This window comes from Hydrogenophaga sp. T66, assembly GCF_057219855.1.
Genome location: NZ_JBXVVX010000002.1, coordinates 167352 through 222741 on the forward strand (window position 1 = coordinate 167352; position 55390 = coordinate 222741).

52 protein-coding genes (2 of these 52 only partly in view) are annotated in these 55390 nt (G+C 70.4%); 23 read left to right on the top strand and 29 right to left on the bottom strand.

Going from position 1 to position 55390, the window contains the following annotated elements; translation table 11 throughout:
• Nucleotides 1-1944 carry the 5' portion of a DNA translocase FtsK gene (locus AC2D80_RS09765; protein ID WP_484632825.1) on the bottom strand. It extends 402 nt beyond the left edge of the window, so the window shows 1944 of its 2346 coding nt (coding positions 1-1944); it begins with the start codon at nucleotides 1942-1944; the stop codon falls past the left edge of the window.
• Nucleotides 1945-1998: 54 nt separating this feature from the next.
• Nucleotides 1999-2673, bottom strand: a complete 675-nt coding sequence (locus AC2D80_RS09770; protein WP_484632826.1) for a Crp/Fnr family transcriptional regulator — start codon at nucleotides 2671-2673, stop codon at nucleotides 1999-2001.
• A 162-nt stretch (nucleotides 2674-2835) separates the two neighbouring features.
• Here AC2D80_RS09770 and trxB point away from each other — a divergent pair, with 162 nt between their 5' ends.
• The 3 genes from trxB to rpmG all read left to right on the top strand — a co-directional run bounded on the left by trxB (nucleotide 2836) and on the right by rpmG (nucleotide 4427).
• Nucleotides 2836-3783, top strand: a complete 948-nt coding sequence (gene trxB / locus AC2D80_RS09775) for a thioredoxin-disulfide reductase (protein ID WP_484632827.1) — start codon at nucleotides 2836-2838, stop codon at nucleotides 3781-3783.
• A gap of 228 nt (nucleotides 3784-4011) precedes the next feature.
• Nucleotides 4012-4245, top strand: a complete 234-nt coding sequence (gene rpmB, locus AC2D80_RS09780) for a 50S ribosomal protein L28 (protein WP_056269541.1) — start codon at nucleotides 4012-4014, stop codon at nucleotides 4243-4245.
• A gap of 11 nt (nucleotides 4246-4256) precedes the next feature.
• Entirely contained in the window at nucleotides 4257-4427 is a 171-nt protein-coding gene (rpmG, locus tag AC2D80_RS09785) for a 50S ribosomal protein L33 (RefSeq protein ID WP_484632828.1), read from the top strand.
• Nucleotides 4428-4589: 162 nt separating this feature from the next.
• Here rpmG and AC2D80_RS09790 read toward each other — a convergent pair whose 3' ends face one another.
• The gene (locus tag AC2D80_RS09790; protein ID WP_484632829.1) at nucleotides 4590-5816 is read right to left on the bottom strand and encodes a DesA family fatty acid desaturase; all 1227 of its coding nucleotides are present in this window, start codon (nucleotides 5814-5816) and stop codon (nucleotides 4590-4592) included.
• Between the two features lie 149 nt (nucleotides 5817-5965).
• Nucleotides 5966-7234, bottom strand: a complete 1269-nt coding sequence (locus tag AC2D80_RS09795) for an RsmB/NOP family class I SAM-dependent RNA methyltransferase (RefSeq protein ID WP_484632830.1) — start codon at nucleotides 7232-7234, stop codon at nucleotides 5966-5968.
• A gap of 65 nt (nucleotides 7235-7299) precedes the next feature.
• Here AC2D80_RS09795 and AC2D80_RS09800 point away from each other — a divergent pair, with 65 nt between their 5' ends.
• Complete coding sequence (locus AC2D80_RS09800) at nucleotides 7300-8919, top strand: peptide chain release factor 3 (protein ID WP_484632831.1); 1620 nt, start codon at nucleotides 7300-7302, stop codon at nucleotides 8917-8919.
• 25 nt (nucleotides 8920-8944) lie between these two features.
• On the opposite strand, the gene purN is transcribed toward AC2D80_RS09800, so the two are convergent.
• Nucleotides 8945-9535: a phosphoribosylglycinamide formyltransferase gene (gene purN / locus AC2D80_RS09805; protein WP_484632832.1), complete on the bottom strand. Its 591-nt coding sequence runs from the start codon at nucleotides 9533-9535 to the stop codon at nucleotides 8945-8947.
• A 170-nt stretch (nucleotides 9536-9705) separates the two neighbouring features.
• On the opposite strand from purN, the gene AC2D80_RS09810 reads away from it, so the two are divergent.
• Both AC2D80_RS09810 and AC2D80_RS09815 read left to right on the top strand, forming a co-directional pair.
• On the top strand, nucleotides 9706-10887 hold the full coding sequence (locus AC2D80_RS09810; RefSeq protein ID WP_484632833.1) for an acyl-CoA dehydrogenase family protein: 1182 nt from the start codon (nucleotides 9706-9708) through the stop codon (nucleotides 10885-10887).
• 12 nt (nucleotides 10888-10899) lie between these two features.
• Entirely contained in the window at nucleotides 10900-12015 is a 1116-nt protein-coding gene (locus tag AC2D80_RS09815; protein WP_484632834.1) for an acyl-CoA dehydrogenase family protein, read from the top strand.
• An 87-nt stretch (nucleotides 12016-12102) separates the two neighbouring features.
• On the opposite strand, the gene AC2D80_RS09820 is transcribed toward AC2D80_RS09815, so the two are convergent.
• Nucleotides 12103-12660: an HNH endonuclease gene (locus AC2D80_RS09820; protein ID WP_484632835.1), complete on the bottom strand. Its 558-nt coding sequence runs from the start codon at nucleotides 12658-12660 to the stop codon at nucleotides 12103-12105.
• Between the two features lie 195 nt (nucleotides 12661-12855).
• Between AC2D80_RS09820 and AC2D80_RS09825 the strand changes: the two genes are divergently transcribed.
• The 4 genes from AC2D80_RS09825 (at nucleotide 12856) to AC2D80_RS09840 (ending at nucleotide 18673) form a co-directional block, all read left to right on the top strand.
• Nucleotides 12856-13920, top strand: coding sequence for a bifunctional riboflavin kinase/FAD synthetase (locus tag AC2D80_RS09825; RefSeq protein WP_484632836.1), 1065 nt, complete (start codon nucleotides 12856-12858; stop codon nucleotides 13918-13920).
• A 119-nt stretch (nucleotides 13921-14039) separates the two neighbouring features.
• Complete coding sequence (gene ileS, locus AC2D80_RS09830; protein ID WP_484632837.1) at nucleotides 14040-16895, top strand: isoleucine--tRNA ligase; 2856 nt, start codon at nucleotides 14040-14042, stop codon at nucleotides 16893-16895.
• Nucleotides 16896-16897: 2 nt separating this feature from the next.
• Nucleotides 16898-17410, top strand: a complete 513-nt coding sequence (gene lspA, locus AC2D80_RS09835) for a signal peptidase II (RefSeq protein ID WP_484632838.1) — start codon at nucleotides 16898-16900, stop codon at nucleotides 17408-17410.
• Between the two features lie 108 nt (nucleotides 17411-17518).
• Nucleotides 17519-18673: an aminotransferase class V-fold PLP-dependent enzyme gene (locus AC2D80_RS09840; protein WP_484632839.1), complete on the top strand. Its 1155-nt coding sequence runs from the start codon at nucleotides 17519-17521 to the stop codon at nucleotides 18671-18673.
• A 31-nt stretch (nucleotides 18674-18704) separates the two neighbouring features.
• Here AC2D80_RS09840 and AC2D80_RS09845 read toward each other — a convergent pair whose 3' ends face one another.
• Nucleotides 18705-19700 carry a quinone oxidoreductase family protein gene (locus tag AC2D80_RS09845; RefSeq protein WP_484632840.1) on the bottom strand — a complete coding sequence of 332 codons (996 nt, stop codon included), beginning with the start codon at nucleotides 19698-19700 and terminating at the stop codon, nucleotides 18705-18707.
• Nucleotides 19701-19845: 145 nt separating this feature from the next.
• On the opposite strand from AC2D80_RS09845, the gene AC2D80_RS09850 reads away from it, so the two are divergent.
• Nucleotides 19846-20766, top strand: a complete 921-nt coding sequence (locus AC2D80_RS09850; RefSeq protein ID WP_484632841.1) for a DMT family transporter — start codon at nucleotides 19846-19848, stop codon at nucleotides 20764-20766.
• A gap of 9 nt (nucleotides 20767-20775) precedes the next feature.
• Here AC2D80_RS09850 and AC2D80_RS09855 read toward each other — a convergent pair whose 3' ends face one another.
• From AC2D80_RS09855 to AC2D80_RS09890, 8 genes are all read right to left on the bottom strand, one after another.
• Nucleotides 20776-21573 (bottom strand): SDR family oxidoreductase, encoded by a 798-nt coding sequence (locus AC2D80_RS09855; protein ID WP_484632842.1) that lies wholly within the window; start codon nucleotides 21571-21573, stop codon nucleotides 20776-20778.
• Between the two features lie 75 nt (nucleotides 21574-21648).
• Entirely contained in the window at nucleotides 21649-22578 is a 930-nt protein-coding gene (locus AC2D80_RS09860) for a DMT family transporter (protein ID WP_484632843.1), read from the bottom strand.
• Between the two features lie 43 nt (nucleotides 22579-22621).
• Nucleotides 22622-24481 carry a type IV pilus assembly ATPase TfpB gene (gene tfpB, locus AC2D80_RS09865; protein ID WP_484632844.1) on the bottom strand — a complete coding sequence of 620 codons (1860 nt, stop codon included), beginning with the start codon at nucleotides 24479-24481 and terminating at the stop codon, nucleotides 22622-22624.
• A gap of 18 nt (nucleotides 24482-24499) precedes the next feature.
• Nucleotides 24500-25249 carry a class I SAM-dependent methyltransferase gene (locus AC2D80_RS09870; RefSeq protein WP_484632845.1) on the bottom strand — a complete coding sequence of 250 codons (750 nt, stop codon included), beginning with the start codon at nucleotides 25247-25249 and terminating at the stop codon, nucleotides 24500-24502.
• A gap of 39 nt (nucleotides 25250-25288) precedes the next feature.
• Nucleotides 25289-25798, bottom strand: coding sequence for a DNA-deoxyinosine glycosylase (locus AC2D80_RS09875; protein WP_484632846.1), 510 nt, complete (start codon nucleotides 25796-25798; stop codon nucleotides 25289-25291).
• Nucleotides 25795-26640 carry a TatD family hydrolase gene (locus AC2D80_RS09880; protein ID WP_484632847.1) on the bottom strand — a complete coding sequence of 282 codons (846 nt, stop codon included), beginning with the start codon at nucleotides 26638-26640 and terminating at the stop codon, nucleotides 25795-25797. Before AC2D80_RS09880 ends, AC2D80_RS09875 begins: the two co-directional genes overlap by 4 nt.
• A gap of 22 nt (nucleotides 26641-26662) precedes the next feature.
• Nucleotides 26663-27343 carry a lipoprotein-releasing ABC transporter ATP-binding protein LolD gene (gene lolD / locus AC2D80_RS09885; protein ID WP_484632848.1) on the bottom strand — a complete coding sequence of 227 codons (681 nt, stop codon included), beginning with the start codon at nucleotides 27341-27343 and terminating at the stop codon, nucleotides 26663-26665.
• Between the two features lie 129 nt (nucleotides 27344-27472).
• Nucleotides 27473-28729 (bottom strand): lipoprotein-releasing ABC transporter permease subunit, encoded by a 1257-nt coding sequence (locus AC2D80_RS09890; protein WP_484632849.1) that lies wholly within the window; start codon nucleotides 28727-28729, stop codon nucleotides 27473-27475.
• Between the two features lie 46 nt (nucleotides 28730-28775).
• On the opposite strand from AC2D80_RS09890, the gene AC2D80_RS09895 reads away from it, so the two are divergent.
• On the top strand, nucleotides 28776-29723 hold the full coding sequence (locus AC2D80_RS09895; RefSeq protein WP_484632850.1) for a phosphoglycerate mutase: 948 nt from the start codon (nucleotides 28776-28778) through the stop codon (nucleotides 29721-29723).
• The gene (gene recJ, locus AC2D80_RS09900) at nucleotides 29720-31444 is read left to right on the top strand and encodes a single-stranded-DNA-specific exonuclease RecJ (protein ID WP_484632851.1); all 1725 of its coding nucleotides are present in this window, start codon (nucleotides 29720-29722) and stop codon (nucleotides 31442-31444) included. Before AC2D80_RS09895 ends, recJ begins: the two co-directional genes overlap by 4 nt.
• A 197-nt stretch (nucleotides 31445-31641) precedes the next feature.
• Here recJ and AC2D80_RS09905 read toward each other — a convergent pair whose 3' ends face one another.
• Together AC2D80_RS09905 and AC2D80_RS09910 are read right to left on the bottom strand one after the other, a co-directional pair.
• Complete coding sequence (locus AC2D80_RS09905) at nucleotides 31642-32382, bottom strand: LytR/AlgR family response regulator transcription factor (protein ID WP_484632852.1); 741 nt, start codon at nucleotides 32380-32382, stop codon at nucleotides 31642-31644.
• A gap of 37 nt (nucleotides 32383-32419) precedes the next feature.
• Entirely contained in the window at nucleotides 32420-33481 is a 1062-nt protein-coding gene (locus AC2D80_RS09910; RefSeq protein WP_484632853.1) for a sensor histidine kinase, read from the bottom strand.
• Between the two features lie 135 nt (nucleotides 33482-33616).
• On the opposite strand from AC2D80_RS09910, the gene argH reads away from it, so the two are divergent.
• Nucleotides 33617-35068 (top strand): argininosuccinate lyase, encoded by a 1452-nt coding sequence (gene argH / locus AC2D80_RS09915; protein ID WP_484632854.1) that lies wholly within the window; start codon nucleotides 33617-33619, stop codon nucleotides 35066-35068.
• Between the two features lie 6 nt (nucleotides 35069-35074).
• Here argH and AC2D80_RS09920 read toward each other — a convergent pair whose 3' ends face one another.
• Complete coding sequence (locus AC2D80_RS09920) at nucleotides 35075-35407, bottom strand: DUF805 domain-containing protein (RefSeq protein ID WP_484632855.1); 333 nt, start codon at nucleotides 35405-35407, stop codon at nucleotides 35075-35077.
• A gap of 158 nt (nucleotides 35408-35565) precedes the next feature.
• On the opposite strand from AC2D80_RS09920, the gene AC2D80_RS09925 reads away from it, so the two are divergent.
• On the top strand, nucleotides 35566-36066 hold the full coding sequence (locus AC2D80_RS09925) for a hemerythrin domain-containing protein (protein WP_484632856.1): 501 nt from the start codon (nucleotides 35566-35568) through the stop codon (nucleotides 36064-36066).
• A gap of 12 nt (nucleotides 36067-36078) precedes the next feature.
• Here AC2D80_RS09925 and AC2D80_RS09930 read toward each other — a convergent pair whose 3' ends face one another.
• Entirely contained in the window at nucleotides 36079-37602 is a 1524-nt protein-coding gene (locus tag AC2D80_RS09930; protein WP_484632857.1) for a class I adenylate-forming enzyme family protein, read from the bottom strand.
• Between the two features lie 155 nt (nucleotides 37603-37757).
• Between AC2D80_RS09930 and AC2D80_RS09935 the strand changes: the two genes are divergently transcribed.
• From AC2D80_RS09935 to AC2D80_RS09955, 5 genes are all read left to right on the top strand, one after another.
• Nucleotides 37758-40178, top strand: coding sequence for an alpha/beta hydrolase fold domain-containing protein (locus AC2D80_RS09935; RefSeq protein ID WP_484632858.1), 2421 nt, complete (start codon nucleotides 37758-37760; stop codon nucleotides 40176-40178).
• 127 nt (nucleotides 40179-40305) lie between these two features.
• Nucleotides 40306-41457, top strand: a complete 1152-nt coding sequence (locus AC2D80_RS09940) for an alpha-hydroxy acid oxidase (protein WP_484632859.1) — start codon at nucleotides 40306-40308, stop codon at nucleotides 41455-41457.
• Between the two features lie 71 nt (nucleotides 41458-41528).
• Nucleotides 41529-42713 carry a Y-family DNA polymerase gene (locus AC2D80_RS09945; protein WP_484633318.1) on the top strand — a complete coding sequence of 395 codons (1185 nt, stop codon included), beginning with the start codon at nucleotides 41529-41531 and terminating at the stop codon, nucleotides 42711-42713.
• A 63-nt stretch (nucleotides 42714-42776) separates the two neighbouring features.
• The gene (locus tag AC2D80_RS09950) at nucleotides 42777-43076 is read left to right on the top strand and encodes a hypothetical protein (RefSeq protein WP_484632860.1); all 300 of its coding nucleotides are present in this window, start codon (nucleotides 42777-42779) and stop codon (nucleotides 43074-43076) included.
• A gap of 4 nt (nucleotides 43077-43080) precedes the next feature.
• Complete coding sequence (locus AC2D80_RS09955) at nucleotides 43081-43932, top strand: enoyl-CoA hydratase-related protein (RefSeq protein ID WP_484632861.1); 852 nt, start codon at nucleotides 43081-43083, stop codon at nucleotides 43930-43932.
• A gap of 14 nt (nucleotides 43933-43946) precedes the next feature.
• On the opposite strand, the gene AC2D80_RS09960 is transcribed toward AC2D80_RS09955, so the two are convergent.
• Genes AC2D80_RS09960 through AC2D80_RS09975 form a run of 4 tightly spaced genes read right to left on the bottom strand, consistent with a single transcriptional unit; the run spans nucleotide 43947 to nucleotide 48002 of the window.
• The gene (locus AC2D80_RS09960; RefSeq protein WP_484632862.1) at nucleotides 43947-45074 is read right to left on the bottom strand and encodes a HupE/UreJ family protein; all 1128 of its coding nucleotides are present in this window, start codon (nucleotides 45072-45074) and stop codon (nucleotides 43947-43949) included.
• Nucleotides 45071-46216, bottom strand: coding sequence for a tetratricopeptide repeat protein (locus tag AC2D80_RS09965; protein WP_484632863.1), 1146 nt, complete (start codon nucleotides 46214-46216; stop codon nucleotides 45071-45073). Before AC2D80_RS09965 ends, AC2D80_RS09960 begins: the two co-directional genes overlap by 4 nt.
• The gene (locus AC2D80_RS09970) at nucleotides 46216-46485 is read right to left on the bottom strand and encodes a hypothetical protein (protein WP_484632864.1); all 270 of its coding nucleotides are present in this window, start codon (nucleotides 46483-46485) and stop codon (nucleotides 46216-46218) included. The genes AC2D80_RS09965 and AC2D80_RS09970 overlap by 1 nt, the downstream gene beginning before the upstream one ends.
• Complete coding sequence (locus AC2D80_RS09975) at nucleotides 46482-48002, bottom strand: DUF4331 domain-containing protein (RefSeq protein ID WP_484632865.1); 1521 nt, start codon at nucleotides 48000-48002, stop codon at nucleotides 46482-46484. Before AC2D80_RS09975 ends, AC2D80_RS09970 begins: the two co-directional genes overlap by 4 nt.
• 78 nt (nucleotides 48003-48080) lie before the next feature.
• On the opposite strand from AC2D80_RS09975, the gene AC2D80_RS09980 reads away from it, so the two are divergent.
• From AC2D80_RS09980 to AC2D80_RS09990, 3 genes are all read left to right on the top strand, one after another.
• On the top strand, nucleotides 48081-49142 hold the full coding sequence (locus tag AC2D80_RS09980; protein WP_484632866.1) for a histone deacetylase family protein: 1062 nt from the start codon (nucleotides 48081-48083) through the stop codon (nucleotides 49140-49142).
• A gap of 153 nt (nucleotides 49143-49295) precedes the next feature.
• The gene (locus tag AC2D80_RS09985; protein WP_484632867.1) at nucleotides 49296-49868 is read left to right on the top strand and encodes an RNA polymerase sigma factor; all 573 of its coding nucleotides are present in this window, start codon (nucleotides 49296-49298) and stop codon (nucleotides 49866-49868) included.
• Nucleotides 49869-49878: 10 nt separating this feature from the next.
• On the top strand, nucleotides 49879-50724 hold the full coding sequence (locus AC2D80_RS09990) for an anti-sigma factor (protein WP_484632868.1): 846 nt from the start codon (nucleotides 49879-49881) through the stop codon (nucleotides 50722-50724).
• A 66-nt stretch (nucleotides 50725-50790) separates the two neighbouring features.
• Here the strand turns inward: AC2D80_RS09990 and AC2D80_RS09995 are convergent, their stop codons facing one another.
• The 6 genes from AC2D80_RS09995 to AC2D80_RS10020 form a co-directional block, all read right to left on the bottom strand.
• The gene (locus tag AC2D80_RS09995; protein WP_484632869.1) at nucleotides 50791-51084 is read right to left on the bottom strand and encodes an RNA recognition motif domain-containing protein; all 294 of its coding nucleotides are present in this window, start codon (nucleotides 51082-51084) and stop codon (nucleotides 50791-50793) included.
• Between the two features lie 258 nt (nucleotides 51085-51342).
• Nucleotides 51343-52194, bottom strand: a complete 852-nt coding sequence (gene queF / locus AC2D80_RS10000) for an NADPH-dependent 7-cyano-7-deazaguanine reductase QueF (RefSeq protein WP_484632870.1) — start codon at nucleotides 52192-52194, stop codon at nucleotides 51343-51345.
• Complete coding sequence (locus AC2D80_RS10005) at nucleotides 52191-53066, bottom strand: 2OG-Fe(II) oxygenase (RefSeq protein WP_484632871.1); 876 nt, start codon at nucleotides 53064-53066, stop codon at nucleotides 52191-52193. Before AC2D80_RS10005 ends, queF begins: the two co-directional genes overlap by 4 nt.
• A 13-nt stretch (nucleotides 53067-53079) precedes the next feature.
• Nucleotides 53080-53856 carry a peroxide stress protein YaaA gene (gene yaaA / locus AC2D80_RS10010; protein ID WP_484632872.1) on the bottom strand — a complete coding sequence of 259 codons (777 nt, stop codon included), beginning with the start codon at nucleotides 53854-53856 and terminating at the stop codon, nucleotides 53080-53082.
• Between the two features lie 75 nt (nucleotides 53857-53931).
• Complete coding sequence (locus AC2D80_RS10015; protein WP_484632873.1) at nucleotides 53932-54522, bottom strand: DUF3501 family protein; 591 nt, start codon at nucleotides 54520-54522, stop codon at nucleotides 53932-53934.
• 61 nt (nucleotides 54523-54583) lie between these two features.
• Nucleotides 54584-55390, bottom strand: the 3' portion of a protein-coding gene (locus AC2D80_RS10020; protein ID WP_484632874.1) for a (Fe-S)-binding protein. Its footprint extends 543 nt past the window's final position; 807 of the gene's 1350 nt are visible here — the last part of the coding sequence; its start codon lies off the right edge, out of view — the gene reads right to left on this strand; the stop codon is at nucleotides 54584-54586.

Sequence of the window (55390 nt, forward strand, 5' to 3'; positions counted from 1 at the left end):
GTCGCCCATGCCCAGCAGGCTCTCGGCACCCATCTGGTCGAGGATGGTGCGGCTGTCAATCTTGCTGCTGACCTGGAAGGACAGCCGCGTGGGGATGTTGGCCTTGATCAGGCCGGTGATGACGTCCACGCTGGGCCGCTGCGTGGCCAGGATCAGGTGAATGCCGGCCGCGCGTGCCTTTTGGGCCAGGCGGGCGATCAGCTCCTCGATCTTCTTGCCGACCACCATCATCAGGTCGGCCAGTTCGTCGATCACCACCACGATGTAAGGCAGGCGCTCCAGAGGCTCAGGCTGCTCCGGCGTGAGGCTGAAAGGATTGCCGATGGATTCGCCGCGGGCGGTGGCGTCGTCGATCTTGGCGTTGAAGCCGGCGAGGTTGCGCACGCCCAGCTTGCTCATGAGCTTGTAGCGCTTCTCCATCTCGGCCACGCACCAGTTCAGGCCGTTGGCCGCGTGCTTCATGTCGGTAACCACCGGCGCGAGCAGATGCGGGATGCCTTCGTAGACGCTCATCTCGAGCATCTTCGGGTCGATCAGCAACAGGCGGACGTCCTTGGGGTCGGCCTTGTACAGCAGCGACAGGATCATCGCGTTGATGCCCACCGATTTGCCCGAACCGGTGGTGCCGGCCACCAGGCAATGCGGCATCTTGGCCAGATCGGCCACGACCGGCAGTCCGCCGATGTCCTTGCCCAGGCCCATGGTGAGCAGGCTCTTGGCGTCGTTGTAGACCTGCGATCCGAGGATTTCGGACAGACGGATGGTCTGCCGCTTGGCGTTGGGCAGTTCCAGCGCCATCAGGTTCTTGCCCGGGATGGTCTCGATCACGCGAATCGACACCAGCGACAGCGAACGCGCCAGGTCCCGGCTGAGGTTGACGATCTGCGAGCCCTTGACGCCCGTGGCCGGCTCGATCTCGTAGCGCGTGATGACCGGACCCGGCGCCGCCGCCACGACCCGCACCTCCACGCCAAAGTCCTTGAGCTTCTTTTCAATCAGGCGGCTCGTCATCTCGAGCGTCTGCGGGTCCACGCCCGCCTGTTGCGACGGGGGCGCATCCAGCAGATCGACCTGCGGCAGCTTGCTGTCGGGCAGGTCGGTGAACAACGGCTTCTGCCGCTCCTTGGCCACCCGCTCACTCTTGGGCACGTCCACCACCGCCGGTTCGATCACCACCGGCATCGGGTGGTGCTCCTCGATCTCCACCCGCTCGACCTTCACCACCTCTTCGCGTTCGCGCGCCGCCCGGGCTCCGATGCGCTGATCCTCCACCGCCTCGCGCTTCTCGCGGCGCGCCTCGAACCAGCCATCGAGACGCTGCCCCAAGGCTTCGGCCCAGTGGCCCCACGTGAAGCGAAACACCACCGGCAGGCACACCAGCGCCACCGCCAGCAAGACCAGCGCCGCTCCCGTGAATCCCACACCGCGCTGCACCAGCGGCCCCAGCCATTGCCCCAACACGCCGCCGGCAGCCCCCGGCAACGCCGCATCCAGCCGGTGGAGCCGGCCCCACTCCAGTGCGGTACTCGCCCCCATCAGGCCCATGAGCGCCGCGGCGTAGCCAGCCCGCCGGACCGCGGGCCGCTGCCACCAGCGTTCGCCCTGTTCCGGTGCCGGCGCCGGTGCGCTGCGCAGCCAGCGCGCCAGCGTCGCCAACCACGCACGCACGCCGGCAAAAAACAGCCACCACACCGAAAAGCCGAACAGAAAGTAACTGGCATCGGCCAGCAGCGCGCCAAAACGCCCGGCCCAGTTCCCCACGGCGGCACCCGCGCCGGTCGTGCTCCACGCCGGGTCGGCCAGCGAGTGGCTCAGCAGCGCGATCAGCCAGATCAACAAGGCGGCCGCGCCCAGGACGAGCGCGATTTCCTGCGCAAAGCGCGCGACACCGCCCGGCGCAGCGGTGGCGCGGTCGGCGTTGAGGGTATTGAGGGAGTACGTCATGGACCAGCGGGCGTCGGCGGGGAGCTTACCCCAAGCCCGCCCCGGTCCGGCGGGTCAACCGAGGGAACTCAGCCGCTCTTTGATCACGGTGGCGCCCGCCTCGGTCACCTCGATGAACCCCCGCTCTTCGAGGTCCTTCATCACCCGGCTGACCATCTCGCGCGAGGCACCGATCATCTTGGCCACGTCCTGGCGGGACACGCGGTCCTTGATGACCAGGCGCCCCTCCTTGTCGGGCTGGGCAAACTCCAGCAGCGCGCGCGCCACCCGGCCGTACACGTCCATGAGGGCCAGCGATTCGATCTTGCGGTCGGCGTGCCGCAGCCGCTGCACCAAGCCGCGCATGATGGCGTAGGCCATCGACGAGTTTTCGGGCAGACACCGGGCAAATTCGTTGCGCCCCAGGATCAGCACATCGGTCTGCACCTCGCAGCGCACGGTGGCCGAGTGAGGCTGGTTGTCGATCAGGCTCATCTCGCCCACATAGTCGCCCGGGTTCATGGTGGCCAGGATCACCTCGCGGCCGCGGGTGTCGGTGGTCACCACCCGGGCGCGGCCCGTCAGGACAATCGACAGAGCGTTGGATTTTTTGCCCTGCTCCACGATGCATTCGCCGCGCTTGAAGCGGCGCTTGACGACCGCATCGGCCACCGACTCGGCCTGCGCCTGCGTCAGGGTGGCAAACAGCGGCACACGGCGGATGAGGTCCAGATTCGAGAGGATCGACATGCGTGTATTCCCTTGGCGTTCGGGCGTTCAACGGGCCCTTCCTACAATACGCAAGGCGCGCCGCACCGGATGTCAAGACGGGTTGACTTTGCGGCCGACAGCCTCACCTCACACGCCAACTCTAAACCAAATACCCCCGTCCGTCGCGCGGAGCCGCCTCCCATGAAACACGCCCACGTCCTGATCCTCGGCTCCGGTCCCGCCGGCTACACGGCCGCCGTCTATGCCGCCCGTGCCAACCTCAAGCCCGTGCTGATCACCGGCATCGCCCAGGGTGGCCAGCTCATGACGACCACCGAAGTCGACAACTGGCCGGCCGACGCGCAAGGCGTACAAGGCCCGGACCTGATGCAGCGCTTCCTTGCCCACGCCGAGCGCTTCAACACGGAAATCGTGTTCGATCACATTAATGCCGTCGACTTTTCGCGCCGGCCCTTCGTGCTCAAGGGCGACAGCGGCGAGTACAGCTGCGACGCGCTGATCATCGCCACCGGCGCCTCCGCCAAGTACCTGGGCCTGCCCTCGGAAGAGGCGTTCATGGGCAAAGGCGTCTCCGGTTGCGCGACCTGCGACGGTTTCTTCTACCGCAACGAGGTGTGCTGCGTGGTCGGCGGCGGCAACACCGCGGTCGAGGAGGCCCTGTACCTGTCGAACATCGCCAGCAAGGTCTACCTGATCCACCGCCGCGACAGCTTCCGGGCCGAAGCGATCATGGTCGACAAGCTCATGGAAAAAGTCGCCGCCGGCAAGATCGAGCTCAAGCTGCACAGCACGCTCGACGAGGTGCTGGGCGACGCCACCGGCGTGACCGGCGTTCGCATCCGCCGCACCACCGACGGTGGCACCGAGGACCTCGCCCTCAAAGGCTGCTTCATCGCCATCGGGCACCAGCCCAACACCGACATCTTCAAGGGCCAACTGGAGATGAAGGACGGCTACATCGTCACCCGCTCGGGTCTGAACGGCATGGCCACCATGACCAGCGTTCCGGGGGTGTTTGCGGCGGGCGACGTGCAGGACCATGTCTACCGGCAGGCCATCACCAGCGCCGGCACCGGCTGCATGGCCGCGCTCGACGCCCAGCGTTTCCTGGAGCAGCAAAGCGCCTGACACGGGGCCGCAACCGACCCCGGTTTGCGGCGCGCCGCGGGGCAGGCTATAATTGCGGGCTTTGCTGCGTTTTCCGCCCCCGGGCTCGCCGTCCGGCTGGGAACCTGCGATCAACGGGATACCGCCACCCTTTTCATGGCGAGGTGAGGCCGATGCGCCAGGATGGTGCCCCCAGCGGGCGCGCACCATCCTCCGGCGGCGGCTGTTTATAGCGATCGGAGTGTCCACATGGCACGCGTCTGCGACGTCACGGGCAAAAAGCCCATGGTCGGGAACAACGTTTCCCACGCCAACAACAAAACCAAGCGCCGGTTCCTGCCGAACCTGCAATACCGCCGTTTCTGGGTCGAGAGCGAGAACCGCTGGGTTCGTCTGCGCGTCTCGGGCGCCGCACTGCGCCTGATCGACAAGAACGGTATCGATGCGGTGCTCGCCGACCTGCGCGCCCGTGGCCAGGCTTAAGGAGACGCACCATGGCAACCAAAGGCGTTCGCGAGAAGATCAAGCTGGAGTCCACCGCCGGCACCGGCCACTTCTACACCACCACCAAGAACAAGAAGACCACGCCGGAGAAGATGCTGATCAAGAAGTTTGATCCGGTCGCCCGCAAGCACGTGGACTACAAGGAAATCAAGCTGAAGTGACGAGAGGCGTCGGTATCGCGCCGGCTTCCATCGACCCAGCAAAAAGGCCCGCTGTTCCCAGCGGGCCTTTTTCTTGGTCAGTCTCGATGGCGATGCGATCGAGGCGGTGAAGGGCGAGAACCGGCGCAGGCATCGCCGCCCGGCCGGGGCGCCCGGACCGCGTCAGGCGTGCGCGGCGCGCAAACGCAGCGAGAAGTCGCGCAGCGCGGCAATGCCGCTCTCTTCGGCGCGGCGGCACCAGGCCTGCAAATCCGCCGCCAGCTGCTCGCGCGACGCGGTGGTGCTGGACCACAGGGCGCGGAGCTCTTCCCGCATGGTGACCATCTGGTCGAGCACCGGGTGCTGGGCACGGGCCTGGGCCAGCTGGGGCTTCACGGCCGCCGGCACCTTGTCGTCATCCCGGTGCAGCCAGCGCTTGGCGGCTTGCAGCGCCGACACATCGCCGCTGCGGGCCTTGATCGACTGCAGTTCGCTCTTGCAGGCGGCGCGCAGTTCGCGGGCGTAGCCGGCCATGATTTCGTAGCGGTGGGCGATCACGGCTTCCAGCGTCTTCTCGTCGGCCACCGGCTTGACATCGCCATACGCCACGCGCGGCGCCACCTTTTTCACCGTGGCCAGACCAAGGGCGCTGAGGACGCTGATGTAAAGCCAGCCGATGTCAAACTCGTACGGCTTGACCGAGAGCTTGGCCGAGGTCGGGTAGGTGTGGTGGTTGTTGTGCAGCTCTTCACCGCCAATCAGGATGCCCCAGGGCGACACGTTGGTGCTGGCATCGGTGGCCTCGAAGTTGCGGTAGCCCCACCAGTGGCCGATGCCGTTGATGATGCCGGCGGCCGTGACAGGGATCCAGATCATCTGGATCGCCCAGACGGTGACACCCAGCGCGCCGAACAGCGCGACGTTGACGATGAGCATCAGGCTCACACCGAGCCGGGAATGGCGGGTGTAGAGGTTGCGTTCGATCCAGTCGGTCGGCGTGTTGTGGCCGTAGCGCTCCAGCGTCTCGCGGTTTTTGGCCTCAGCGCGGTACAGCTCGCTGCCTTCCCAGAAGACCTTCTTGATGCCGAACACCTGCGGGCTGTGGGGGTCACCGTCCTGCTCGCACTTGGCGTGGTGCTTGCGGTGGATGGCGGTCCACTCCTTGGTGACCATGCCGGTGGTCAGCCACAGCCAGAAGCGGAAGAAATGGGCCGGGATGGGGTGAAGGTCGAGCGATCGGTGCGCCGAGTGGCGATGCAGGTAAATGGTGACGCTGGCGATGGTGATGTGCGTGAGCACGAGGGCAACGATCAGCGTCTGCCACCAGCTCGCGCCGGTCAGGCCTTCGGCCGCGAAGGTGATGAAGCCATCCCACAGGGACGCGAGAAGGCCGGGGTCGGATGCAGACATGGATTTCCTGAAAAGCTGCCCAAGTGAACAAGCGCGGCCAAGGGCCGCCGCTACGCCGGGCAGGGGCGCTGCGGTCCCCCGATTTTAGGACGGACAGGGGTTTTCTCCAACCGGAGAAAGACCGCAGATCAGGGGGTGTTTGTGAAAGATCAAGGGGTTTTCTGCCAGACAGCCGCAAAAAAGCCGTCGGTGCGATGCCGGTGGGGCCACAGGCGAAGAAACCGCCCCTCCGGTCCGCTGGCGAGGACCGCGGGGTCGTGCACGCCGGCGTCGGCCAGCAAGGTCGCCGCGGACAGCAGCCGCCAGCCGGACTGGGCCGCGTCGAACGCGGCGGCGATGGCCTCGTTTTCGTCGGTCAGCAGACTGCAGGTGGCGTACACCAGCCGTCCACCGGGCTTGAGCAGGCGGGCGGCGCTGGCGAGGATGGCGGTCTGCTGCGCTGCAAACGCCGCCACCGCCGCGGGCGTCTGGCGCCACTTGAGGTCGGGATGGCGGCGCAGCGTGCCCAGGCCGGAGCACGGCGCATCGACCAGCACACGGTCGAGCTTGCCGGCGAGGCGTTTGATGCGGTCATCCCGCTCGTGGGCGATGGCGACCGGGTGCACGTTGGACAGGCCGCTGCGCGCCAACCGCGGCTTGAGGCCTTCGAGGCGGTGGGCCGACGTGTCGAAGGCGTAAAGGCGGCCGGTGTTGCGCATGGCCGCGCCGAGCGCCAGCGTTTTGCCGCCCGCGCCGGCGCAGAAATCGGCCACCATCTCGCCACGCCGGGCGCCGACCAGCAGGGCCAGCAATTGAGAGCCTTCGTCCTGCACCTCGACCGCGCCGTCGGCGTAGGGCTGCCAGCGGGCGAGCGTGGGTTTGCCGGCGAGCCGGATTCCCAGCGGCGACCACGGGGTGGGCTCGCCCGTCAGACCGCCGGCGGCGAGCTCGGCCAGGACCGCGTCGCGACGGGCCTTGAGGGTGTTGACGCGCAGGTCCAGGGGCGCGGGACGCATCAGGGCCTCGGCCAGGGTGTCGAATTCGTCACCGACCTGCGCCTGCAGCGCCGCCGCCAGCCAGTCGGGCAGGTTGTGGCGGTGTGGCGCGAGCCACACGCTGTCGGGCGTGGCCCGGCAGGCGTCGAGCCAGGTCTTCTCCGGCTCGCTCAGGGCGCTCTTGAGGAAATCGATGTCGCCGGGGAAGGCCAGGATGGCCAGCCGACGCCAGCGGGAGCCGCTGCCGGAGCGGGCCAGCGCCTCCAGGCGCAGGCGCTCGCGCAGCACGGCGAAGACGGTGTCGGCGAGCGTGGCGCGGTCGCGCGGACCGAGCGAGCGGTGCTCGCGAAAGTGGCGCGCCAGCAGCGCGTCGGTGGGTTGATCGAAGCGAAACACGCGCTCCAGCAGCGTGGCGGCTTCTTCCAGCAGGGCATTCGGGTGCATCCCGGTATTGTCCCCCGCCGGGCCTCCCCGGCCGCGCGCGGGGGCAGCGCCGATAATCGCGCCCCATGTCCGACATTCCCCAACAGGTGCGCCGTCGGCGCACCTTCGCCATCATTTCCCACCCCGACGCGGGCAAGACCACGCTCACCGAGAAGCTGCTGCTGTTCTCGGGCGCGATCAACATCGCCGGCAGCGTCAAGGCACGCAAGGCCGCCCGCCACGCCACCTCCGACTGGATGGAGATCGAGAAGCAGCGCGGCATCTCGGTCGCATCGAGCGTGATGCAGATGGAGTATCGCGACTGCGTGATCAACCTGCTGGACACCCCGGGCCACCAGGATTTCTCCGAGGACACCTACCGCGTGCTGACCGCGGTGGACGCGGCGCTGATGGTGATCGACGCCGGCAACGGCGTCGAGCCGCAAACCCGGCGGCTGCTGCAGGTCTGCCGCGCGCGGAACACGCCGATCCTGACCTTCGTGAACAAGATGGACCGCGAGGTGAAGGCCCCGCTGGACCTGATGGACGAGATCGAGCGCGAGCTCGGCATGACGGTGGTGCCGTTCACCTGGCCGGTGGGCATGGGCAAGCTGTTCCATGGGGTATACGACCGGCGCACCGAGCAGATGCGCGTGTTCGCGGCCGGCGAGGACCGCCGCGGGGGCGACGAGGAAGTGCTGGAAGGCCTGGACAACGCCGAATCCGCGCGGCGCTTCGGCGCGGAGTTCGCGCAGGCCCGCGAAGAGCTGGAGCTGGTCGCGGGCGCGTCGCCGGCGTTTGAAGAAGCGGCCTTCCTGGCCGGACAGCAGACCCCGATGCTGTTTGGCTCGGCGGTGAACAACTTTGGCGTGCGCGAGGTGCTCGACGCGCTGGTCGACCTGGCACCGCCGCCGGGGTCGAAGGCGGCCATCCAGCGCACGGTGGAGCCGGTGGAGCCGAAGTTCAGCGGTGTGGTGTTCAAGATCCAGGCCAACATGGACCCGGCGCACCGCGACCGCATCGCCTTCGTGCGCGTGGCCAGCGGCCACTTCGAGCGCGGCATGCGCCTGAAGGTGGTGCGCAGCGGCAAGGAGCTGCGGCCCAACACGGTGGTGAGCTTCCTGTCGCAGCGGCGCGAACTGCTCGACGAGGCCTTTGCCGGCGACATCATCGGCATCCCGAACCATGGCGTGCTGCAGCTCGGCGACACGCTCACCGAGGGCGAGGCCCTGCAGTTCACCGGGCTGCCCTTCTTCGCGCCGGAAATCATCCGCAGCGTGGAGGTGGCCGATCCGCTGCGCACCAAGCAGCTGCGCGCGGGTCTGACGCAGCTCGGCGAAGAGGGCGCGATCCAGGTGTTCCGGCCGGTGGCGGGCAGCGTGCTGCTGCTCGGGGCGGTGGGACAGCTGCAGTTTGAGGTGGTGGCCCACCGGCTGGAGCACGAGTACGGCGTGAAAGCGCGCATCACCGGCAGCTCGTACAACGTGGCGCGCTGGGTGACGTGCGCGCCCGAGGACGGTGGCGAGCAGGAGCTCAAGCGCTTCATCGACGCCAACGCCCACCGTGTGGCCCTGGACGCGGTGGACGCGCCGACCATCCTGCTGGACCACCTGGCCACGCTGCGCGCGGTGGAGGCCAACTGGCCGAAGATCCGCTTCCACGCCATGCGCGAACACGCGGGCCTGGTGTTCGCCAGGTCGATGTGACGCACCGCCGCGTGGCGGCCGGCGGTCAGCCGCGCGCCAGCAGCGCCTCGACCGCCCGCGGGTAAATGACGTGCTCCTGCGAGAGCACCCGCGCGGCCAGGGCCTCGGGGGTGTCGCCCGGCACCACCGGCACCACGGCCTGCTCCAGGATGTCGCCGTGGTCGAGCTCCGCCGTCACGCGGTGCACCGTCGCGCCGGCCACGCGGCAGCCCATGGCGATGGCGCGCTCGTGGGTTTTCAGCCCCGGAAAGGCGGGCAGCAGGCTGGGGTGGATGTTGACCAGCCGCCCGGCGTAGCGCGCCACGAAGGCGGGGGTCAGGATCCGCATGAAACCCGCCAGCAGCACCCAGCCGGGCCGGTGTGCGTCGATGGCGGTGGCCAGCGCGGTGTCGAACGCGTCGCGGTCGGCGTGGGCGGTGTGATCGACCACCGCGGTGGCGATGCCCCGCTCCCGCGCCCACGCGAGTCCGGCGGCCTGCGGCCGGTTGCTGATGACCGCGGCCACCGGCGCGCCGAAGCGCTCGGCCCAGCGGCGCCGCTGGGCGGCCTCGACCAGGGCGGCCATGTTGGAGCCGCTGCCGGAGATCAGGATGACGATGGGTTGCCGCGCTGACATGGGCGCGCAGTGTAGCGACCCGCGCCTGCGCGGCCCGGCGCCGTCCCCCGCCGCACCAAACCCGAGGACGGGCGGCGGGTTTGTCGCGGCCCGGACAGGCTCAAATCGAACGGTCGTGCGAGACTGCCCGGCTGTCAGACGCCCGGACGGGCGCGCATCAGGAGACCACCATGGATTTGGCTTTCACGCCGGAAGAACTGGCGTTTCGCGACGAGATCCGGGGCTGGGTCAGGGACAACCTGCCCGCCGACATCGCCCAGAAGGTGCACAGCGCCATGCGCCTGTCGCGGGACGACATGCAGCGCTGGGCCAAGATCCTTGGCAAGAAGGGCTGGCTGGGCTGGAATTGGCCCCAGCAGTTTGGCGGGCCGGGCTGGAACGCGGTGCAGCGCCACCTGTTTGAAGAGGAATGCGCGCTGGCCGGTGCGCCGCGCGTCGTGCCCTTCGGGCCGGTCATGGTGGCCCCGGTGATCATGGCCTTCGGCAACAAGGCGCAGCAAGAGCGCCACCTGCCGGGCATCGCCAGCGGCGAGGTGTGGTGGAGCCAGGGCTACAGCGAGCCGGGTTCCGGCTCCGACCTCGCCTCGCTGAAGACCCGGGCCGAGCGACGGGGCGACAAGTACATCGTCAACGGTCAGAAAACCTGGACCACGCTCGGCCAGTACGGCGAGTGGATCTTCTGCCTCGTGCGCACCAGCACGGAAGGCAAGCCGCAGACGGGCATCAGCTTCCTGCTCATTGACATGAAATCGCCGGGCGTGACCGTGCGGCCGATCCGCCTGCTCGACGGCGAGTGCGAGGTCAACGAGGTGTGGTTCGACAACGTCGAGGTGCCGGCAGAGAACCTGGTGGGCGAGGAAAACCAGGGCTGGACCTACGCCAAGTACCTGCTCGGCCACGAGCGCACCAACATCGCCGACGTGAACCGCGCCAAGCGCGAACTCGAGCGCCTCAAGCGCATCGCCAAGGCCGAGGGCGTGTGGGAAGACAGCCGCTTCCGCGACCAGATTGCCCTGCTGGAGGTGGACATCGTGGCGCTGGAGATGCTGGTGCTGCGCGTGCTGTCGGCCGAGAAGGCGGGCAAAAGCTCGCTGGACATCGCCGGTCTGCTGAAGATCCGCGGCAGCGAGATCCAGCAGCGCTACACCGAGCTGATGATGCTGGCCGCGGGTCCCTACAGCCTGCCCTTCATCTTCGAAGCGATGGAAGCGGGCTGGCAAGGCGACTTCCCGGGCGGCACCGTGGCCAACGCGCCGCTGGCCTCGACCTACTTCAACATGCGCAAGACCACGATCTACGGCGGCTCCAACGAGGTGCAGCGCAACATCGTGGCGCAAACCGTGCTCGGCTGATCAGGAGGCATCATGGATTTCGACTTTTCCGACGATCAGGTCGCCCTGCGCGACGCCGTGCAGAAATGGGTGGAGAAGGGCTACGACTTCGAGCGCCGCCGCGGCATCGTGGCCGCCGGCGGGTTTGACCGCGCGGCCTACGGCGAGCTCGCCGAACTGGGCCTGAGTGGCCTGTACGTGAGTGAAGACCACGGCGGGCTGGGCATGGGCCCGGTGGAGGCCATGTTGGTGATGGAGGAGCTGGGCCGCGGCATCGTGCTGGAGCCGCTGGCCCAGACGCTGATCGCCAGCGGCGTGATCGGCGCTTACGCCGCAGCCGAGGCGCAGGCCGCGTGGCTGCCGCGCATCGCCGCGGGTGAGGTGCTCGTCGTGCTGGCACACCAGGAACGCGGTGCGCGCTACCGGCTCGACCGCGTGGCGGCCACCGCCGCCTCTGCCGGCGCCGGTCACACCGTCACGGGCGAAAAACACCTGGTGCCGGCCGCGGACCGCGCCGACGCATTCATCGTGCCCGCGCGACTCGACGGCCGCACGGCGCTTTTCCTGGTGGAGGCCGGTGCCGCCGGCGTGTCCGCCACCGGCCACCTCACGCAGGACGGCAGCCGCGCCGGCACGCTCACGCTGGCCAACGCCCCGGCCACACTGCTGGTGGCCGACGGTCAGGCCGCGCTGGAACACGCGGTGGACATCGGCATCGCCGCCACCGCCGCCGAGGCGGTGGGTGCCATGGACCGGGCGCTGGCGGTGACCGTGGACTACATGAACACGCGCAAGCAGTTTGGCGTGACGATCGCCAGCTTCCAGGCCCTGCGCCACCGCGTGGCCGACATGAAGATGCAGCTGGAACTGGCGCGCTCCATGAGCTACTACGCCAGCCTCAAGCTCAACGCCCCGGCCGACGAGCGCCGGGCCGCACTGTCCCGGGCGAAGGTGCAGCTGGGCCAGTCGATGCGTTTCGTGGGCCAACAGGCGGTGCAGCTGCACGGCGGCATCGGCGTGACCGACGAATACATCATCAGCCATTACTTCAAGAAGCTGACCCAGCTGGAAATGACGTTCGGCGACACGCTGCACCACCTCGGCGAGGTCTCGGCCCGCATGCAGGACACAGCCGGGGTATTTGCCTGACACCCCCGCGCCGCGCCTGCGGCGCGTCACCCTCTCAAGGGGGCAACGCCAGCGGCCCGGCAAAGCCGGTTCCGCGGCGTTTCGCGGCTAGGCGTGCAAGCGCGACGTCTTCGGCAGGTGCGCCATCAGAAACTCCATCTGGTCCGCGAGGATGCGGCGGTTGCGCAGAATGAAGTCTTCCCAGAGGCTGGGCACATAAGGCGCGTAGAGCAGGGGCATGTGGGCCTGCTCGGGCGTCTTGTTGCCCTTGCGGTGGTTGCACGACTTGCAGGCGGTGACCACGTTCATCCAGCCGTCGCGCCCGCGCTGCGCCAGCGGCACGATGTGCTCGCGCGTCAGCTCATCGTCGTGGAAATGCTGACCGCAGTACGCGCAGACGTTGCGGTCGCGCGCAAACAGCTTCTGGTTGGTGAGCGTGGGACGAAGCTCGAATGGGTTGATCCGAGGCACGCCCTCGGTGCCGATGATCGAGTTGACGGTGATGATCGACTGCCGCCCGGTGATCGCGTTGTGGCCGCCGTGGAAGACCGCGACCTCCGCCCCCATTTCCCAGCGCACCTCGTCGGCCGCGTAGTGCAGCACGGCCTCTTCGAGGCTGATCCACGACTGCGGCAGTCCCTGGGCGGAGAGCTTCAAGACCTTCAAAACGGGCTCCTTCGTGCGACGTGTCACCGAACCACCCGGCCCCGCGGTGGGCCGGCCCACGCCGGGATGGGTCCACCCCGGGGTATGCGTTTTCCTGTGTCAATATAGCAAGCTTTGATGGCGCCCCGGCGTCATGTCCCACCCCGTGTCTCGCCCGAAGTCCCACCCCTTGGCCCACCCCGCTTTCCACCCGGCATGAAGATCGTCCGCGGCCTGCGCCACACCCGCACCGGACCCGGCGCGCTGGCCCCCCACTGCGCACTGACCATCGGTAACTTCGATGGTGTCCACCGCGGCCACCAGGCGATGCTGGCGCTCCTGCAGAGCGAGGCGCGCCACCGCGGCGTGCCCAGCTGCGTGATGACCTTCGAGCCGCACCCGCGCGACCACTTCGCCGCGGTGCTGCACAAACCCGAGCTCGCCCCGGCGCGCATCGCCACCCTGCGGGACAAACTCGAAGAGCTGGCGCGCTGCGGCGTGGACCAGTGCGTGGTGCTGCCGTTCAACGAGCGGCTGGCGGCACAAAGCGCCGAGGCTTTCATCCAGGACACGCTGGTGGACGCCCTGGGTGCGCGCTACGTGCTGGTCGGCGACGATTTCCGGTTCGGTGCGCGCCGGGCGGGTGACTACGCGATGCTGGATGCGGCCGGTGCCCGCCTTGGCTTCGACGTCGCGCGCATGCAGAGCTACGAGGTCCACGGCCTGCGCGTGTCGAGTTCGGCCGTGCGCGAAGCGCTGGCGGCCGGCCGGATGGACGCTGCCGCCGCCCTGCTCGGCCGGCCCTACGCGATCAGCGGCCACGTGGTGCGCGGCCGCCAGCTCGGCCGCCAGCTCGGCGAAACCGCCCAGGGCCGCGGTGACGGGTTCCGCACGCTGAACCTGCGCTTTGCCCACTGGAAGCCAGCGGCCAGCGGCATCTTCGTGGTGCAGGTGCATGGGTTGTGGGACACCCCGCTGCCCGGTGTGGCCAACCTCGGCGTGCGTCCCTCGCTCGACCCGAACGACGTGAACGGCGGGCGTGTGCTGCTGGAAACGCATTGCCTGGACTGGCCGGCGGGGCTGGCCGAGCGCCTGCCCGGCGGGGAGGCCTACGGTAAAATCGTGCGGGTGGACCTGCTGCACAAACTGCACGACGAGCTGAAGTACGACAGCCTCGATGCCCTCACCGACGGCATCGCGAAGGATGTGGCCGACGCGCGGGCGTTCTTCGAGGCCATGCACGGCCGCACCCACCGGCAGACCACCCGCGACCGAATTTGACGGGCTCCGGCCCCGCTCGCCGCCCTCCGACAAGCTCAGGGCGATCGGCTGCTGAATCGCACGCACACGCGCTCCTCCCCGCTCGGGCTGAGCTTGTCGAAGCCAACACGCGAACCACCATGTCCGAGACGAAGAACGCCTACCCCGTCAACCTGCTGGACACGCCCTTCCCCATGCGCGGGGACCTGCCCAGGCGCGAGCCCGCGTGGGTGAAGCAATGGACCGACCAGGGCCTCTACCGCCGCCTGCGCGACGCCCGGCAGGGCGCGCCACTGTTCGTGCTGCACGACGGTCCGCCCTACGCCAACGGCAAATTGCACATCGGCCACGCGCTGAACAAAGTGCTCAAGGACATGATCGTCAAAAGCCGTCAGCTCGACGGCTTCGACGCCCAGTACATCCCGGGCTGGGACTGCCACGGCCTGCCGATCGAAAACGCGATCGAAAAGCTGCACGGACGCCATCTCTCGCGCGACGAGATGCAGGCCAAGAGCCGGGCCTATGCCACCGAACAGATCGACCAGCAGCGCGCCGACTTCCAGCGCCTGGGGGTGCTGGGCGACTGGGAGCGGCCTTACCGCACCATGGACCCCGCCAACGAAGCGGGCCAGATCCGCGCCTTCAAGCGTGTCATCGAACGCGGCTTCGTCTACCGCGGCCTGAAACCGGTGTACTGGTGCTTCGACTGCGGCAGCTCGCTGGCCGAGTTCGAGATCGAATACGCCGACAAGCAAAGCGACACGCTGGACGTGGCCTTTGAGGCGGACGACCCGGCGCGGCTGGCCGCGGTCTTCGGCCTGAGCGCCCTGCCCGCTGGCCAGCGCGCCTTCGCGGTGATCTGGACCACCACGGCCTGGACCATCCCGGCCAACCAGGCGCTCAACGCCAACCCCGAGCTGACCTACGCGCTGGTGAACACGCCACGCGGCTGCCTGGTGCTGGCCGAGACCCTCGTGGAGAAATGCCTGGCGCGCTATGGTCTGAGCGGCGAGGTCATCGGCACCGCGCGCGGCGATGCGCTGCATGGTCTGGCCTTCCGCCACCCGCTGCACGACGTGGACGCCGGCTACCGCCGGCTGGCGCCGGTGTTTGTGGCCGATTACGTGAGCGACGGCGACGGCACCGGCATCGTGCACAGCGCACCGGCCTACGGCGTGGACGACTTCAACTCCTGCGTGGCCAACGGCATCGCGCACGACGCGATCCTCAACCCGGTGCAGGGCAACGGCGTGTACGCGGCCGACTTCCCGCTCTTTGGCGGCCAGCACATCTGGAAAGCCGTGCCAGTCATCATCGACACGCTGCGCCAGGCCGAACGCCTGCTGGCCACCGAGCGCATCACCCACAGCTACCCGCACTGCTGGCGCCACAAGACGCCGGTGATCTACCGCGCCGCGGCGCAGTGGTTCATCCGCATGGATGAAGGCGACGGCGTGTTCACCCGCGACAAGGCGCCCAAGACGCTGCGCCAGCTCGCGCTCGACGCGATCGACCAGACCCGCTTCTATCCCGACAACGGGCGCGCGCGCCTGCGCGACATGATCGCCAACCGGCCCGACTGGTGCATCTCGCGCCAGCGCAGCTGGGGCGTGCCGATCCCGTTCTTCCTTCACAAGGCCACCGGCGAACTGCACCCGCGCACGATGGACATCCTCGACCAGGCGGCCGACATCGTCGAGCGCGGGGGCATCGAGGCCTGGAGCCGCGTGAGCGCGGCCGAGATCCTGGGCGAGGCCGACGCCGCGCACTACGACAAGTGCACCGACATCCTGGAGGTCTGGTTCGACTCGGGCTCGACGTTCCAGCACGTGCTGCGCGGCAGCCACGCCGCCGCCTACGGCGTGCCGCCCCACCACGCCAGCGGCCCCGAGGCCGACCTGTACCTCGAAGGCCACGACCAACACCGCGGCTGGTTCCACAGCTCGCTCCTGCTGGGCTGCGCCCTGCACGACCGCGCGCCATACCGCGGCCTGCTCACCCACGGCTTCGCCACCGACGGCCAGGGCCGCAAGATGAGCAAGAGCCTGGGCAATGTGGTGGTGCCGCAGGAGATCACCAGCAAGCTCGGGGCGGAGATCGTGCGGCTGTGGGTGGCCGCCACGGATTACTCGGGCGACCTCAACATCGACGACAAGATCCTCGCCCGGGTGGTCGATGCCTACCGACGCATCCGTAACACGCTGCGCTTCCTGCTCGCCAACCTCAGCGACTTCGACGCGGCCCGCCACGCCGTCGCGCCCGAAGCGCTGCTGGAAATCGACCGCTGGGCACTGGCCCGCACCGCGCAGTTCCAGGCCGAGGTGCGCGCGCACTACGAGCGCTACGAGTTCCACCCGGTGGTAGCCAAGCTGCAGGTCTTCTGCTCGGAAGACCTGGGGGCGTTCTACCTCGACGTGCTGAAGGACCGCCTCTACACCACCGCGCCCGACAGCCCGGCGCGCCGCAGCGCCCAGACCGCGCTGCACACCATCGCCCACGCGATGCTGCGCTGGATGGCGCCGTTCCTCAGCTTCACGGCCGAGGAGGCCTGGCCGGTGCTCGCGGGCGACGCCAACCGCGGCTCGATCTTCTTCGAGACCTTCCTGGATCTGCCGGCGCCGGATGAGGCGTTGCTGAGCAAGTGGGCGCGCGTGCGGGAGATCCGCGAAGCCGCCAACAAGGAAATTGAGGCGGTGCGTGTGCAAGGCGCGGTCGGCTCCTCGCTGCAGGCACTGGTCACGATCACCGCGCCCGCCGCCGACGCCGCCCTGCTCCGCTCGCTCGGCAACGACTTGCGTTTCGTGACGATCACCTCGGCCGCCGCGGTGGCCGACGGCGACGCGCTTGCGGTGGCGGTGACCCCAGCCACCGCGCCCAAGTGCGAGCGCTGCTGGCACTACCGCGACGATGTCGGCCATGACCCGGCGCACCCGGGCCTGTGTGGCCGCTGCACCAGCAACCTGTTCGGCGCGGGCGAGCCCCGGTCGGTCGCCTGACCATGGCCAAGGCAAGCGGCGCGCGCGGCCCGTGGCCCTGGCTGGGGCTGGCGGCGATCCTGTTCCTGGCCGATCAGTTCACCAAGGTGCTGATCCTGGGGAATTACCAGCTCGGTGACAGCACCCGCATCACCAGCTTCTTCAACGTCGTGCGGGTGCACAACACCGGTGCGGCGTTTTCCTTCCTGGCCGGCGCCAGCGGCTGGCAGCGCTGGTTCTTCACCGCCATCGGCATCGGTGCGGCCATCTTCATCGTCTGGCTGCTGCGCCGCCACCCGGGCGAGAAGCTGTTTGCGTTCGCGCTGTCGTGCATCCTGGGGGGCGCGCTGGGCAACGTGATCGACCGCCTGCTGCACGGCTACGTGGTGGACTGGCTGGACTTCCACTGGCCGTTTCTCGCGGGCCTCTTTCCCGGCGGGCACTTCCCCTCGTTCAACATCGCCGACGCGGCGATCACGGTGGGCGCGGTGTCGCTGATCGTGGACGAATTGCTGCGCGTGCGCCGCTCGCGCTGAGCACCACGCCGGCGCGGCGCGCGGGGCAACCCGATGCCGCGCGCGGCGGGCCTGTGCTACCCTGCCCCTCCCCCGCCGCGGGTGAGCGGCGCCCCCCTGGAGACGCGCATGCCCGGCCTGTTGCCCGACGTCGATCCCGACGGTCTGTATGAGTTTTCGGTCGTCTACACCGACCGCTCCCTCAACCACATGTCGCGCCGCTTCCAGCGCGTGATGACCGACATCAGCGGCATGCTCAAGCGCGTGTACGGCGCCCACGCGGCGGTGCTCGTGCCCGGCAGCGGCACCTTCGGCATGGAGTCGGTGGCGCGCCAGTTCGCCACCGGGCGCCACGCGCTGGTGATCCGCAACGGCTGGTTCAGCTACCGCTGGACGCAGATCTTCGACATGGGCGGCATCCCGGCCAGCCACACCGTGCTCAAAGCCCGACCGCTGCACGCCGGAGCGCAGGCGCCCTGGGCGCCAGCGCCGCTGGACGAGGTCACCGCCACGATCGCGCGCGAAAAGCCGGCCGTGGTGTTTGCGCCGCACGTTGAAACGTCGGCCGGCATGATCCTGCCGGATGACTACCTGCGCGCCGTGGCCGAGGCGACCCACGCGGTCGGCGGCCTCTTTGTGCTGGACTGCATCGCGTCCGGCGCGATGTGGGTGGACATGCGGGCCACCGGCGTGGACGTACTGATCAGCGCGCCGCAGAAGGGCTGGAGCAGTTCGCCCTGCTGCGCGATGGTCATGCTCAGCGAGCGCGCCCGCGCCGCGATCGACAGCACCCAGAGCACCACCTTCGCCATGGACCTGAAGAAGTGGCTGCAGATCATGGAAACCTACGAGGGCGGTGGGCACGCCTACCACACCACCCTGCCCACCGACGCGTTGCAACGCCTGCGCGACACGATGGCCGAGACAGAAGCCTACGGTTTTGAGCGGGTGCGCGAGGAGCAGATCGCGCTGGGCCGGGCGGTGCGCGCGCTGGTCGAACAGCACGGCTTTGCCAGCGTGGCCGCGCCGGGTTTCCAGGCGCCGGGCGTGGTGGTCAGCCACACCGACGACCCCGCCATCCAGTCCAGCCAGAAGTTTCTCGCGGTGGGCCTGCAAACGGCCGCCGGTGTGCCGCTGCAGTGCGACGAAGGGCCGGCGTTCCGCAGCTTCCGTCTCGGCCTGTTTGGCCTGGACAAGTGGCACGACGTGCCGGCCACGGTGGCGCGGCTGGAGGCTGCGCTGCGCCAGGTCGCACCGCAACCGGCCGAAGCCGCGGCGGCCTGACCCAAACCGCGCGCGGCCTTCTGCCAGCGCGTCAGGGCAGCAGCACCGTGCAGCCGGTGGTGGCGCGCGCCTCCAGGCTTTCGTGGGCGCGGCGCACCTCGGTCAGCGGGAATCGCTGGTCGATGCGGATCCTGACCTCGCCGCGGGTGACGGCGCCGAACAGGTCGTCGGCCATCGCCTGCGTGCGTTCGCGGCTGGTGATGTGCGAGAACAGCGTCTGGCGCGTGATGTAGAGGGAACCTTTCGGGCCGAGGATGCCAGGCGCAAACGGCGCCACCGGGCCGGACGCGTTGCCGAAACTGACCATCAGGCCGAACGGGCGCAGGCAGTCGAGCGACTTCTCGAAGGTGTCCTTGCCCACCGAGTCGTACACCACCTTCACCCCCTGCCCGCCGGTGATCTCTTTCACCCGGGCGGCAAAGTCTTCGGTGCGGTAGTTGATGGCGTGGCTGGCGCCGTGCTCCAGGGCGAGGCGGCATTTGTCGTCGGAGCCGGCCGTCCCGATCAGGCGCAGGCCCAGCGCCCGGGCCCACTGGCAGGCGATCAGACCCACGCCGCCCGCCGCCGCGTGGAACAGCACGAAGTCGCCCGGCTCCAGCCCTTCCACCGGCTTGCAATGTTTGAGCAGGTACTGGGCGGTCAGGCCCTTGAGCATCATGGCCGCGCCGGTCTCGAAGTCGATGGCGTCCGGCAGGCGGCACACGTTCATCGCCGGCATCACGCGGGCGTCGCAATAGCTGCCGGGCGGGTTGGCGGCGTAGGCGGCACGGTCGCCCACGCGCAGGTGCGTGACGCCCTCACCCACCGCCTCAATCACCCCGGCGCCTTCCATGCCCAGGGCCAGCGGCATCGCGTTGGGGTACAGGCCGGTGCGCTGGTAGACGTCGATGAAGTTCAGGCCGATGGCGTGGTGGCGGATGCGGACCTGGCCAGGGCCGGGTTCGCCCACCTCGACCTGGTCGATGACCAGTTGCTCGGGGCCGCCGGTGGCGTGGATGCGCACGGCGCGGCTGGTGGTGGTGCTCATGGGAGGTCTCCTCGGTGGCGCGTTGGAATCAGGGAAGCCGCGATGCTGCCACGAACCGCGGCCGTCGCCCGGGCGACCGACCGTCACCCCCGCCCCGGGCGGGCCTATCGGACCGGGAGTCGCGCCGGGTTACATTCAGCGCCCCATGACCGCACCCCGCCTGACCGTCTCGACCGCCCTGTTGTTGCTGGTACCGCCGCTGATGTGGGCGGCCAACGCGGTGCTGGGCCGCGTGGTGCAGGACATGGTGCCGCCGGTGATGCTGAACCTGCTGCGCTGGCTGCTGGCCTTTGCCCTGCTGTTGCCGCTGGCCGGCTGGGTGCTGCGGCCGGGCAGCGGCTTGTGGACGCACTGGCGCCGTTTTTCGCTGCTGGGCCTGCTGAGCATCGGCGGCTACAACACGCTGCAGTACATGGCGCTGCAGACCTCCACGCCGGTGAACGTGACGCTGGTGGCCTCGAGCATGCCGGTGTGGATGCTGCTGATGGGCCGGGTGCTCTATGGCGTACCAGTGACCCGTCGCTCGGCGCTGGGCGCGGCGCTGTCGATCGTGGGCGTGGCCGTGGTGCTGGCGCGTGGCGACCTCGGCGGCCTGCTCGCGGTGCGGCTGGTGCCGGGCGATGCGCTGATGGTCCTGGCCGCGCTGGTGTGGTCGTGGTACAGCTGGCTGCTGGCCCGCCCCGTGAACCCGCCCGAGCCCGCGGCCATCAAGGGCGACTGGGCGGCTTACCTGATGGCCCAGATGGCACTGGGCCTGGGATGGTCGGCGCTGCTGGCGGGCGCCGAGTGGGTGGTGCTGCCGGCCGCCGCGTGGCACATCGACTGGAGCCCCGGGCTGGTGGCGGCGCTGTTCTTCTTCGCGATCGGGCCGTCGCTGCTGGCCTACCGCGCCTGGGGCACCGGCGTGGCCCGCGTCGGGCCGGGGCCGGCGGTGTTCTTCGCCAACCTCACGCCGCTGTTCGCGGCGCTGCTGTCGGGCGCGCTGCTGGGCGAGTGGCCGCAGGCCTACCACGCGCTGGGCTTCGTGCTCATCGTCGGCGGCATCCTGGTCAGCGCGCGGCGCTGACCGCCCGGCTCAGAAGGTGCCCGGGTAGGCGCCACCGTCAGCCAGCACGTTCTGACCGGTGATGTAACCGGCGTGGGCGCTGCACAGGAAGGCGCAGATCGCGCCGAACTCGGCGGCCGTGCCGAAACGCCGCGCCGGGATGGTGCGGCGGCGGGCGTCGGCCACGGCGTCCACCGGCTGGCCGCTCTTCTGGGCGGCGCCAGCCATCGTGGCTTTCAGGCGGTCGGTGTCGAACGCGCCGGGCAGCAGGTTGTTGATCGTCACGCCCTGCGCGGCCAGCCCGCTGCGGGCCACCCCGGCGACGAAGCCCGTGAGGCCGCTGCGCGCGCCGTTGGACAGACCGAGGATGTCGATCGGCGCCTTCACCGCGCTCGACGTGATGTTGACGATGCGACCGAAGCCGCGCGCGGCCATGCCGTCCACCGTGGCCTTGATCAGTTCGATCGGCGTGAGCATGTTGGCCTCCACCGCCGCGAGCCAGGCGGCGCGGTCCCACTGGCGGAAATCGCCGGGGGGCGGTCCCCCGGCGTTGGTGACCACGATGTCGAACGCCACGCCGGGCCCGCCAGGGGCGGCCCACACGGCCGCACGACCGGCGTCGGTCGTGATGTCGGCCGCCACCGCCACCACGCTCACGCCGGGGTGCGCCGCGCGCAGCCCACCAGCCGCGGCCTGCAAGGCGTCGGCGCCGCGGGCCACCATCACCACGTTCACGCCCTCCGCCGCCAGCGCCTGCGCGCAACCCAGCCCGAGGCCCTTGCTCGCGCCGCCGACCAGCGCCCACTTGCCCGCAATGCCCAGATCCATGTGACTGCTCCTGTGAGATAAAAAAAGAGGAAAGAAGACTGAAACGAAGGAGGAAACGAAGGAGAAAACAGGACGCTACCTGCCCGCCGGTCCACCGCCGCGCGTGACCAGAAACACGCCGGCCAGCACGAGCACCGTGCCAGCAATGATCCAGCCATTGAAAGGCTCGCCCAGGATCACCACGCCCATGACGATGGTGGACATCGGCCCGATCATGCCGGTCTGGGCGGTGAGCCCGGAGCCAATGCGCTCGATGGCCATCATCACCATCAGCACGGGCGCGAACGTGCACAGCAACGCGTTGAGCACCGACAGGCCAATCACCTCGGGGGCCACCACCGCGGCCGACAACGGCCGCAGCAACACGAACTGCAGCAGGCACAGCACGCAGGCCACGCTGGTGGCCAGCCCCACGAGCCGCAGCGACCCGAGCCGCTTGACCATCTCTCCGCTGTAGAGCAGGTAAATCGCGTAGCTCACCGCGCTGCCGAACACCAGCGCCGCGCCCAGGGCCGCGTCCGGCCCCTGCTGGCCGACCTCGTGGCCGAAAACCAGCAACACCCCCGCATAACTCACCGCCATCGCCAGCGCCTGCCGGGCGCTGATGCGGCGGCGATAGACGATCCAGCCGAGCACGAGCACCAGCGTCGGGTTGAGGTAGAGGATCAGGCGCTCCAGGCTCGCGCTGATGTACTCCAGCCCCCAGAAATCGAGGAAGCTGGCGAGGTAGTAGCCGGTCACCCCCAGACCCAGCACGCCGCCCCAATCGCGCCGCGTCAACGGCACCGGGCGCTGTCCGCCGCGGGGTCGGCTGGTCCACCACACCAGCGCGAGGAACAGCGGCAGCGCGAACAGCATGCGGTACATGATGAGCGTGACCGCGTCCACGCCGTGGCGGTAGGCGAGCTTGACGATGATCGCCTTGCCGCTGAAGGCGATGGAGCCGGCGGCGGCCAGCATCAGGCCCGTGGCGAGGTGGGGAGAGCGGGCGTCGGCGGCGGACATCCGCTGGATTATCCGCAGCGGCGTGTACGCGGCCCTGCGGAAACTACTGCAGCGGCGGCGTGCAGGCCAGGACCTCGTCGAGCGTGGTCAGCCCTTCGGCCACGCGGGCGGCGCCGGCCAGACGCAGCGGCCTCATGCCGTCCTTGACCGCCTGGTGACGCAGGCTCTGCAGATGTGGCTCGCGACTGACCTTCTCCTTGAACGCCTCGGTCACCGTCAGCAGCTCGTACAGGCCCATGCGACCGCGGAAGCCGGTCATGCGGCAGTCCACGCAGCCCACCGGCTGGTAAGGCCGGTACCCGCCGCTGACCTGCCACGGCTTGACCAGCTCGGCGAGCTGCTCGCGCGACTGGGCGGTGGTGGGATCGTCTTCGCGCACCCGGCAGGCCTTGCACAGCGTGCGCACGAGGCGCTGCGCCAGCACACCCAGCACCGTGGCATTGATCAGGTACGGCGGCACACCCAACTCCATCAGGCGCATGATGGCCGAGGGCGCGTCGTTGGTGTGCAGCGTGGTGAACACCAGGTGGCCGGTGAGCGCCGCCTGCACCGCCATCTCGGCGGTGGCGAGGTCGCGAATCTCGCCCACCATGATGATGTCCGGGTCCTGCCGCATCAGGGCGCGCAAGCCTTGCGCGAAGTCCAGATCGAGGTGCGCCTGCACCTGGGTCTGGTTGAAGGCCGGCTCGATCATCTCGATCGGGTCTTCGACCGTGCTGACGTTGACCTCTTCGGTCGCCAGCCGCTTGAGCGTGGCGTAGAGCGTGGTGGTCTTGCCGCTGCCGGTGGGGCCGGTCACCAGCACGATGCCATGCGGCCGCTGGGTGAGTGACTCCCAGCGCTGGGCGTCGTGCGGCGCGAAGCCCAGCGCCGCCAGGTCCTTCACCGTGGACTCGGGATCGAAGATGCGCATGACCAGCTTTTCGCCGAAGGCGGTGGGCAGCGTGGACAGGCGCATCTCCACCTCGTCGCCCTTCTGCCCGGGAGCGGCCGGCTTGAGCGTCTTGATGCGGCCGTCCTGGGGCCGGCGGCGCTCGACCACATCCATGCGCCCCAGCAGCTTGATGCGCGCGACCATCGCGTTCATCACACCGATGGGCATCTGGTAGACCGGGTGCAGCACGCCGTCGATGCGAAAGCGGATCACGCCCTGCTCGCGCCGCGGCTCCAGGTGGATGTCGCTGGCGCGCTGGTCAAACGCGTACTGCCACAACCAGTCCACCACCTGCACCACGCCCTGGTCGTTGGCATCGAGCTGCTTGTTGCCTTGCCCGAGCTCGACCAGCTGCTCGAAACTGTTGATGCCGGTGCCGCCGGCCTTGCTCGCCGCGCGGACCGATTTCGCCAGCGCAAAAAACTCCGCCGTGTAGCGGGCGATCTCGGCCGGGCTGGCCACCACCAGGCGCACCTGCCGGCGCGTCTGGCGCTCCACCTCCGGCACCCAGTCGCGCAGGTAGGGTTCGGCGGTGGCGACCACCACCTCGGTGGGGCTGACCTGTACCGGCAGCACCTTGTGGCGCTCCGCGTAGGCCGCGCTCATCACATCGGCCACCTTGCCCACATCCACCTTCAGCGGATCGATGCGCAGATAGCCCAGGCCGCTGCGCTGCGCGAGCCACTCGGTGAGCAGCTCGGCGTCCAGCACGCGGCCATCCGCGGCGCGCGCCATCGCCACCACCGCCAGCCGCTGCAGCGGGTGCTGGGCGCTGTGGGCCGAACTGCAGCGGGCCACGGTGCGGTCGGCCTCGTCGGCGCTGATCACGCCGTCCTCGCGCAGCCAGTTGACGAGGGTGCGCCAGTCCAGCGGGCCTTGGTGGCTGCCGGCCAGCGGCGTTGACGACAGCGCCGAAGCGGCCGGCGTGGCGGAGGAGGCGGGCGAAGGCGGGGAAGATCGGGTGGCCATGGCGGTTGCGGCAAGGTGTCAGGCGGCGATCGGCTTGAACAGGCGCAGCCACTTCACCGCCGGCAGGCCCCAGCGCGACTGGATCGCCTCCGCGCGGGTGAGCAGGGTGGCGCGCGCCAGGCGCTCGGGGGTGCGCTGCGCGAGCAGCACGGTGTTGCCCTCGCGGGTGGGCCGAAAGGCCCACAGGGCCTCGGCGCCGAAGGCCTCGCGCAGGCTGTGGAGCGAACGCTCGTGGCTGACGTCGCGGCCGAACAGGTTGACCGTCAGGCAGCCATCGTCGGTGAGGGCGCGGCGGCAGTCGGCGTAGAAGTCCGCGCTGTCGAGCACCGGCGCCGCCGCCTCGTGGTCGTACAGGTCGACCTGCAGCGCGTCGTAGCGGCCGGCGTGGCGTGGCTGGCGGATTTCAGCGCCGGCATCGGCCACGATCACCCGCAGGCGGGCGCTGTCGGGCGGCAACTTGAACCACTCGCGGCAGACGGTCACCACGCGCGGGTTCAGCTCGATGGCGGTGGTGTCCATGCGCAGTTTCTTGAAGCAGAACTTTGTCAGCGCCGCGGCCCCGAGCCCGAGTTGGAGGGCGCGCCGGCGGCCCACGGTCTCGGGCTCGACAAACAGCAGCCACGCCATCATGCGCTGCACATACTCCAGCTCGATGTCAAACGGCGCGTCCAGCCACATCGTGCCCTGGATCCACTCGGTGCCCAGGTGCAGGCAGCGCACGTCCCCGTACTCGGAGAGGGTGACGTCGGGCAGGTCGGTTTTTTTCATGGTCGCGCCCATTATGGGTCGCCCCGGGCGCCCGCGGCCTCAGGCGCAGCCGTGCGCGCGCAGCACCGCCGCCCAGGCGTCACGCTTGCGCTCCATCGACCAGCCGGCGTTGGCCGGGCTGGTGGACGGCAGGCGGTGCACCGGCAGACCGAAGCCGCGGGTGTGGCGGGCGTGGCGGAAGCTCTCGCCGCCGTTGTGGGCCACGGCCTGCAGCGCCGGGCAGCGCGCGCGCAGGCCCGCGAGGTCGTTGAGCACGGGGGCGCGGATCGCGCTGTCGAGACTGCCGGTGCGCTCGCAGCTGGCGTACACGTCCCACAACCCCAGCCCGTGCTCGCGCAGCGCCTCCAGCCGGCGGTCATACGGCAGCGCGGTCAGCGGCTCGCCCCACAAGGCCTCCAAGATCGGCCAGAAGGCGTTGCGCGGGTGGCCGTAGTACTGGCCGGCGCGCAAGGACGCTTCGCCGGGGAAGCTGCCCAGCACCAGCAGCCGGGTGCGGGCGTCCACCACCGGCGGCAGACCCGTGAGGCGGGGTGCGGCCGCCGCGGTCATGGTGTCGTATCGAGCGCCGCCAGCCGGGGCAGGGCCGCGCGGGCGTTGGCGCTGGTGGCGGCCGCCAGCGCGGCGGCATCCATGCCACGCAAGGCCGCGACCGCCGCACCGATGCGCGGCAGTTCGGCCGGCGTGTTCAGGCCCTGCGCAGCGCCGGCGGCGCGCTCGGCGGCCGTGCGGTACAGCCACTGCGGCGGGATGTCGGGGGCGTCGGTTTCCAGCACCAGCGCCGACAAGGGCAGTTCGCGCGCCAGGCGGCGCAACTGACGCGCGGTTTCGAAGGTGACGGCGCCACCGAAACCGAGGCGAAAGCCGAGGTCGACGAAGGCCTGCGCCTGCTGGGCGCTGCCGTTGAAGGCATGGGCGATGCCGCCGGCCGGCGGCAGTTCGCGCAGGTGCTTGAGCAGGGTGTCGGCGCTGCGGCGCACGTGCAGGATCACCGGCAGCCGGTGCCGGCGGGCCAGCCGCAACTGCGCGCGATAGAAATAGGTCTGCCGCTCGCGCGCGGCCGGGGTGTTGAGCGCCGGCACGAAGTGGTCGAGGCCGATCTCGCCCACCGCCACCAGCCGCGGGTCGTCGCGGTGGGCCGTGAGCGCCTCGTCGAGCGCGCGCAGGTCGTCCTCACTGGCCTGCGGCACGAACAGCGGGTGGATGCCCAGCGCGTACGCGTCGTCCAGCCGGTGGGCCAGCGCGCGCACGGTGTCGAAGTTCGAGCGCAGCACCGCCGGGATGACGCAACGCGTCACGCCGCGCAGCGCGGCCTCGGCGCGCGCCGCCAGCGCCAGGCCATGGTCGGGGCCGAACTCCGGCGCGTCGAGGTGGGCGTGGGTGTCGGTCCACATGGCGGCCCGGCCGGCGAAGCGCTCAGGCGGTCGCGAGCACGCCGCGCGTGAGGCGCAACACGCGGTCACAGCGCGCGGCCAGGGCCTCGTCGTGGGTGACGACGATGAAGGCAGTGCCCTGTTCGCGGGCGAGGGTGAGCATGAGTTCGAACACGCCGTCGGCGGTGCTGCGGTCCAGGTTGCCGGTGGGTTCGTCGGCCAGCACGCAGCGCGGCCGCGTGACCAGCGCGCGGGCGATCGCCACCCGCTGGCGCTCGCCTCCGGAGAGCTCGGCCGGCCGGTGGTGCAGACGCTCGCCCAGGCCCACCCGCGCCAGCGTCTGCGCGGCGTCGCGCGCGGCGTCGGCGCGCGGCAGACGACGGATCCACAGCGGCATGGCCACGTTGTCCTGAGCGCTGAATTCCGGCAGCAGGTGGTGGAACTGGTACACAAAACCCAGGTGGCGGTTCCGCAACTGGCCCTGGGCGGTCGCGTCAAGCGCGGCCAGCGGCTGACCCATCAAGTCGACGCGACCCGCGCTCGGCGCGTCCAGTCCGCCCAGCAGGTGAAGCAGCGTGCTCTTGCCCGATCCCGACGCACCGACGATGGCCAGCGTCTCCCCCGCCCGCACATCCAGATCCACGCCCTGCAGCACCGTCACATCGATCCGGCCCTCCTGGAATCGCTTCGTCAGGCCGCGGGCGCTCAACACGGTCGAAGTCATTCCAGACTCCCGTACAGAGGAGCCGCCAAACGGCGGAGCGTGGGGGCCACGATCCGGCGCCGGGCCGCCCCGAGCCGGATCAGCCCCCTTGGGGGGCAGCGACCCGCGCAGCGGCGGAGCGTGGGGGCCTTATTCATACCGCAGCGCCTCCGCCGGGTTGACGCGGCTGGCGCGCCAGCTCGGGTACAGGGTGGCCACGAAGGCCAACGCGAGAGAAATCAGCGCGACGGGCAGGATGTCGCCGCGCTGCGGGTCGCTGGGCATGCGGCTGATGAGGTAGACGTCCTGCGGCAGGAAGCTCGCGCCGAGCAGGCGTTCGAGCGCGGGCACGAGGGTGTCGATGTTGAAGGCCACGCCCAGCCCAAGCAGCAGGCCCACGCCGGTGCCGATGATGCCGACGGTGGCGCCCTGCACCACGAAGATCGCCATGATGCTGCGCGGGCTGGCGCCGAGCGTGCGCAGGATGGCGATGTCGGCGCGCTTGTCGGTCACGGTCATCACCAGCGTGGACACAAGGTTGAAGGCGGCCACCGCCACGATGAGCGTGAGGATGATGAACATCATGCGCTTTTCGAGCTGCACCGCGGCAAACCAGGTGCGGTTCTGGCGGGTCCAGTCGCGCACGAGCAGGCCGGGCGGCAGCGCGGCCGCCAGCTCGGCCGCCACCTCGCGGGCCTGGTGCAGGTCGCGGATCTTCACGCGCACGCCGGTGGGTCCTTCGACGCGGAAGATGCGCGCCGCATCGTCCTGGTGGAGCATGGCCAGAGCCGCGTCGTATTCGTAGTGGCCGGAGTCGAAGGTACCCACCACCGTGAGGCTGCGCACCCGCGGCACCACACCGGCCGGGGTGACCTGGCCGCTGGGCGCGATCAGGGTCACGCTGTCGCCCTCGACCACCCCCAGCTGCCGCGCCAGCGCGCCGCCCAGCACAACCCCGAAACCACCGGCCTGCAGGCGAGGCAGCACGCGGTCGGCCAGCCCCGCGGCGAGGTCGGTCACCGTGGGCTCCAGGGCGGGGTCGATGCCGCGCACGAGCACGCCCTTCATGTCTTCGCCCCGGGCCACCAGCGCCTGCGCGCCCACAAAGGGGGCGGCGCCCACCACGTCGGGGTGGCGTTGCAGCGTGGCGAGCGTCCCGGACAGGTCGGCGATGGCCTGAGCGCCGGCGTCGAACACCTCGATGTGCGACAACACGCCCAGCATGCGGTCGCGCACTTCCTTCTGAAAACCGTTCATCACCGACAGCACGATGATGAGCGCCGCCACGCCCAGCGCGATGCCGAGCATGGACACGCCGGAGATGAAGGAGATGAAGCCGTTGCGCCGGGTGGCGCGGCCGGCGCGGGTGTAGCGCCAGCCCAGCAGAAGCTCGTAGGGGGTTTGCATGGTGGGTCGGGGGTGCGGGGATTGTGGCATCCCCGACAATCTCGGCATGTCTGCTTGGCCCCCGGCTCCTGATCCCGCGACGCACTGGCTGGTTCCCTGCGCCGCGCTGGACGACCCCGCGGCGCTGGAAGGGCTCACCCTGCCGAACCTGCGCGCGCTGCTCGGCCACCTCGCGCCGCAGGCCCAGCTCAGCGGCGACACCGAGCGCCTGAACCCGCCGCACGAACGCGCCCTGGCCTGGGCCATCGGCCTGCCCGATGCAGACGGCCAGTTGCCCTGGGCGGCGCTGGGGAGTGAACACCCCGAACAGGCGCAGGCCTGGGTGCATCCCGTGCATTTCCAGGTCGGCATGGACCAGGTGCGCCTGTTCGCGGGCGAGGCCCTCGATCTGGATGAAGCCACGTCGCGGTCCCTGTGCGCCGCGCTGGCGCCGCTGTGCGCGGAGGATGGCGTGCGCCTGACGGTGGACAGCGCCACGCGCTGGCGCGCCGAAGGGCCCCGGCTCGCGGGCCTGGCGCTGGCAAGTCTGGACCGCGTGAGCGGGCGCGGCGTGGCCGCCTGGCAGCCGCGTGGGCCGGAGGGCGCGTGGCTGCGGCGGCTGGGCAACGAAGCGCAGATGCTGTTCTACACCCACCCCGCGCACGACGCCCGGCAGGCGGCCGGGCGGCTGCCGGTCAATGGCGTGTGGATGAGCGCACCCGGCGCCGTCATCCACGGCCTCGCCCTGCGCCGCCCGCCCACCGTGCTGGACGCGCTGCGCGCCCCGGCGCTGGCCGCCGACACCGCTGCCTGGCGCCACGCCTGGACGGCGCTCGACGCCGGTCCCCTCGCGGACCTGCTGGGGCGCGCCGCGCGGGGCGAGCCGGTGCACCTCACCCTTTGCGGCGAGCGCCATGCCGTGTGCCACGGCCCGCGCGACGGCGGCTGGTGGACCCGCCTGCGCGCGCGCTGGTCGGGCGCGCCCGACCCGATTGACCACCTGCGGACCCTATGAAAATCATCACCCGCGACGTCCCCCCCCGCGCCGCCTGGGCGCTGGAACAAAGCGGCGTCCACCCGCTGCTCGCGCGCCTGTACGCCGCCCGCGGCATCCAAAGCCCGGACGAACTCGACGACGGACTCGCGCGCCTGCTTCCGCCCGACACGCTGCGCGGCGCGCGCGAGGCGGCGGTGGCGCTGGCCGACGCGATCGCCGCGAACCGGCGGCTGTGCATCGTGGCCGACTACGACTGCGACGGCGCCACCGCCTGCGCGGTGGGCTGGCGCGGGTTGCGTCTGCTGGGCGCGCGCGAGGTGGCTTATCTTGTGCCCGACCGGGTGGTCGATGGTTACGGCCTCACGCCCGCGATCGCGCGCCGGGTGCACGAGCGCGGCGCCGACGTGCTGATCACGGTGGACAACGGCATCGCCAGCGTGGATGGCGTGGCCGCGGCGCGGGCGCTTGGGCTCACCGTCATCGTGACCGACCACCACCTGCCGGCCCAGCGCAACGGCCAGACCATGCTGCCCTCGGACTGCCTGATCGTCAATCCCAACCAGCCCGGCTGCGGCTTTGAAAGCAAGAGCATCGCCGGCGTGGGGGTGATGTTCTACGTGCTGCTGGCGCTGCGCGCCGAGCTGCGCTCACGCGGTGCGTTCGACGCCGCCACGCAGCCCCGCATCGACGCGCTGCTGCCGCTGGTCGCGCTGGGTACCGTGGCCGACGTCGTGCGGCTGGACGCGAACAACCGCCGCCTCGTCGCGCAGGGCCTGCGCCGGGTGCGTGCCGGCGCCATGCCGCCGGGGATGGCGGCGCTGTTCACCGCCGCCGGACGCCGGCCGGAGGCCGCGACCAGCTTCGACTTTGGCTTCGCCCTCGGTCCCCGGCTGAACGCCGCGGGCCGCCTGGCCGACATGACCCTGGGCATCGAATGCCTGATCACCGACGACGACGCCCGCGCCGAGGAGCTGGCGCGCGCGCTCGACGGCATCAACCGCGAGCGCAAAGGCATCGAGGGCGAGATGCGCGAGATGGCGATGGAGATCGCCGAGTCGATGATCGACGAATCCGAGACGCCGCCGCCGGCGCTCGTGGTCTTCGATCCCGACTTCCACGAAGGCGTGGTCGGCATCGTCGCCTCGCGCCTGAAAGACAAGCTGCACCGGCCCACCTTCGTGTTCGCAGCCAGCGGCGCGGCGGGGCAGGAACACCTGCTCAAAGGCTCCGGACGGTCGATCCCCGGCTTTCACCTGCGGGACGCGCTCGACCTGGTCGCCAAGCGGCATCCGGGGGTGCTGCAGCGCTTCGGGGGTCACGCGATGGCCGCCGGCTGCACCGTGGCGGAAGAACACCTTGATGTGTTCGAAGCGGCGCTGCAGCAGGTGGCCCACGAATGGCTGGACGAGAGCACGCTGCAGCGGCGGCTCGAAGCCGACGGGGCGCTCGACCCGCAGTACCGGCGGCCGGACGTGGTGGACACCCTGCACCGCGTGGTCTGGGGCCAGGGCTTTGCCCCGCCGGTGTTTTGTGAAGAGGTCGAGGTGGTGAGCCAGCGCCTGGTGGGCGAGAAACACCTCTCGCTCAAGCTGCGCCACCAGGGCGACGCGGTGGACGGCATCTGGTTCGGTCACACCGAGCCGTTGCCGGCGCGGGTGAAACTGGCGTTCCGCCTCGATGCGGACGAATGGCAGGGGCAACGGCGCGTGCGGTTTCTGGTCGAAGCGGCGGAGGTTTGACCCCCCCGCGCCGCCTGCGGCGTCACCCCCCGAGGGGGCGATGCGAGTGGCCCGGCCAAGCCGGTTCCACCGCATCCTCGAAGCAGACACCTCGCGCCGGAAGTGGCCGTGACCCAGGGCACCGCGGAACCGGCTTGGCCGGGCCGCCAGTGCCGCCCCTCGGGGGGTGACGCCGCAGGCGGCGCGGGGGGAGTCGTTCACCCCATCAGCGCTTCGCGCACCGCGGCCAGCTGCCGGCGCGACACCGAGAGGCGCTCGTCCACGCCATCGAGCCGCACGGTCCAGCCCTCGCCCTCCACCGGATCGTTGTGCTTTTCGACCGCGCGCACGGCCCGGCGCGAAACCAGGGCGTTGCGGTGCACCCGCACGAACAGGTGGCCGTAGCGCTGCTCCAGATCACTCAGCGCCCCGTCGTAGATGTGTTCCTTCTCGCGGGTGCGCACGGTGATGTACTTCAGCTCGGCCTTGAGGTAGATCACGTCCTGCAGGGCAACGCGCTCGCTGCGGCCGCGCTCCTGAATGATCAGGCTCTCAGGCAAACCGACCTCGACGGGGGCGTCCTTGGCGCTGAGGAGCTTGTGCACCTTCTGCAGCGCCTGCTGCAGGCGCTCACGCCGAACGGGTTTGGTGAGGTAGTCCACCGCCTCCAGATCGAACGCCTGCACGGCATGCTCGGCGTAGGCCGTCACGAACACCACCGCGGGCGACTTGGGCATCTGCCGCAAGGTGCTGGCCAGGGCCATGCCGTCCACGCCGGGCATGTGAATGTCCAGCAGCACCAGTTCGCAGCCGCTGCGCTGGATGAGTTCCATGGCCTGCACCGCGTTGCCCGCCTCGCCCACCACATCGGCCCGCGGCTCGGTGCATTCGGCCAGCAGCGTGCGCAGCCTCGACCGGGCCAGCGCCTCGTCGTCCACGATCAGTACTTTCAGTGACATATGCCGCTCCGTCCCACGCTCCAGTTGATAGATCGACTCACAGCGGAATTTCCAGGCGAACCTGGAAAAGGCCGTTGACCAGGGCGCTCTGGAAACGCCCCTGCACATCGTGCAGCAGGGTCAGGCGCTGGCGGACATTGTCCAGCGCCAGACCGTTGCCACGCTTGCCGGTACCCCCGGGCACCGTGTTGGTGACCTTGATGACCACCACGCTGCCGCGGCGCTGGGTGCTGATGCGCACCACCGCGCCGGTTGGACTCGGCTCCACCCCGTGCTTGACCGCATTCTCCACCAGCGGCTGCAGGATGAGGGGCGGCAGGCGGGCCTTGGAGGCCGACTCGTCGATCGCCCACTCCACCTGCAGGCGCTCGCCAAACCGCACCTGCTCGATGGCGAGGTAGTGGCGCGCGAGCTCAAGCTCCTGACGCAGCGGCACGGCCTCCTTGGTGTCGGCCAGCGCATGACGGAAGAGCTCGCTCAGGTCTTCCAGCAGGTTTTCGGCCTTGGCCGGCTCCTCGCGCACCAAGGCGATGGCGCTGTTGAGGGTGTTGAACAGAAAGTGCGGGCGAATGCGGGCCTGCAGTTCGGCCAGCTGCGCCTTGGTGCTCGCGGGCATCCGCGCCCGGGCGCGCCACAACAGACCGGCGACCATCGCTGCGGCCAGCAGCGCTCCGGCGGCCGCGCTGGCGAGCCAGGGGGCGTGTCCGACCATGCCCAGCGTGGCCAGCAGACCGCAGCCCAGCACACCGCACAGCGCGCCGAGACCGGCCCCGAACCCCCACTGGCCCGCCTCCGGCAGCCGACCGATCACGCGCTTGAGCGCACAGACCGACAGCAGCCAGACCAGCGTGGCGGGCAACGCGGCGCCGGTGAGCACGCCCACCTGCGCGAACCACGACAGCACGCCTGTGGCCAGAAACATGGCGGCCACGGCCATGGTCGCTTCAATGAACAGGACCGCCCGCAGCACCACGCCCGGCTGGCAGGTGTCGAAGACCTGCACACGGACCTTCACGTGCTCGGGCATCTCGGCGAACGGCCGGGCCCGCGCGGCATGGGGCAGTTCCTGGAAGGTCGATAAAATTCGCGAATCTTTCACGGCAGACGATTCCGTTGTGCGATCGTTCGGCCGCTGCGGCCCGTTCGCTGGCATGTTCGCTGGCGTTCGCGCCAGGCTCCCCCTACATCTTCTTCCAACACCGTTTTCTGCAACGGCCCTCGAGGCTGGCTCACGATGTCCACCAACCAACTCGACAAGAAGTCCGAAGCCTGGTCCGCCCTATTCTCGGAGCCGATGAGCGAGTTGGTCAAGCGATACACGGCCAGCGTCTTCTTCGACAAGCGCCTCTGGCAGGCCGACATCGCCGGCAGTCTCGCACACGCGGAGATGCTGTCTGCACAGGGTATCTTGAGCGCGGCCGACCTCGCCGACATCCGCCGCGGCATGGCGCAGATCACGGCCGACATCGAGGCGGGCACGTTTGAGTGGAAGCTCGACCTGGAGGACGTGCACCTCAACATCGAGGCCCGGCTGACGCAGCTGGTGGGCGACGCGGGCAAGCGGCTGCACACCGGCCGCAGCCGCAACGACCAAGTCGCCACCGACGTGCGCCTGTGGTTGCGCGGCGAGATCGATCTCATCGGCGGCCTGCTGACCGACCTGCAGCGCGCGCTCGTGGACGTGGCCGAGAAGAACGTGGATGTCATCCTGCCGGGCTTCACCCACCTGCAGGTCGCGCAGCCGGTGAGCTTTGCCCACCACCTGCTGGCCTACGTGGAAATGTTTGCGCGCGACGCCGAACGCTTTGCCGACGTGCGCCGCCGCACCAACCGCCTGCCGCTGGGCAGCGCCGCCCTGGCCGGCACCACCTACCCGCTTGACCGAGAGCGCGTGGCGCGCACGCTGGGCATGGTGGACGAGCGCGGCGAGCCTCAGGTCTGCCAGAACAGCCTCGACGGCGTGAGCGACCGGGACTTCGCCATCGAATTCACCGCCGCCGCGTCGCTGTGCATGGTCCACGTCAGCCGCCTGAGCGAAGAGCTGATCCTGTGGATGAGCCAGAACTTCGGCTTCGTGAAAATCGCCGACCGCTTCACCACCGGCTCGTCGATCATGCCGCAGAAGAAGAATCCCGACGTGCCCGAACTCGCCCGCGGCAAGACCGGCCGGGTGGTGGGTCACCTGATGGGGCTGATCACGCTGATGAAAGGCCAGCCGCTGGCCTACAACAAAGACAACCAGGAAGACAAAGAGCCGCTGTTCGACACGGTGGACACCCTCAAGGACACGCTGCGCATCTTCGCGGAGATGGTCGGTGGTCAGCTGAATCCGGCCACGGGACAAAAGGAAGGCGGCATCACCGTCAACGCCGCGGCCATGGAAGCGGCGGCCAACAAGGGCTTCGCCACCGCAACGGATCTGGCGGACTACCTGGTGAAGAAGGGCCTGCCCTTCCGGGACGCGCACGAAATCGTGGCTCACGCGGTCAAGGCCGCGGCCTCTCACCAGTGCGACCTGTCCGACCTGCCGCTGGCGGTGCTGCAGGGGTTCCACCCGAGCATCGAGAAAGACGTCTACCCGGTGTTGAGCCTGCGCGGTTCGCTGGAGGCCCGCAACACGCTGGGTGGAACGGCGCCGGCGCAGGTGCGCGCCCAGATCGCGCGCCACCGCGCCCGCCTGGGCTGAGCCCGCTCAGGCGGCCGACTCGCCGAAGCGGTTGCCCGCGGCATCGCCGGGCTGAACCAGCCACCAGATCAGCACCACCCAGCCGACCAGAGGCACCAGCGCGATCAGCTGCCACCAGCCGCTGCGGCCGATGTCGTGCAGGCGGCGGGCGGTGACGGCGAGCGCCGGCAGCATCACCGCCACGGCAAACACGGCGTACAGCACGTCGCTGATCAAGACAGTCACCACCGTGGCGATGATCAGAAACAAGTACCACCACCAGTACTCGCTGCGGCGGGCGCGGCCGCTGAAAGTGGCGTACTGACGGAAACAGGAAGCGACGGCGTCGGTGAAGCCCATGAGATCCCTCGTGGTGTGGCGATGATCGCGGCGGCACCCCGCCGCCGCGTGCACGCCACCCTACGCAGGCGGGCCGTCGACCAGCCGGGGGGTATGCCGGCAGCGTGGCTTGACGGCGATCAAGGGCGCGCCGCCCGCCAGACCGTAGATTCCCCGCCATGACCACCGACACCGCCCCCGACACCATGGCCCAGGCCCTGGACTGGACCCCCGCCCTGCACACCGGCGACGCGCGCATGGACGACACGCACGCCGAATTCGTGGCGCAGCTCAATGCGCTGCGGCTCGCTGCGCCCGATGAGCAGCTGCCGCTGTACCACGCCTTCCTCGACCACACCGTCGATCACTTCGCGCAGGAAGAGCGCTGGATGGTGGCCACCGGCTTCGCGCCGGACAACTGCCACGCCAGCCACCACGCCACGATCCTGGAGACCCTGCGCGCGGTGGCAGATCACGCGGCCCGCGGCGACACGGACATCATCGGCCGGCTGGTGGACGCGCTGGCCGAATGGTTCCCGCAGCACGCGGCCACGATGGACGCCGGTCTGGCCCAGCACCTGCGCGAGGTCGGTTTCGACACACGCACCGAGACCCTGCGCACGCCGGGCGCCATCCCGCCGGTCGCGCGCAGCGGCTGTGGCAGCGCGGGCTGCGCCTGAGCCGCGGGAGGCTCAGACGCGCTCGCGCAGCGCCGTCTTGAGCACCTTGCCGTAGTGGTTCTTGGGCAGGGCGTCGACCATCACATAGCGCTTGGGCCGCTTGAACCGCGCGATGTGGTCGAGGCAAAAGGCATCCAGCGCCGCCGGATCGGGGGTGATGCCCGGCGCCGGCACCACGAAAGCCACCACCGCCTCGCCCCACGCCGGGTCGGGCGCGCCGACCACCGCCACCTCGGCCACGCCGGGGGCCATGAGCAAGACCTCCTCCACCTCGCGCGGGTAGATGTTGCTGCCGCCGCTGATGATCAAGTCCTTGCTGCGGTCTTTCAACGTGAGGAAGCCGTCACCGTCGAGCGTGCCCATGTCGCCGGTCCACAGCCAGCCGTCGCGCAGGGCGGCGGCGCTGGCCTCGGGGTGGCGCCAGTAGCCGGCCATGACGGTGTCGCCGCGGATCAACACCTCGCCGATCTCGCCAGCCGGCAGCGATTCGCCCTGCGGACCCGCCACGCGGATGCGCACCGGCGTTTGCGCCACGCCCACCGACGCCAAGCGCGCCTCGTGGCGCGGATGCGCCGTGTCGGCCAGGTGGGCGCGGCTCAGCACGGTGCCCGTCATCGGGCTTTCGCCCTGGCCGTAGATCTGCACAAAGCGCGGCCCCATGACGCGCAGCGCGCGACGGATGTCGGCGGCATACATCGGCGCGCCGCCGTAGACGATCGTCTTGAACGCGCGCGCCGCGTCGGTGGGCCCCAGCCCCTGGGCCTCGGCCTCGTCGACCAGGCGCTTGACGATGGTGGGCGCGGCAAACAGCGACAGCGGCCCCACCGCACGACCGAGCGTCCACAGCTCGGCGGCGTCGAAACCACCGGACGCGGGCACGACGTGGCGCGCGCCGGCCAGCAGGTGCGGCAGCGCGTAAAGGCCGGCTCCGTGGGACATGGGCGCGGCATACACGATCGCATCGCCCGGCCCCACCGGGTCCACATCGACGAAGTAGCCGGTGGCCATCGTCAGGAGGTTGCGGTGCGTGATCATCACGCCCTTGGGCCGGCCGGTGGTGCCGCTCGTGTAGAAGAGCCAGGCGGTGTCGTCGCCCGCGCGCTCTTCGATGGCCGGCAGGCCGTCGCCGCTGTCCAGCCAGTCATCCAGCGCCGGTGCGTCCAGGTCCATCACGCCATCCAGGCCGGTGAAGACCGACGGATCGGGCGCCACGTCGGACGTCACGAAAGCCCAGCGCGCCTGCGCGTTGTCGAGGATCCACTGCACCTCGCGCGGGTGGAGCTTGGCGTTCACCGGCACCGCCACCAGCCCCGCCCACCACACCCCAAACAGCAAGGTCAGGTAGCGCGGGTGGTTGCGCGCGAACAGCACCACCCGGTCGCCCGGGCGCAGGCCCGCCTCGCGCAGGCGGTGGCCGACGCGGGCCGCGCGCCGCGCCCACTGCGCGTGGGTGGCCACGGGGCGTTCACCCAGGCACAGGGCGGTGCGGTCGGGGTGCTGCTGGGCCTGGCGCTGCAACAGGTGCGCGAGGTTCATGGGTCGTTCTCCGGGTCGGCGGGCGGACACGCACGATAGCGCGCCCGGACGGGGGTATCGCGCGGGGGAGGCGACGCGTCGGCGACAGCGACTCGGGGAAAGCGAGCAGCCCCCGGCCTCGCGCCCGGCGGGGCCCCTGCCTACACTGCCCCGCCATGAGCGAACCGCATTCCCTCGACCGTCCGGTGGTGGTCACGCCCACCTCGTGGCGCGACCGCGCGCTGGCCGGCCTGCACCGCGCGCTGCTGCGCGCCCTCATCAAGCCGGTCTTTTCACCGCGCTGGTCGATCCGCTTCCAGCGTGCCTGGCTGGAGACGCTGGCCCGCACGACCGCGCCGGTGCCGCGCTCGGTGACGGTGAGCACGGGCGAGGCCGGCGGCGTGCCCGGCGAGTGGTTCCAGCCGCGCAGCGACGAGGCGCCGGCCGGCACCGTGCTCTACCTGCACGGGGGGGCCTACTGCATCGGCTCGGCCGCCACACACCGCGCCCTCACCGGGCGGCTGGCGCGCGCCAGCGGGCTGCCGGTGTTCTCCGCCAACTACCGCCTCGCCCCCGAGCACCCCCACCCGGCCGCGCTGCAGGACGCGCTGGCCGCGTTTCGTGCGCTGGCCGCGCGCGGCCCGGTCGTGATCGGCGGCGACTCCGCGGGCGGCGGCCTCGCGCTGGCCACCGCCCTGGCCCTGCGCGACGCGGGCGGCCCCCAACCCGCCGCGCTGCTGCTACTCTCGCCCTGGGCCGATCAGGTCATTCCGGACCCGCTGCCGCCGCCGGTACCCGGCGAAGCGATGCTCAGCCCCGCGTGGGCCGAGGCCTGCAGCGCCCACTACCGCGGCGCCACCCCGGCGGACGACCCCGCCATCTCGCCGATCCGCGCCGACCTGCGCGGCCTGCCGCCCACGCTGATCCAGGCCGGCACCGACGAGCTGCTGCACGACCAGGCCCTGGACCTGCACCGCGCCCTGCGCGCGGCCGGCGTGACGGCGCGCTGCGACATCACCCGCGGCCGCTGGCACGTGTTCCAGCTGCAGGCCGGCCTGCTGCCCAGCGCCGACGACGCGATCAACCGCCTCGCCTCCTTCACCCACGCCCACCTGCCGGGCGACCCCGAGGTCCTCATCCTCGGCGCCGGCATGTCGGGCCTGTGCGCCGCGCTGGCCCTGCAGCGCGCCGGGCGCCACCGTTTCGTCATCGTCGAAAAGCAGGACGGCCTGGGCGGCACCTGGTGGGATAACCGCTACCCGGGCGCCCACGTCGACGTGCCCGCCCCGGTGTACTCCTTCTCGTTCGCGCCCAACCCGGGCTGGACCCGCCGCTTCGCCGCCGCGCCGGAAATCCAGCGCTACCAGCAGGCCCTGGCCGAACGCTTCGGCCTGCTCGACCGCATCCGCTTCCACACCCGCCTGACCGAAGCCCGCTTCAACGAGACCGATCACCGCTGGTACGTCCGCGCCGAGGCCAGCCCCGACGCCCCGGCGCCCGGCAGCGCCCCCACGTCAGCCACCCTGCGCGCCCGCTTCTTCGTTTGCAGCACCGGCCCCCTCAACCAGCCGCGCTGGCCCGACATCCCCGGCCTCGACACCTTCACCGGACAGCGCCTGCACAGCGCCCGCTGGGATGCCCGCGTGCCGCTGCAGGGACGCCGCGTGGCCGTCATCGGCACCGGCTCCACCGCCTCGCAGCTGGTCGGTCCGATCGCGCAGCAGGCCGCCCGACTGCACGTCTTCCAGCGCACCGCCAACTGGGTGCTGCCGCGGCTGGACCGTCGCTACACCGCACTGGACCGCTGGCTCGCGCACTGGCCGCCCTACGCACGGTTCACCCGCTGGGCCTGGATGCAAGTGCTCGAATGGGGCCGGCGGGGCTTCGACGACGGCACCCTGGCGCGCCGCGGCATGCTGCGCACCGCCACCCTGCACCGCCAGCGCCAGATCCCCGACCCCGCCCTGCGCGAGCGCCTCGTGCCGCCCTACCCGCTGGGCTGCAAACGCATCATCTACAGCAACGACTTCTACCCCGCCCTCGCTCGCCCGAACGTCGAGCTCGTCACCGACCCCATCGCCGCCATCACACCCACCGGCATCCGCACCGCCGACGGCGCGGAAAGGCCTGTCGACGTGCTCGTCTGCGCCACCGGCTTTGACACCCACCAGCCACTGTCGTCGCTGACCATCACCGGCCGCGGCGGCCAGCGCCTGCGCGACGCCTGGGCCGACGGCCCGCAGGCGCACCACGGCATCAGCGTGGCCGGCTTTCCCAACCTGTTCCTGCTGCTCGGCCCGAACACCGGCACCGGCCACACCTCCACCCTGCTCTACATTGAGCCGGAGGTGCAGCACTCGCTGGCCTGCATGGCCGCGGTGCGCGCGGGCGGCCACCGCCACATCGAGGTCCGCGACGAGGCCATGCGCGCCCACAACGCCGCGCTCCAGGCCCGGCTCGACGGCTCAGTCTGGAGCCACTGCCGCAGCTGGTACCGCCACGACAGCGGCCGCATCACCGCCCTCTTCCCCGGCTTCACCGCCGAGTACGTCCGCGCCGTCGCCCGGCCACGCTGGGAGGATTACCGCTTCGGCTGATCGACGGTGCGACCGCCGCGCACAAAAATTTTCACCCCCGACCCGCCCGGTTTCACAACCCGCGCCCGGACGCCCGCCCTACCATCGCCGGCACCTGACGACCCCACCACCGCCCCGGAGACAAGCCATGCCCGTGATCACCCACATCGAAGACCTGCGCGTGCTGGCGCAGAAGCGCGTGCCGCGCATGTTTTACGACTACGCCGACTCCGGCTCGTGGACCGAAAGCACCTACCGGGCCAACGAAAGCGATTTCCAGAAGATCAAGCTGCGTCAGCGGGTGGCGGTCAACATGGAGAACCGCAGCACCCGCACCACCATGGTGGGCGAATCGGTGGCGATGCCGGTGGCGATCGCGCCGACCGGATTGACCGGCATGCAGCACGCCGACGGCGAGATCCTGGCCGCCAAGGCGGCGCGCAAGTTCGGCATTCCCTTCACCCTGTCGACCATGAGCATCTGCTCGATCGAGGACGTGGCGCAGCACGCCGGGCCGGGCTTCTGGTTCCAGCTGTACGTGATGAAGGACCGCGGTTTCATCGAGCGCCTGATCGACCGGGCCAAGGCGGCGCAGTGCGGCGCGCTGGTGCTCACGCTGGACCTGCAGATCCTGGGCCAGCGCCACAAGGACCTGAAGAACGGGCTGTCGGCGCCGCCCAAGCTCACGCTGCCCAACATCCTGAACATCGCGACCAAACCACGCTGGGCCCTGGGCATGCTGGGCACGCCGCGCCGCCAGTTCGGCAACATCGTCGGCCACGTGACCGGGGTGGCCGACATGAGCAGCCTGTCGTCGTGGACGGCGCAGCAGTTCGACCCGGCGCTGAACTGGGGCGACGTGGAGTGGATAAAGAAGCGCTGGGGCGGCAAGCTCATTCTCAAGGGGATCATGGAGCCGGAGGACGCGCGGCTGGCCGTGGCCTCGGGCGCGGACGCGCTGATCGTGAGCAACCACGGCGGGCGCCAGCTTGACGGCGCGCCCAGCAGCATCGAGGCGCTGCCGGCGATCGTGGACGCGGTGGGCTCGGGCATCGAAGTCCACATGGACGGCGGTATCCGCAGCGGGCAGGACGTGCTCAAGGCGCGGGCGCTCGGCGCGCGCGGCACCTACATCGGCCGCGCCATGCTCTATGGCCTCGGGGCGATGGGCGAGGCCGGCGTGACGCGGGCGCTGGAGATCCTGCACAAGGAGCTCGACATCACCATGGCCTTCTGTGGTCACACCCAGATTGACACGGTGGACAAGTCGATCCTGCTGCCTGGCACCTACCCGACCTGAGGCGTGGCGGCCGACGCGCCGCTATTCTCGCCGGCGTGACCCCGCCGCCGCGCCGCATCGCCCACCTCGACATGGACGCGTTCTACGCGTCGGTCGAGCTGCGCCGGTACCCGCAGCTGCGCGGGCTGCCGCTGGTGATTGGCGGTGGCCGGCGGCGCGAGGACGCGCTGTTTGAGCGGCTGCGCGCGGCCTTCCCCGACCGGGCGTGGGGCCCGGACTCGCTGGACCGCATTCCGGTCGACTTCTTTCCGCGGCTGCGCGACTACGTGGGCCGTGGCGTGGCCACCACCGCCACCTACGAAGCCCGGGCCTTCGGCGTGGGCTCGGCGATGGGGCTGATGAAGGCGGCCCGGCTGTGTCCGGAGGCGGTGCTGCTGCCGGTGGATTTCGACGAGGTCAAGCGCATCTCCCGCACCTTCAAGCGGGTGATCACCGACATCGCGCCGGTGATGGAGGACCGCGGCGTGGACGAGGTGTACATCGACTTCACCGAGGTGCCGGGCGGGCAGCGCGAGGGCGGTCGCGTGCTGGCTCGCCTCATCCAGAAGAGCATCGCCGAGGCCACCGGCCTGACCTGCTCGATCGGCGTGGCGCCCAACAAGCTGCTGGCCAAGATGGCCAGCGAGTTCAACAAACCCAACGGCATCAGCATCGTCCAGCCGGACGACCTCGCCCCCCGCATCTGGCCGCTGCCCTGCCGCAAGATCAACGGCGTGGGCCCCAAGGCGGACGCGAAGCTGCAGACCCATGGCATCACCACGATCGGTGAACTGGCGGCGCGGGACCGCGACTGGCTGATCGCGACCTTCGGCCGCAGCCACGGCGCCTGGCTGCACGACGCGGCCTGGGGCCGGGACGACCGGCCGGTGGTGACCGAGAGCGAGCCGGTGGGCCTGAGCCGGGAGACCACATTCGACCGCGACCTGCACGCGGTGCGCGACCGGGAGGCGCTGGGGGCGATCTTCACCCGGCTGTGCGAGCAGGTCGCCGCCGACCTCGCGCGCAAGGGCTACGAGGGTCGCACCATCGGCATCAAGCTGACCTACGACAACTTCGAGAAGGTCACGCGCGACCTCACCCTGCCCACGCCGACGGCGGACGCGGCGGCGATCCGCCGCGCGGCCGGGCAGTGCCTGAAGCGGGTCGACCTGTCGCGGCGCCTGCGGTTGCTGGGCGTGCGGGTGGCCAAGCTCAGCCGGCCCGGCGATCCCGCCGCCGCGGCGCCGACAACCCCGGCCACCGACCGGTTGTTCTGACCGCGGTTTGACGGGCGCTGACGGGAAACTTACAGTGACCGCTCCACCCTCCTGGAGCGCGCCATGTCCACGACACCGCCCCCCCGCGTCACGCTGGCCGAGCTGCAGCGCATCAAGCAGTGGCATGTCGACCACCGCGAGGAGCGCCCGCTGGAGTACCACCTGTTCGACGGCGTGCTGACGCTGTGGCTGATGGGCTGGCTGGGCTGGTTGCCGTCGGCCGTGCTGCAGGTGGTGTGGGCGGTGCCGCTGTGCGTGGCCGGCATGGTGTTGCCCCACCTGTACGTGCGCTGGCGGGCGCGGGCCCACGCGGCGCAGCGTCTCAGGTGCGACTGGCTGGCGACGCCGGCCTCATCACAATGACCGCATGAACGACACCGCCCTCACCTGCTTCCACCTGTCCGTCGGCGCCGACCACGTGGCGCACCTGGTGCTCGACCGCCCGCAGGCGATGAACACCATGAACCCCACGTTCTGGCGCGAGCTCGACGACGTGCTCGCCCGCTTGCACCGCGACGGTACCGCGCGTGCGCTGGTGATCAGCAGCACTGGCAAGCACTTCAGCGCCGGCATGGCACTGGAGACCTTCGGCGGCGCGATCACGATGGACGACCAGAGCCCCGAGGGCCGGGCCGCGATCTTCGACCTGCTCAGCGACATGCAGGCGACGTTCACGCGGCTGGAGCAGTTGCGCATCCCGGTGATCTGCGCCATCCAGGGCGGCTGCATCGGCGGCGCGGTGGACATGGTGAGCGCGGCCTGCATCCGCTACGCCAGCGCCGACGCCTTCTTCTGCATCCAGGAAATCAACATCGGCATGGTGGCCGACGTGGGCACGCTGCAGCGCCTGCCCAAGCTCATCCCCTTCGCGCTGGTGAAAGAGCTTGCCTACACCGGCCGGCGCATGACCGCCGGGCGCGCGCTGGCCAGCGGTCTGGTCAACGAGGTGTTTGAAACCCACGCAGCCACCGTGGAGGCCGCGCTGCAGTGCGCGCGGGAGATCGCCGCCAAGCCGCCGGTGGCGATCTGGGGCACCAAGCAGGCCGTCACCTACGCCCGCGACCACAGCGTGGAAGACAGCCTGCGGCAGATGGGCTGGCTGCAGGGCGCCATCTGGAGCAACGCCCACGTGCGCGAGGCCATCGCGGCCATGAAGGACAAGCGCCCCGGGGATTTCACCCCGCTGGCGCCGCTGCAGTCCTTCCAGTCGCTGGGCTGATGCGGCGGCCGCGCTCAGGCGGCTGACGCGGCGCGCCAGGCCAGCAGCGCCACCGACGCGCCCAGCAAGGCCCACGACCCACCGCGCACCACCCGCGCCTCGTACCACGGCCGGTGCACCGCCGGCTGCACGATCAGCACCCAGGCCGCCACGAGCGCCAGTTGCGCCAGCTCAATCCCCAGGTTGAAGCCCAGCAGCGCCCAGGGCAGCAGCGCGGGCGACGCCCCGGCCTCGCGCAGCAGACCGACAAAGCCCAGGCCATGCACCAGCCCAAACACCAGCGCCAGCGCGGCGTTGGGCAGGCGGCGCACCGGGTACAGGTTGAGCAGCGCGGTCGCGCCGATCGACACCACGATCATCGTCTCCACCCACGGGCCGCCCACGCGCAGCCAGCCCAGCGTGGCCAGCCCGAGCGTGATCGAGTGCCCCACGGTGAAGGCGGTGACGGCCGCCAGCAGCCCCCGCCATTCGGGCGGGCGCCCGGCGTTCCACGCGCGCCCCGGCAGACGCAGGGCCAGGTGCAGCGGCAGCACGAGCGCCAGCAGGAAGGCGATGTGGTCAGGCCCCTGCAACAGGTGGGCCGCACCGAGCCACACATGATCGACCACCGTGTCGAGGCGCCCCTGCGCCTGCGCCGCGGCGGCGAAAGCGTGGGACTCGCCGGGCGCCAGCGTGGCCAGCACCGGCTGGCCCGCGCGCTCGCCCGACAGGAGCAGGCGGTGGCTGGTGTCGGTGGTGGCGAACAGGCGGTAGTCGAGCCGGCGCACCGCGTCGGCGCCGGCGCAGGGCCAGGTGGCCTCGGCCACCCAGTAGGTGCCATCGCTGCGCCGCTCCAGGCCGGCGAAACGCCAGTCGGCGTGGCACGCAGCGCCGCGCTCGTCCAGCCAGCGCAGGTCGCGCGCGAGCAGGCCGTGCACGGCGGTCTCGGCCGCGCGCACCTCGCCCCAGGTGACGCGGCCATCGGCGTTGGCATCCAGGACAACCGCCTGGTCGAGGTCCTTCAGCGCCACCGAGATCCGCGCCCCTTCGGGCGCCAGCGCGAGGTAGGCGTCACTGCCCTTGTGGGCCCAGGCGGGCGCCAGCGCGCCCGCGCCCAGCACCAGCCCGGCGATCCACCGCCGGGCGCGGGCCCACGCGGTCACGACGCCACCCGCAGGCGCACGTCGCGCAGTCCGGCGGCCGCGAGTTGCTCGCGCCACGCGGCCAGCCGATCGATCTGCCGGGTGCGCCGCGCGCTCTCCAGCGCGATCCACCAATCGATCGGCTCTTTTTGCAGCGTGAGATTGCGCTCGGCCCAGCGCAGGGCGGCGCGGGGATCGTCCTGCAGCCACAGGGCCATGAGGCCAAACTCGCGCGCGTGGGGCGTGAGGTCCTCGCCGCGCCGTTCCAGGCCGCGCTGGCGGTCGAGGAGGGCCACGAGGGCGGTCTGCCAGCGCGCGTCACCGCGCTGGCGCCAGGCCGCAGCCCGGCGCAACAGCACCGCATCGGTCTCGGGCTGATCGGCCAGCGCCCGCAGCGCGGCATCGGGCTGTTGCCCGCGCAGGCGCAGATCGGCCAGGGCCAGGGCGGTGTAGAGGTCGGGGGCGGCGCGCAGGCTGTCCTGGTAGCGCGCGGCGGCGCCGCGGTCGTCGCCCTGGCGCTCCAGATGCTCGCCCCAGAGCGACTGCACCCAGGCCAGCGAGCCGGGATCGGGCGCGGCCGCGGCCAGCGCGGCCCAGTCGCGGGCGGTGTCGTCGCCGCGCAGGCTGCGCAGTTCCAGCGCGCAGGCGCGGGCGTGGAAGCCGGCGCCGGCGCGCGCCACCCCCGCGCACGCGCGCAGGGCTTCGTCGTAGCGGGCCTGCAGGCGCTGCAGGGTGGCCAGCGTGAGCCAGGCCTGCGCGTTCAAGGGATCGACGCTCAGGGCCTGCTGCAAGCGCACGGCGGCGGCGTCGAAGGCGTGTTGGCCCTGCAGCACGGTGGCTTGCAGGACCAGCAGATCGGCCGGGGCCCGGGGGTCGTCCCACCAGGCGCCGAGGGCCGCGCGGGCGCGGCCCCAGTAGCGCGCGTCGCCGGTGCGGCGCGCGGTCTCGATGGCCTCACGCGCCAGCGCCGCCGCCAGGGGGACGGCGGGGCGCGCGAGGGCGTCGGGGGTCGCGGGGGTGGCGGCGGGCCGCAGGCGCGTGACCTGCGGCAACACCTCCACCACCGCGTCGTCGGGTCCGGCGGGCACCGGCATGACGGTGGCCTGCGCGGCAGCGACCCCCAGGGCCAGCAGCAGACCGATCCTGCGCGGTGCCCCCGGCATCACAGATCCCTCGGCTCGGCGGTGTCGCTGATCGCGGGCTGGACCGTGCCCAGGCTCAGCGGCTCACCGGTGTCAGTGGTGATGAGTCCGAGGGCAAAGGCCAGCAGCGCGTCCACGCTGTTGCCGATGGCGGCCGGCACCGCGGTGAGCGGTGCGGCCGTGACCGGACCGCCATCGCCACCGCCGCCGCAACCGGCCAGCAGGCCGGCGCTCAGCAGCACCGCGGCGCACCACCGGGCGGTGCGGGTCGGGCGCTCGGCCGGCGTCATTGGGCACCTCCGGCGCCGGGGATCGGCGTGTTCAGGTACGGGAAGCCCGACAGCAGCGGCACCACGGCCTGGTCCACGGCGTCGTGCAGGCGGAAGGCGGTCTGGCCCAGGGGCACCGCGGAGGGACGGCAGGCGGTGCCGAAGCCCAGCGCGTTGTTGTCGCCGTTGGCCATGCACAGGCCACCCATCACCGCCACCAGCGAGATGTCGACCACGTCATCCTTGGGCCGGCGGCCATTTGGATAACCGGCGTTGTCGTTGCCGCCGGCCAGGATGTTGCCCACGATGCCCAGGCGGTTCTGCTCGGCGAACGGCACCGCCGGGATGGCGGTGTTCAGGCGCAGCATCTCCGAGGCCACCACGCCCGCCGGCTGGTTCACGTTGGGAATGCCGGTGAGGAAGGTCGTGACCAGGTCGGTGCGCGGGAAGTTGGTCGGCGCGGTGCCAGGCAGGTTCAGCGCAATCTCCAGCAGCGCCGGCAGCGTGGGGTTGGTCACGTAGGTGGCGAACTGGCCGTCGCTGCGCGGCTTGCTGGCGTTGAAGCGGTTCTTGTCGGGCAGGCCGATGACGACCTCGTTGACCAGGGGCATGCCCAGGCGGGAGACCTGCGTCCAGGCGCCACCGGCGCGCTCGGCGCTCTGCAGGCCGCTGCCGGGCGCGCCGTCGATCAGGCGCACCTGCCGCAGGCTGGCGGTCGTCCAGCCGCCGATGACCGGGGCGTTGGGGCCGCTGGTCAGGCAGCTGATCGGCACTTCCAGCGCCAGGGTGGTGACGTTCTTGTCGCCGATGGTGTTGGGGGCGGCGTTGATCAGCGCGGGGTTGGTGATCACATCGACCGGCGCATTCACGAGGTCGAAGATCGTGCCCAGGTTGACCGCGAACGGGTCCTGGCGCTGGCCCACGAACACGCGCGACGGCGTGCTGCAACCCGGCAGGTTGACCGAGTAGACGTGCTGCGCGGCATAGGCCGCGTAGTCCGGGAAGGTCTTGGTGCCGATGTGGTCAAACGGCTTCTTGAAGGTGCCCACGTTCACCGCCGCGCTGCTGCGCTCGCCGCGCCGCACGCTCAGGGTGAAGTTCTGCTGCACGTTGAGCGCCGCGTCGCTGCCGGCGGTCACGACGCCCGCCTGGCTCAGCGGAATCGGCACGTTCACGCCACCGATCGGCAGTGTCACACCGGCGTTGTTGTTGGCCAGCCGGTTGTCAAAGCGAAAGCCGAAGGTGATGTCTTCGCGGGCGTCGCCGTTGTTGTCGATGTGGATCTCGTACAGGGCGTTCGGATCCATCAGGAAGTAGTTCGGACCGCCGTACGGGTCCTGCAGCGGTTGGTAGTTCGCGATCAGCGTCACGAAGCCACTGCGACCGGACTCGTAGCTGCGGAACATGTAGAAGTCGGTCGCGTCCACCTTGGGGCTGGTGGTGATGAAGGGGGCCTCGCGGTGGCTGGACGCCAGGGCCGCAGTGGCCATGAGCATCCCCACGCAAGCGCCCACCAGGGCACGGGGTTTCACTAACATCGGAGGTCTCCACGGGCATTGACGGCAACAGCGCCGTGTCCCAGTTACGCGACCGGTGTCGCGGCGGATTCAACCCCGATGAAAATCTTCCACAACCCCGACCACGCCGCCCACGCCGGGCGGGTGGAAATGTTCCGCGGCCAGCTGGTCGCTGCCCACGAAGTGCCCGCGCGGCTCGACCACGTGCTGGCCGAACTCCAGCGACGCCCGCTCGGGCCCATGGCGCCGCCGGCGGTGGACGACGCGGCGCTCGACCGCGCGCTCGCTGCGGTGCACGACCCCGCCTACCTGGATTTCCTGCGCGGCGCGTGGGAGGAATGGGTGGCGCTCGACCCGGCCAACGTGGGGCGCGACGCCCTGCCCTCGGTGTGGCCGCTGCCCGCGCGCCACGGCTTTCGCACCGACGCCCTGCCGCGCCATTTCGCCGCCCGGCTGGGCCGCTTCGGTTTCGACGCGGGCACGCCCTTGACCGCCGGCAGCTGGCGCGCGTCGCGCACCGGAGCGGCATGCGCGCTGGCCGCGGCACAGGCCGTGCTGGCCGGCGCGCGCAGCGCCTTTGCGCTCACCCGCCCACCCGGCCACCACGCCGGCCCCGATTACTTCGGCGGCTACTGCTTCCTGAACAACGCAGCGGTCGCCGCGCAGGCGCTGCGCGATGGCGGCTGTGCGCGCGTGGCCGTGCTGGACATCGACTACCACCACGGCAACGGCACGCAGACCATCTTCTACGAGCGGGCCGACGTCTTCACCGCGTCGCTGCACGGCGACCCGGACACCGAGTACCCGTTTTTCCTCGGCCGCGCCGACGAGCGGGGCGCCGGCGAAGGCGAAGGCTTCAACCTCAACCGGCCCCTGCCACGCGGCACCGGCGCTGCCGCGTGGCGCGCCGCGCTCGACGAGGCCCTGGACGCGGTGGCCCGCTTCGACCCGCAGGCCCTCGTCGTGCCGCTGGGCGTGGACACCTTTGAGGGCGACCCGATCTCCGGGTTTGCGCTGCGCAGCAGCGACTACCCCGGCATCGGCGCAGCCCTGGCGGGCCTGGGCCTGCCCACGGTGTTCACCTTCGAGGGTGGCTACGCGGTGGCCGAGGTGGGCGTGAACGCGGTCAACGTCCTCGAGGGCTTTGCGCGCGGGGTCTGACGCGGCAGCCTGGCGCGGCGCGTGCGGTCTGTCACACGGCTGTCGCGTGGCTGAATCTGCGCGGCGCGGCGGCGCGTAAGCGCAGGGTGAGGTCCTCATGTCCCTTTCCCCCACCACCGCGTGCGGCGCTGCGCGTGCGGGCACAATGCGCGCATGCGAGCCGACCCGGACCACACCCTGATCGCCCTGCTCGACCGCATCGCGCGGCGCGACGAGGCGGCGCTGCGCCAGCTCTACGACCTGACGTCCGGGCGGTTGATGGGCGTGTCGATGCGCATCGTGGGCAAGACCGAGTGGGCCGAAGACTGTCTGCAGGACACCTTTGTGCAGGTGTGGCGCACCGCGGGCGACTACCGCGCCACGCTGAGCCCGCCCATGGCATGGCTGGGCCTGATTGCGCGCAGCCGCTCGCTCGATTTCCTGCGCCGGCGGCAGGCCGAACGCGGTCATCTCACCGACGAGCTCGACGACGCGATGGCCGACACACTGGCCAGCGACGAACCCACCCCGCAGGACTTGAGCGAAGCCAGCCAGCAGGCCGTGGCGCTGCAGCAGTGCCTGTCGCGGCTGGAGTTCAAACAGCGCCAGGTGGTCAGCCTGGCCTACCTGCGCGACCTCAGTCACAGCGAGCTGGCCGAACAGCTCAGCCTGCCGCTGGGCACCGTGAAAACCTGGATCCGCCGCGGTCTGGAGCAACTGCGCACGTGCATGGCGCGGCTGGCCTGAAGGGGTACGCATGAACATCGCCCGTCACCCCGAACTGCTGGACCGCCTTGCCGCCGCGTACGCCCTCGGCACGCTGCGGGGAGGCGCCCGGCGCCGCTTTGAATCGCTCGCCCGCGAACTGCCGGAGGTGCGCGCGGCGGCGCTGCTGTGGCAGGGTCGCGTGTCGGCGCTCACCGAGGTGCAAGCGCCGGTGGCGCCCGCGCCGGCCGTGTGGACGCGCATCGCCAACCTCGTGCGCGCCGACGACGATGCGCAGCGCATGGCCGCGGCGCGCGGCCCAGCGGCGACGGCGCTGCCCTGGTGGCAGCGCCTGGGCTGGTGGCAAGGCGCCACGGCCGCGGGGTCCTTGGCCGCGGTGATCGCGTTCACCACCGCCAGCGCCCTGCGCAGCGACCTGAGTGCCGAGCGCCAGCAGGTCGCGGCCCTGCAGGGCTCGCTCGGCCAGGCGCAGGCCGCCCTATCGGCGCGAGACACCGAGGTGTCCGCGCTCCAGCAGGAACTGGCGCGTGCGCCGCGCGTGGAATATGTGGCGGTGCTGAACGACCAGAAGGCCAGCCCCGCGCTGCTCATCACCTTCGACCCGGCCAACAACCGGCTCCATGTGCAGCGCGTGGGCGGCTACGAGGAAGCACCGGACAAGTCGCTGCAGCTGTGGGCGCTGCCGCCGGGCGCAGCGCCGCGCTCGCTGGGCGTGCTCAACCGCGAGCGGCTGCTGCAATTGGCCGCCGACCGCAGCGCGGTGGCCGAAGTGCCGGCGCTGGCGATCAGCCTGGAGCCGCAAGGCGGCGTGCCGAGCGAACGCGGCCCCACCGGCCCGGTGTTGTTCAGCGGCGCCCTGATCCAGAAGCAGCTGTGACCGGCGCGCCCGCGCGGGCATGAAAAAACCGGCCAGCGGCCGGTTTTTTCGGGGGGCGGACGGCGCTCAGTAGCGCGGGCCGTTGCTGCGGTAACCACCGCCGCTGCCGCCTTCTTTGGGGCGCGAGATGTTGACCACGATCTGGCGACCGTCGACCGACTGGCCGTGCAGACCGTCGATGGCGGCTTGCGCTTCAGCGGGGCTGGACATCTCGACGAAGCCGAAGCCTTTGGAGCGACCGCTGTCGCGGTCGATCATCACCTTGGCGGACGCAACCTGGCCGTAGGCGGCGAAGTTGTGGCGCAGGGAATCGTCATTGACGGAATAGGGCAGGTTGCCCACGTACAGTTTGCTGCTCATGGTTGAGCCTTTCGAGTGTGTGGCGCGCGCCGCCCGGAGTTCGGGGGTGCACCACGAGAGAAGGCGGTGAGCGGCGTGAGCCGCCTCGCCTGGAGAAGACGGCGGACCGGCAAAGGCCCGACCGTCAGGGATCGTCGGCCGAAGGGGCCGGCCAGTCACTGGCAAGCGCGCGATGCTACGCGGCCCGGGCGGAATCACCTAATCATTTCGTGAGAATCGCCGTCGGCGCGACCAACGGTCGCCCGCGCCGGGCGGGGCTCACTGCCGCGCGGTGCGCACGTTGGCCGGGGGCTGCTGCGGGTGGCTGCTGCGCCAGGGGTTGATGTCGAGGCCGCCGCGGCGCGTGTAGCGCGCGTACACGCTGAGCTTGGCCGGCTTGCAGCGGCGCCAGATGTCCATGTAGATGCGCTCGACGCACTGCTCATGGAATTCGTTGTGGTTGCGAAAGCTCACCAGGTAGCGCAGCAGGCCGGCCTGGTCGATCTGGGGCCCGCTGTAGCGGATCTGCACGCTGCCCCAGTCGGGCTGGCCGGTGACGAGGCAGTTGCTCTTGAGCAGGTGGCTGACCAGCGTCTCTTCCACGGGTTTCTCGTCGAGCGCGGCGCTCAGCAGCTCGGGCGCGGGCTGGTAGTGGGTGCACTCCACGTCGAGGCGGTCGATGCTCAGGCCGTCGAGTTCGTGGATGGGTTCGGCGTCGAAGGCCTCGGGCGTGAGCAGGCGCACGCCCACGCCCGCCCGCACGGGCCCGCCGGCCCAGATGGCCGCGCTGAGGTCGCGCTTCAGGCAGTCTCGCACGGCGTCGGCGCTGGCGAAAGGCGTGTTGTTGAAGCTGTTGAGGTAGAGCTTGAAGGACTTGCTCTCCACGATATGAGTGCTCTCGGCGGGCACGGTCACGTGGGCGATCGCCACCTGCGGCTTGCCCCGCGGGTTGAGCCAGGACAGTTCAAAGGCGGTCCACAGGTCGCAGCCGATGAAGGGGATCGGGCCGTCGATGCCGATCTCGGCGCGCTTGGTCTGGCGCGGCAAGGGGTAAAGCTGGCCCGGGTCGTAGCGGTCGACGTAGGCGCTGGCCTTGCCAAGCTGGGAGTTTTCGGGGGTGTGGTCGGTCATGCGAAGGTGCGCTCGCGCAGCCATTTGGTGGCGACCCACTTCTCGCCTTCCAGCACTGGCGCGCCGCCGTGCAGGGTCCGGGTGGCGGGGTGGGGCCGGTCGTAGCTGAAGAACACAGCGTGGCCGCGCACCGGCGCCACCTCCAGCCCGATGTCGGGGAAGGTGGTGCCGCCGCCGCGGGTGGGCTCGTTGAGGTACATCACCAGCGTGGCCACACGCTGGCCGCCGCGCTTGAGGATGGTGGGGGTGCCGGGCTCGGCCGGGTCAAAGTAGTCGTAGTGGGGCTTGTACTCGGCGCCGGGCCGGTAGTGCAGCACCTGGATGCCTTCGCCGTGGTCCACCGGCCACCCCACCAGGCGCGCGATGCGGGCTTCCACGCGGGCCACTTCGGGCGTCTGGCCGCGGGCAAAGAACATGCCGTCGCTGGTCCGGTCGGGGTTGAGTTCCTCGCCGCCGGTCTTGGTCTGCACGGTGCGCGAACGCGCCAGGTGCGGGCGCGCCTGATCGATGATCGCCTCGCACTCGTCGGCCGACAGCAAGCCGCCGAGCACCACCACGCGCGGGTGTTTCACGCTGGCCACGATCTCCACCCAACGGTCGCCGGCGTCGATGCGGCGTGGCGAACCCGCGAGGTCGATGGTGGGCAGGCGCGCCACCGCCGCGGGTTCGGCCAGGGCTGCCGGCAGGGTCAACGGCTGCGCGGGCGCGATCGATTTGAGGTGATCCGAGAGCGTGGTTTCGAGCGCGGCGATGGCGGTGTCTTCGTCCCAGCCGGCGCTGCGCATGGCCGCCAGCACCTGGTCTGGCGCGAAACCGGCCGTGGCCTGCTCGATGATCCAGCGACGCAGTTCGGGGGTGACCGTCTGGGGCACGGGCTGCCGCGGCTCAGGGCCGCGCCTCACGGCGAAACACCAGCCGGTCGGGCTCCGACACCTCAGCCACGTAGCGGTAGCCCTCGAGGTCGAAGTCGCGCAGCCGCTCCGGCGTGGCCGCGCGGTGCAGGACCGCCCAGCGCACCATGAGGCCGCGCGCGCGTTTGGCCATGAAGCTGATCACCTTGTAGCCCGCGGCCTTGCGCTCCTCAAACACACACTGCACCACCCGCGGCTGCAGGACCTTGAGGTCCACGGCCTTGAAGTATTCCTCGCTGGCGAGGTTGACGACCACCGGGGTGGCGTCGGCGCGGGCGCGCTCGTTGAGGTACTCGGCGATGCGGCTGCCCCAGAACTGGTACAGATTGGTGCCGTGGGCGGTGGTCAGGCGCGTGCCCATTTCCAGCCGGTACGGCTGCATCCAGTCCAGCGGACGCAGCACGCCGTACAGCCCGCTGAGGATGCACAGATGTTGCTGCAGCCAGTCCAGTTCCTGGGCGCTGAGCGATCGGGCGTCCAGGCCGCCGTAGACATCGCCATCGAAGGCGAGGACCGCCTGCTTGCTGTTGGCCGCGGTGAACTTCGGGCGCCAGGCCTCGTACCGGGCCACGTTCAGCGCGGCGAGCGTGTCCGACAGGTCCATCAGCGCGGCGACGTCCTGCGGCGACTTCTGGCGCAGCACGCCAACCAGTTCCTCGGCCTGCGGCACGAACATCGGCTGCGTGTGCGCGACGACGTGGGGCGGCGTGTCGTAGTCGAGGGCCTTGGCGGGCGAGAGAAGAAAAATCATGGCGGCGTTCGCACCCGACAAAGGGGCTTCCCAACGAAGCCCCGATTATCGCGAAGCGCCGCCGCGCGCCCGGCCTCAGCGCAGATCGCCCGCCAGGCTGGCGAGGGTTTCGGCGGGAATCATCACGTGCGATGGGTAATGGGTGTGATCGCAGCCCAGCTTGACCGCCGCCCCCGCGCGCACGGCGGCGATCATCGGGGGGCTGAACTCGAAACGCACGAAGTGCACGGCCGAGGTCTTGAAGGCGTTGTCGCGGTCGAGGTCTTCGTCGGCAATGGCGTACACCCGGGCGTGGCCCTCGACCTCGACAAACAGCCGGTCTTCCACGCCGATGAGCCGTGCCAGCTCGCGCTTGCGTTCGTTGACATCGGCGTATTCGATGAGCATCGTGGCCTTCCAGTTGGTGCCGTCCGGCACCAGCGGCGCGTAGGCCTCGACCTCGTGTTCGATGCCCTCTTCCTCAAATATCTTCTCCACCCGCAGCATTTCCTGGATCTGGTAGCGGATGGTCATTTCGCTCTCGAACTGCAGGTTGATGTGCTCGCCGAGCATCACGCTGCGCAGCTTGCGGTGGGCAATGACCTCCGCCTTGTGGGCTTTGCGCCACTTGCTGTAGGCCTCCAGGGTCATCAGGTTGTCGGGGGTGATGTGGCCGGTGAGTTGCATGGAAGTCTCCGGGAAAGGGAGTGGAGCGATGGGGGGCTTGGGCGCGCCTGCGCGGGAGGCCTCAGCACAGGCCGTACGCCCGGGCCACGAGACTCAGCGGGTGCTGCAGCTCGGGCGCGCCGAGGCCATTGACCTCAAACCCCTGCGCGATGTGGTGCCCGCCCAGGGGGCAATCGGAGCTGATGAAGTCCGGTGGCGTGCCGTCCTTCATGGTGGCCATGGCCTTGAACACCGGCTTGCCGATCTTCATGGCCTGCTGGTGGTAGGCCTTTTTCACGCCGAAGGTGCCCGCGTGGCCGCTGCAGCGCTCGATGCTGTTGACCGTGGTGCCGGGGATCATCTTCAGCATTTCCTCGGTCTTGCGGCCGATGTTCTGCACCCGGCCATGGCAGGGGATCTGGTAGCTGACCTTGCCCAGCGGCTGCGGGAACTCGGTCTTCAGCAACCCGTCGCGCTTGCGCGCCATGAGGTACTCGAACGGGTCCCACATGGCCTCCTTCACGCGCTGGGTGTCCGCGTCGTGGGGAAACATCAGCGGCAGCTCCTGCTTGAACATCAGCGCGCAGCTGGGCACCGGCGCGAGGATCGCGAAGCCGTCCTTGGCGTAGCGCGCCAGCACCGGGATGTTGGCCTCTTTGGCCGCCTGCACCGAATCGAGATCGCCCAGCTCCAACTTGGGCATGCCGCAGCACTGCTCTTTCTCGACGATCGTGTACGGGATGTCGTTGTGGTCGAGGATCTTGAGCAGGTCCAGGCCGATGCCCGGCTCGTTGTAGTTGATGTAGCAGGTGCTGAAGATCGCCACCTTGCCCGGCGTTTTCTCGCCGTCGACCACCGCGGTGGCGCGGGCGTCGGGGGCTTGCGAACG

Excerpts from the sequence above, each read along its gene's own strand:
- AC2D80_RS09770 (WP_484632826.1), bottom strand. The coding sequence starts at position 2,673 with ATGTCGATCCTCTCGAATCTGGACCTCATCCGCCGTGTGCCGCTGTTT.
- trxB (WP_484632827.1), top strand. The coding sequence starts at position 2,836 with ATGAAACACGCCCACGTCCTGATCCTCGGCTCCGGTCCCGCCGGCTAC.
- rpmB (WP_056269541.1), top strand. The coding sequence starts at position 4,012 with ATGGCACGCGTCTGCGACGTCACGGGCAAAAAGCCCATGGTCGGGAAC.
- rpmG (WP_484632828.1), top strand. The coding sequence starts at position 4,257 with ATGGCAACCAAAGGCGTTCGCGAGAAGATCAAGCTGGAGTCCACCGCC.
- AC2D80_RS09790 (WP_484632829.1), bottom strand. The coding sequence starts at position 5,816 with ATGTCTGCATCCGACCCCGGCCTTCTCGCGTCCCTGTGGGATGGCTTC.
- AC2D80_RS09795 (WP_484632830.1), bottom strand. The coding sequence starts at position 7,234 with ATGCACCCGAATGCCCTGCTGGAAGAAGCCGCCACGCTGCTGGAGCGC.
- AC2D80_RS09800 (WP_484632831.1), top strand. The coding sequence starts at position 7,300 with ATGTCCGACATTCCCCAACAGGTGCGCCGTCGGCGCACCTTCGCCATC.
- purN (WP_484632832.1), bottom strand. The coding sequence starts at position 9,535 with ATGTCAGCGCGGCAACCCATCGTCATCCTGATCTCCGGCAGCGGCTCC.
- AC2D80_RS09810 (WP_484632833.1), top strand. The coding sequence starts at position 9,706 with ATGGATTTGGCTTTCACGCCGGAAGAACTGGCGTTTCGCGACGAGATC.
- AC2D80_RS09815 (WP_484632834.1), top strand. The coding sequence starts at position 10,900 with ATGGATTTCGACTTTTCCGACGATCAGGTCGCCCTGCGCGACGCCGTG.
- AC2D80_RS09825 (WP_484632836.1), top strand. The coding sequence starts at position 12,856 with ATGAAGATCGTCCGCGGCCTGCGCCACACCCGCACCGGACCCGGCGCG.
- ileS (WP_484632837.1), top strand. The coding sequence starts at position 14,040 with ATGTCCGAGACGAAGAACGCCTACCCCGTCAACCTGCTGGACACGCCC.
- lspA (WP_484632838.1), top strand. The coding sequence starts at position 16,898 with ATGGCCAAGGCAAGCGGCGCGCGCGGCCCGTGGCCCTGGCTGGGGCTG.
- AC2D80_RS09840 (WP_484632839.1), top strand. The coding sequence starts at position 17,519 with ATGCCCGGCCTGTTGCCCGACGTCGATCCCGACGGTCTGTATGAGTTT.
- AC2D80_RS09845 (WP_484632840.1), bottom strand. The coding sequence starts at position 19,700 with ATGAGCACCACCACCAGCCGCGCCGTGCGCATCCACGCCACCGGCGGC.
- AC2D80_RS09850 (WP_484632841.1), top strand. The coding sequence starts at position 19,846 with ATGACCGCACCCCGCCTGACCGTCTCGACCGCCCTGTTGTTGCTGGTA.
- AC2D80_RS09855 (WP_484632842.1), bottom strand. The coding sequence starts at position 21,573 with ATGGATCTGGGCATTGCGGGCAAGTGGGCGCTGGTCGGCGGCGCGAGC.
- AC2D80_RS09860 (WP_484632843.1), bottom strand. The coding sequence starts at position 22,578 with ATGTCCGCCGCCGACGCCCGCTCTCCCCACCTCGCCACGGGCCTGATG.
- tfpB (WP_484632844.1), bottom strand. The coding sequence starts at position 24,481 with ATGGCCACCCGATCTTCCCCGCCTTCGCCCGCCTCCTCCGCCACGCCG.
- AC2D80_RS09870 (WP_484632845.1), bottom strand. The coding sequence starts at position 25,249 with ATGAAAAAAACCGACCTGCCCGACGTCACCCTCTCCGAGTACGGGGAC.
- AC2D80_RS09875 (WP_484632846.1), bottom strand. The coding sequence starts at position 25,798 with ATGACCGCGGCGGCCGCACCCCGCCTCACGGGTCTGCCGCCGGTGGTG.
- AC2D80_RS09880 (WP_484632847.1), bottom strand. The coding sequence starts at position 26,640 with ATGTGGACCGACACCCACGCCCACCTCGACGCGCCGGAGTTCGGCCCC.
- lolD (WP_484632848.1), bottom strand. The coding sequence starts at position 27,343 with ATGACTTCGACCGTGTTGAGCGCCCGCGGCCTGACGAAGCGATTCCAG.
- AC2D80_RS09890 (WP_484632849.1), bottom strand. The coding sequence starts at position 28,729 with ATGCAAACCCCCTACGAGCTTCTGCTGGGCTGGCGCTACACCCGCGCC.
- AC2D80_RS09895 (WP_484632850.1), top strand. The coding sequence starts at position 28,776 with ATGTCTGCTTGGCCCCCGGCTCCTGATCCCGCGACGCACTGGCTGGTT.
- recJ (WP_484632851.1), top strand. The coding sequence starts at position 29,720 with ATGAAAATCATCACCCGCGACGTCCCCCCCCGCGCCGCCTGGGCGCTG.
- AC2D80_RS09905 (WP_484632852.1), bottom strand. The coding sequence starts at position 32,382 with ATGTCACTGAAAGTACTGATCGTGGACGACGAGGCGCTGGCCCGGTCG.
- argH (WP_484632854.1), top strand. The coding sequence starts at position 33,617 with ATGTCCACCAACCAACTCGACAAGAAGTCCGAAGCCTGGTCCGCCCTA.
- AC2D80_RS09920 (WP_484632855.1), bottom strand. The coding sequence starts at position 35,407 with ATGGGCTTCACCGACGCCGTCGCTTCCTGTTTCCGTCAGTACGCCACT.
- AC2D80_RS09925 (WP_484632856.1), top strand. The coding sequence starts at position 35,566 with ATGACCACCGACACCGCCCCCGACACCATGGCCCAGGCCCTGGACTGG.
- AC2D80_RS09930 (WP_484632857.1), bottom strand. The coding sequence starts at position 37,602 with ATGAACCTCGCGCACCTGTTGCAGCGCCAGGCCCAGCAGCACCCCGAC.
- AC2D80_RS09935 (WP_484632858.1), top strand. The coding sequence starts at position 37,758 with ATGAGCGAACCGCATTCCCTCGACCGTCCGGTGGTGGTCACGCCCACC.
- AC2D80_RS09940 (WP_484632859.1), top strand. The coding sequence starts at position 40,306 with ATGCCCGTGATCACCCACATCGAAGACCTGCGCGTGCTGGCGCAGAAG.
- AC2D80_RS09945 (WP_484633318.1), top strand. The coding sequence starts at position 41,529 with ATGGACGCGTTCTACGCGTCGGTCGAGCTGCGCCGGTACCCGCAGCTG.
- AC2D80_RS09950 (WP_484632860.1), top strand. The coding sequence starts at position 42,777 with ATGTCCACGACACCGCCCCCCCGCGTCACGCTGGCCGAGCTGCAGCGC.
- AC2D80_RS09955 (WP_484632861.1), top strand. The coding sequence starts at position 43,081 with ATGAACGACACCGCCCTCACCTGCTTCCACCTGTCCGTCGGCGCCGAC.
- AC2D80_RS09965 (WP_484632863.1), bottom strand. The coding sequence starts at position 46,216 with ATGCCGGGGGCACCGCGCAGGATCGGTCTGCTGCTGGCCCTGGGGGTC.
- AC2D80_RS09970 (WP_484632864.1), bottom strand. The coding sequence starts at position 46,485 with ATGACGCCGGCCGAGCGCCCGACCCGCACCGCCCGGTGGTGCGCCGCG.
- AC2D80_RS09975 (WP_484632865.1), bottom strand. The coding sequence starts at position 48,002 with ATGTTAGTGAAACCCCGTGCCCTGGTGGGCGCTTGCGTGGGGATGCTC.
- AC2D80_RS09980 (WP_484632866.1), top strand. The coding sequence starts at position 48,081 with ATGAAAATCTTCCACAACCCCGACCACGCCGCCCACGCCGGGCGGGTG.
- AC2D80_RS09985 (WP_484632867.1), top strand. The coding sequence starts at position 49,296 with ATGCGAGCCGACCCGGACCACACCCTGATCGCCCTGCTCGACCGCATC.
- AC2D80_RS09990 (WP_484632868.1), top strand. The coding sequence starts at position 49,879 with ATGAACATCGCCCGTCACCCCGAACTGCTGGACCGCCTTGCCGCCGCG.
- AC2D80_RS09995 (WP_484632869.1), bottom strand. The coding sequence starts at position 51,084 with ATGAGCAGCAAACTGTACGTGGGCAACCTGCCCTATTCCGTCAATGAC.
- queF (WP_484632870.1), bottom strand. The coding sequence starts at position 52,194 with ATGACCGACCACACCCCCGAAAACTCCCAGCTTGGCAAGGCCAGCGCC.
- yaaA (WP_484632872.1), bottom strand. The coding sequence starts at position 53,856 with ATGATTTTTCTTCTCTCGCCCGCCAAGGCCCTCGACTACGACACGCCG.
- AC2D80_RS10015 (WP_484632873.1), bottom strand. The coding sequence starts at position 54,522 with ATGCAACTCACCGGCCACATCACCCCCGACAACCTGATGACCCTGGAG.